This is a genomic window from Aphanothece stagnina RSMan2012, from assembly GCF_046764815.1.
Lineage (GTDB): Bacteria > Cyanobacteriota > Cyanobacteriia > PCC-6307 > Cyanobiaceae > NIES-981.
On record NZ_JBKOUC010000025.1, the window covers coordinates 1 to 44,335 of the forward strand.

50 protein-coding genes, 1 other RNA gene and 2 pseudogenes are annotated in these 44,335 nt (G+C 70.0%); 31 read left to right on the plus strand and 22 right to left on the minus strand.

Features of this window, described 5'->3' with window-relative positions:
- Nucleotide 1 precedes the first annotated feature (1 nt).
- From ACLNEE_RS14145 to ACLNEE_RS14175, 7 genes are read left to right on the plus strand one after another with little or no spacing between them, the layout of a single operon-like run.
- Nucleotides 2–337 carry a cation:proton antiporter subunit C gene (locus ACLNEE_RS14145; protein ID WP_412007248.1) on the plus strand — a complete coding sequence of 112 codons (336 nt, stop codon included), beginning with the start codon at nt 2–4 and terminating at the stop codon, nt 335–337.
- Between the two features lie 10 nt (nt 338–347).
- Nucleotides 348–1,847, plus strand: a complete 1,500-nt coding sequence (locus ACLNEE_RS14150; RefSeq protein WP_411422580.1) for a proton-conducting transporter transmembrane domain-containing protein — start codon at nt 348–350, stop codon at nt 1,845–1,847.
- Nucleotides 1,835–2,263, plus strand: a complete 429-nt coding sequence (locus ACLNEE_RS14155) for a Na+/H+ antiporter subunit E (RefSeq protein WP_411422581.1) — start codon at nt 1,835–1,837, stop codon at nt 2,261–2,263. Before ACLNEE_RS14150 ends, ACLNEE_RS14155 begins: the two co-directional genes overlap by 13 nt.
- Nucleotides 2,260–2,508 (plus strand): hypothetical protein, encoded by a 249-nt coding sequence (locus ACLNEE_RS14160; RefSeq protein WP_411422582.1) that lies wholly within the window; start codon nt 2,260–2,262, stop codon nt 2,506–2,508. The genes ACLNEE_RS14155 and ACLNEE_RS14160 overlap by 4 nt, the downstream gene beginning before the upstream one ends.
- Nucleotides 2,505–2,831 (plus strand): monovalent cation/H(+) antiporter subunit G, encoded by a 327-nt coding sequence (locus ACLNEE_RS14165; RefSeq protein WP_411422583.1) that lies wholly within the window; start codon nt 2,505–2,507, stop codon nt 2,829–2,831. The genes ACLNEE_RS14160 and ACLNEE_RS14165 overlap by 4 nt, the downstream gene beginning before the upstream one ends.
- Nucleotides 2,828–3,379 (plus strand): hydrogenase subunit MbhD domain-containing protein, encoded by a 552-nt coding sequence (locus ACLNEE_RS14170; protein ID WP_411422584.1) that lies wholly within the window; start codon nt 2,828–2,830, stop codon nt 3,377–3,379. Before ACLNEE_RS14165 ends, ACLNEE_RS14170 begins: the two co-directional genes overlap by 4 nt.
- Entirely contained in the window at nt 3,376–4,038 is a 663-nt protein-coding gene (locus ACLNEE_RS14175) for an MnhB domain-containing protein (protein WP_411422585.1), read from the plus strand. The genes ACLNEE_RS14170 and ACLNEE_RS14175 overlap by 4 nt, the downstream gene beginning before the upstream one ends.
- A 5-nt stretch (nt 4,039–4,043) precedes the next feature.
- Here the strand turns inward: ACLNEE_RS14175 and ACLNEE_RS14180 are convergent, their stop codons facing one another.
- Nucleotides 4,044–4,733, minus strand: coding sequence for an SDR family oxidoreductase (locus tag ACLNEE_RS14180; RefSeq protein ID WP_411422586.1), 690 nt, complete (start codon nt 4,731–4,733; stop codon nt 4,044–4,046).
- Nucleotides 4,734–4,876: 143 nt separating this feature from the next.
- Here ACLNEE_RS14180 and ACLNEE_RS14185 point away from each other — a divergent pair, with 143 nt between their 5' ends.
- Complete coding sequence (locus ACLNEE_RS14185) at nt 4,877–5,698, plus strand: hypothetical protein (protein WP_411422587.1); 822 nt, start codon at nt 4,877–4,879, stop codon at nt 5,696–5,698.
- Nucleotides 5,691–6,719, plus strand: coding sequence for a multicopper oxidase domain-containing protein (locus ACLNEE_RS14190; protein ID WP_411422588.1), 1,029 nt, complete (start codon nt 5,691–5,693; stop codon nt 6,717–6,719). The genes ACLNEE_RS14185 and ACLNEE_RS14190 overlap by 8 nt, the downstream gene beginning before the upstream one ends.
- A gap of 29 nt (nt 6,720–6,748) precedes the next feature.
- Here the strand turns inward: ACLNEE_RS14190 and ACLNEE_RS14195 are convergent, their stop codons facing one another.
- A complete protein-coding gene (locus tag ACLNEE_RS14195; RefSeq protein WP_411422589.1) occupies nt 6,749–8,215 on the minus strand; it encodes an iron uptake porin in 1,467 nt (488 codons plus the stop codon).
- Nucleotides 8,216–8,461: 246 nt separating this feature from the next.
- Here ACLNEE_RS14195 and ACLNEE_RS14200 point away from each other — a divergent pair, with 246 nt between their 5' ends.
- Nucleotides 8,462–9,919: an aromatic ring-hydroxylating dioxygenase subunit alpha gene (locus ACLNEE_RS14200; protein ID WP_411422590.1), complete on the plus strand. Its 1,458-nt coding sequence runs from the start codon at nt 8,462–8,464 to the stop codon at nt 9,917–9,919.
- 7 nt (nt 9,920–9,926) lie between these two features.
- On the opposite strand, the pseudogene ACLNEE_RS14205 reads toward ACLNEE_RS14200, so the two are convergent.
- A pseudogene (locus ACLNEE_RS14205) lies at nt 9,927–10,046 on the minus strand (Nif11-like leader peptide family natural product precursor); the annotation flags it as partial.
- Nucleotides 10,047–10,215: 169 nt separating this feature from the next.
- On the opposite strand from ACLNEE_RS14205, the gene ACLNEE_RS14210 reads away from it, so the two are divergent.
- Complete coding sequence (locus ACLNEE_RS14210; protein WP_411422591.1) at nt 10,216–10,554, plus strand: hypothetical protein; 339 nt, start codon at nt 10,216–10,218, stop codon at nt 10,552–10,554.
- 36 nt (nt 10,555–10,590) lie between these two features.
- Here the strand turns inward: ACLNEE_RS14210 and aroB are convergent, their stop codons facing one another.
- Nucleotides 10,591–11,724: a 3-dehydroquinate synthase gene (aroB, locus tag ACLNEE_RS14215; protein ID WP_411422592.1), complete on the minus strand. Its 1,134-nt coding sequence runs from the start codon at nt 11,722–11,724 to the stop codon at nt 10,591–10,593.
- A gap of 57 nt (nt 11,725–11,781) precedes the next feature.
- Between aroB and ACLNEE_RS14220 the strand changes: the two genes are divergently transcribed.
- Together ACLNEE_RS14220 and ACLNEE_RS14225 are read left to right on the plus strand one after the other, a co-directional pair.
- Nucleotides 11,782–12,591, plus strand: a complete 810-nt coding sequence (locus ACLNEE_RS14220; RefSeq protein ID WP_411422593.1) for a prohibitin family protein — start codon at nt 11,782–11,784, stop codon at nt 12,589–12,591.
- 116 nt (nt 12,592–12,707) lie between these two features.
- A complete protein-coding gene (locus ACLNEE_RS14225; protein WP_412007249.1) occupies nt 12,708–13,055 on the plus strand; it encodes a hypothetical protein in 348 nt (115 codons plus the stop codon).
- A 329-nt stretch (nt 13,056–13,384) separates the two neighbouring features.
- Here the strand turns inward: ACLNEE_RS14225 and ACLNEE_RS14230 are convergent, their stop codons facing one another.
- Together ACLNEE_RS14230 and ACLNEE_RS14235 are read right to left on the minus strand one after the other, a co-directional pair.
- Nucleotides 13,385–14,269, minus strand: a complete 885-nt coding sequence (locus ACLNEE_RS14230) for an MlaD family protein (RefSeq protein ID WP_411422595.1) — start codon at nt 14,267–14,269, stop codon at nt 13,385–13,387.
- A gap of 11 nt (nt 14,270–14,280) precedes the next feature.
- The gene (locus ACLNEE_RS14235) at nt 14,281–14,928 is read right to left on the minus strand and encodes an ABC transporter permease (protein WP_411422596.1); all 648 of its coding nucleotides are present in this window, start codon (nt 14,926–14,928) and stop codon (nt 14,281–14,283) included.
- A gap of 172 nt (nt 14,929–15,100) precedes the next feature.
- On the opposite strand from ACLNEE_RS14235, the gene ACLNEE_RS14240 reads away from it, so the two are divergent.
- The gene (locus ACLNEE_RS14240; protein WP_412007250.1) at nt 15,101–15,919 is read left to right on the plus strand and encodes a hypothetical protein; all 819 of its coding nucleotides are present in this window, start codon (nt 15,101–15,103) and stop codon (nt 15,917–15,919) included.
- Between the two features lie 41 nt (nt 15,920–15,960).
- Complete coding sequence (locus ACLNEE_RS14245; RefSeq protein WP_411422598.1) at nt 15,961–16,212, plus strand: hypothetical protein; 252 nt, start codon at nt 15,961–15,963, stop codon at nt 16,210–16,212.
- Here ACLNEE_RS14245 and recQ read toward each other — a convergent pair.
- Nucleotides 16,209–18,128 (minus strand): DNA helicase RecQ, encoded by a 1,920-nt coding sequence (gene recQ / locus ACLNEE_RS14250; protein WP_411422599.1) that lies wholly within the window; start codon nt 18,126–18,128, stop codon nt 16,209–16,211. The genes ACLNEE_RS14245 and recQ overlap by 4 nt on opposite strands.
- Before the next feature lie 24 nt (nt 18,129–18,152).
- On the opposite strand from recQ, the gene ACLNEE_RS14255 reads away from it, so the two are divergent.
- From ACLNEE_RS14255 to ACLNEE_RS14275, 5 genes are all read left to right on the plus strand, one after another.
- Nucleotides 18,153–19,037 (plus strand): carbohydrate ABC transporter permease, encoded by an 885-nt coding sequence (locus tag ACLNEE_RS14255; protein ID WP_411422600.1) that lies wholly within the window; start codon nt 18,153–18,155, stop codon nt 19,035–19,037.
- A gap of 82 nt (nt 19,038–19,119) precedes the next feature.
- Nucleotides 19,120–20,583: a hypothetical protein gene (locus ACLNEE_RS14260; protein WP_411422601.1), complete on the plus strand. Its 1,464-nt coding sequence runs from the start codon at nt 19,120–19,122 to the stop codon at nt 20,581–20,583.
- Between the two features lie 59 nt (nt 20,584–20,642).
- Nucleotides 20,643–21,893, plus strand: a complete 1,251-nt coding sequence (locus ACLNEE_RS14265; protein ID WP_411422602.1) for a 5-(carboxyamino)imidazole ribonucleotide synthase — start codon at nt 20,643–20,645, stop codon at nt 21,891–21,893.
- 64 nt (nt 21,894–21,957) lie between these two features.
- Nucleotides 21,958–22,141, plus strand: a non-coding RNA gene (gene ssrS, locus ACLNEE_RS14270) — 6S RNA.
- A 120-nt stretch (nt 22,142–22,261) separates the two neighbouring features.
- Nucleotides 22,262–22,702: a hypothetical protein gene (locus ACLNEE_RS14275; RefSeq protein WP_411422603.1), complete on the plus strand. Its 441-nt coding sequence runs from the start codon at nt 22,262–22,264 to the stop codon at nt 22,700–22,702.
- Here the strand turns inward: ACLNEE_RS14275 and ACLNEE_RS14280 are convergent.
- Complete coding sequence (locus tag ACLNEE_RS14280; RefSeq protein WP_411422604.1) at nt 22,684–22,962, minus strand: DUF2103 domain-containing protein; 279 nt, start codon at nt 22,960–22,962, stop codon at nt 22,684–22,686. The genes ACLNEE_RS14275 and ACLNEE_RS14280 overlap by 19 nt on opposite strands.
- The gene (gene clpS / locus ACLNEE_RS14285) at nt 22,962–23,252 is read right to left on the minus strand and encodes an ATP-dependent Clp protease adapter ClpS (RefSeq protein ID WP_412007257.1); all 291 of its coding nucleotides are present in this window, start codon (nt 23,250–23,252) and stop codon (nt 22,962–22,964) included. The genes ACLNEE_RS14280 and clpS overlap by 1 nt, the downstream gene beginning before the upstream one ends.
- Before the next feature lie 64 nt (nt 23,253–23,316).
- Here clpS and petN point away from each other — a divergent pair, with 64 nt between their 5' ends.
- The 4 genes from petN to ACLNEE_RS14305 all read left to right on the plus strand — a co-directional run bounded on the left by petN (nt 23,317) and on the right by ACLNEE_RS14305 (nt 26,406).
- Nucleotides 23,317–23,418, plus strand: a complete 102-nt coding sequence (gene petN / locus ACLNEE_RS14290; RefSeq protein WP_213204940.1) for a cytochrome b6-f complex subunit PetN — start codon at nt 23,317–23,319, stop codon at nt 23,416–23,418.
- A gap of 23 nt (nt 23,419–23,441) precedes the next feature.
- Nucleotides 23,442–23,702: a hypothetical protein gene (locus tag ACLNEE_RS14295; RefSeq protein WP_412007251.1), complete on the plus strand. Its 261-nt coding sequence runs from the start codon at nt 23,442–23,444 to the stop codon at nt 23,700–23,702.
- 92 nt (nt 23,703–23,794) lie between these two features.
- Complete coding sequence (locus ACLNEE_RS14300; protein ID WP_412007252.1) at nt 23,795–25,015, plus strand: CofH family radical SAM protein; 1,221 nt, start codon at nt 23,795–23,797, stop codon at nt 25,013–25,015.
- Complete coding sequence (locus tag ACLNEE_RS14305; protein WP_411422607.1) at nt 25,012–26,406, plus strand: hypothetical protein; 1,395 nt, start codon at nt 25,012–25,014, stop codon at nt 26,404–26,406. The genes ACLNEE_RS14300 and ACLNEE_RS14305 overlap by 4 nt, the downstream gene beginning before the upstream one ends.
- Here ACLNEE_RS14305 and psb29 read toward each other — a convergent pair.
- A complete protein-coding gene (gene psb29 / locus ACLNEE_RS14310) occupies nt 26,330–27,070 on the minus strand; it encodes a photosystem II biogenesis protein Psp29 (RefSeq protein ID WP_411422608.1) in 741 nt (246 codons plus the stop codon). The two genes, ACLNEE_RS14305 and psb29, sit on opposite strands and share 77 nt — an antisense overlap.
- Before the next feature lie 75 nt (nt 27,071–27,145).
- On the opposite strand from psb29, the gene clpP reads away from it, so the two are divergent.
- On the plus strand, nt 27,146–27,736 hold the full coding sequence (gene clpP / locus ACLNEE_RS14315) for an ATP-dependent Clp endopeptidase proteolytic subunit ClpP (protein WP_411422609.1): 591 nt from the start codon (nt 27,146–27,148) through the stop codon (nt 27,734–27,736).
- A gap of 186 nt (nt 27,737–27,922) precedes the next feature.
- Here clpP and ftsH read toward each other — a convergent pair whose 3' ends face one another.
- The 4 genes from ftsH to pyk all read right to left on the minus strand — a co-directional run bounded on the left by ftsH (nt 27,923) and on the right by pyk (nt 33,421).
- The gene (gene ftsH, locus ACLNEE_RS14320) at nt 27,923–29,857 is read right to left on the minus strand and encodes an ATP-dependent zinc metalloprotease FtsH (RefSeq protein WP_411422610.1); all 1,935 of its coding nucleotides are present in this window, start codon (nt 29,855–29,857) and stop codon (nt 27,923–27,925) included.
- Between the two features lie 61 nt (nt 29,858–29,918).
- Nucleotides 29,919–30,218, minus strand: coding sequence for a DUF1830 domain-containing protein (locus ACLNEE_RS14325; protein WP_412007253.1), 300 nt, complete (start codon nt 30,216–30,218; stop codon nt 29,919–29,921).
- A gap of 170 nt (nt 30,219–30,388) precedes the next feature.
- On the minus strand, nt 30,389–31,618 hold the full coding sequence (locus ACLNEE_RS14330) for an ABC transporter permease (protein ID WP_411422612.1): 1,230 nt from the start codon (nt 31,616–31,618) through the stop codon (nt 30,389–30,391).
- Between the two features lie 18 nt (nt 31,619–31,636).
- Nucleotides 31,637–33,421, minus strand: coding sequence for a pyruvate kinase (gene pyk / locus ACLNEE_RS14335; protein WP_411422613.1), 1,785 nt, complete (start codon nt 33,419–33,421; stop codon nt 31,637–31,639).
- 56 nt (nt 33,422–33,477) lie between these two features.
- On the opposite strand from pyk, the gene ACLNEE_RS14340 reads away from it, so the two are divergent.
- Together ACLNEE_RS14340 and ACLNEE_RS14345 are read left to right on the plus strand one after the other, a co-directional pair.
- Entirely contained in the window at nt 33,478–33,807 is a 330-nt protein-coding gene (locus ACLNEE_RS14340) for a nucleoside triphosphate pyrophosphohydrolase family protein (protein WP_411422614.1), read from the plus strand.
- An 81-nt stretch (nt 33,808–33,888) separates the two neighbouring features.
- Entirely contained in the window at nt 33,889–34,401 is a 513-nt protein-coding gene (locus ACLNEE_RS14345) for a hypothetical protein (protein ID WP_411422615.1), read from the plus strand.
- Here ACLNEE_RS14345 and ACLNEE_RS14350 read toward each other — a convergent pair.
- The 3 genes and pseudogenes from ACLNEE_RS14350 to ilvA all read right to left on the minus strand — a co-directional run.
- On the minus strand, nt 34,395–34,682 hold the full coding sequence (locus ACLNEE_RS14350; RefSeq protein ID WP_411422616.1) for a YggT family protein: 288 nt from the start codon (nt 34,680–34,682) through the stop codon (nt 34,395–34,397). The genes ACLNEE_RS14345 and ACLNEE_RS14350 overlap by 7 nt on opposite strands.
- 24 nt (nt 34,683–34,706) lie before the next feature.
- Complete coding sequence (gene scpB / locus ACLNEE_RS14355) at nt 34,707–35,285, minus strand: SMC-Scp complex subunit ScpB (protein ID WP_411422617.1); 579 nt, start codon at nt 35,283–35,285, stop codon at nt 34,707–34,709.
- Nucleotides 35,286–35,384: 99 nt separating this feature from the next.
- Nucleotides 35,385–36,971: pseudogene (gene ilvA, locus ACLNEE_RS14360) on the minus strand (threonine ammonia-lyase, biosynthetic); the annotation flags it as partial.
- A 71-nt stretch (nt 36,972–37,042) separates the two neighbouring features.
- Between ilvA and dxs the strand changes: the two are divergent.
- Entirely contained in the window at nt 37,043–38,965 is a 1,923-nt protein-coding gene (dxs, locus tag ACLNEE_RS14365; RefSeq protein WP_411422619.1) for a 1-deoxy-D-xylulose-5-phosphate synthase, read from the plus strand.
- Between the two features lie 23 nt (nt 38,966–38,988).
- A complete protein-coding gene (locus tag ACLNEE_RS14370; protein ID WP_411422631.1) occupies nt 38,989–40,182 on the plus strand; it encodes an NAD(P)/FAD-dependent oxidoreductase in 1,194 nt (397 codons plus the stop codon).
- A gap of 36 nt (nt 40,183–40,218) precedes the next feature.
- Here the strand turns inward: ACLNEE_RS14370 and psaK are convergent, their stop codons facing one another.
- Genes psaK through ACLNEE_RS14385 form a run of 3 tightly spaced genes read right to left on the minus strand, consistent with a single transcriptional unit; the run spans nt 40,219 to nt 41,202 of the window.
- Nucleotides 40,219–40,476 (minus strand): photosystem I reaction center subunit PsaK, encoded by a 258-nt coding sequence (psaK, locus tag ACLNEE_RS14375; protein ID WP_411422620.1) that lies wholly within the window; start codon nt 40,474–40,476, stop codon nt 40,219–40,221.
- 55 nt (nt 40,477–40,531) lie between these two features.
- Nucleotides 40,532–40,891, minus strand: coding sequence for a DUF3593 domain-containing protein (locus ACLNEE_RS14380; protein ID WP_411422621.1), 360 nt, complete (start codon nt 40,889–40,891; stop codon nt 40,532–40,534).
- Nucleotides 40,888–41,202, minus strand: coding sequence for a DUF2499 domain-containing protein (locus ACLNEE_RS14385; RefSeq protein WP_411422622.1), 315 nt, complete (start codon nt 41,200–41,202; stop codon nt 40,888–40,890). Before ACLNEE_RS14385 ends, ACLNEE_RS14380 begins: the two co-directional genes overlap by 4 nt.
- A gap of 48 nt (nt 41,203–41,250) precedes the next feature.
- Here ACLNEE_RS14385 and ACLNEE_RS14390 point away from each other — a divergent pair, with 48 nt between their 5' ends.
- Together ACLNEE_RS14390 and csaB are read left to right on the plus strand one after the other, a co-directional pair.
- Nucleotides 41,251–41,820 (plus strand): rhomboid family intramembrane serine protease, encoded by a 570-nt coding sequence (locus ACLNEE_RS14390; protein ID WP_412007255.1) that lies wholly within the window; start codon nt 41,251–41,253, stop codon nt 41,818–41,820.
- Nucleotides 41,821–41,822: 2 nt separating this feature from the next.
- A complete protein-coding gene (csaB, locus tag ACLNEE_RS14395) occupies nt 41,823–42,890 on the plus strand; it encodes a polysaccharide pyruvyl transferase CsaB (protein WP_411422624.1) in 1,068 nt (355 codons plus the stop codon).
- Nucleotides 42,891–42,918: 28 nt separating this feature from the next.
- Here the strand turns inward: csaB and ACLNEE_RS14400 are convergent, their stop codons facing one another.
- Together ACLNEE_RS14400 and ACLNEE_RS14405 are read right to left on the minus strand one after the other, a co-directional pair.
- Complete coding sequence (locus ACLNEE_RS14400) at nt 42,919–43,230, minus strand: hypothetical protein (protein WP_411422625.1); 312 nt, start codon at nt 43,228–43,230, stop codon at nt 42,919–42,921.
- 55 nt (nt 43,231–43,285) lie between these two features.
- On the minus strand, nt 43,286–44,335 hold a 1,050-nt coding region (locus tag ACLNEE_RS14405; protein ID WP_412007256.1), incomplete at its 5' end, for a YadA-like family protein.

Genomic DNA, 44,335 nt, shown 5'->3' on the forward strand with positions numbered 1-44,335 from the left:
GCTGGCGGGGCTGTTCGGTCTGATCGCCCGCCGCAATCTCTTCCTCAAGGCCCTCGCCATGGATGTGATGGGCACGGCGTCCGTGGCCCTGTTCGTGCTGGTGGCCGCCCGCAGCGGCCTGCGGACCCCGATCGTCCCCCGGGCCGACGCCCTCGCCGGCGCTGGCCCCTGGGCGGATCCGATCCCCCAGGCCGTGATCCTCACCGCCATCGTGATCGGTCTTTCGATCCAGGCCCTGCTGCTGGTGGTGATCACCCGTCTGGCTGCCGTCGATCCCCTGCTCGAGACCGGCAGTTTCGAGCAGCTCCAGCCCCCTGGGCCCGCCGCCACACCCTGAGCGGCCCGTCATGACCCTCATCGTCGCCTGGCTGCTGCTGCCGTTCCTGGGAGCCTTCCTGGCGGCCCTGCTCCCGTCCACCGCCCGGCCCCTGGCCCTCGGCGCCACGCTGGCCACCCTGGCCATGGGGCTGGTGCTCCTGCGCGCCACCTGCCCCTGGAGCCTCGAGCTCACCGGCCCGCTGGGGGTGCTGCTGCAGGCCGATGCCCATGCCGCCCCCTTCCTGCTGCTCAACGCCCTGGTGGTGCTGGCGGTGCTGCTCGACACCTGGGGCCGTGCCGTACCCGGCCCCTTCCTGCTGCTGGTGATGGTGCTGCTGGGCGGCCTCAACTCCGCGTTCCTGGCCGTGGACCTGGTCAGCCTCTACGTCGCCCTTGAGGTGGTGGGGGTGACCGCCTTTCTGCTGATCCTGCAGAAGCGCGAGCCCCAGCAGCTCTGGATCGCCCTGCGCTACCTCCTTGTCGGCAACAGCGTCATGACGCTGTATCTGGTGGGCGTCGCCCTTCTCTACCTGCGCACGGGCAGTTTCCGCATCGTGGCGCTGGCCGATCCAGCGCTCGGAAGCCAGGGGCAGGCGGTGGTGCTGGCGCTGGTCCTGGTCGGGCTGCTTACCAAGTCGGGGGTGTTCCTCTCGGGGCTCTGGCTCCCCCGCACCCATGCCGAAGCCCCCGCCGAGGTCTCCGCCCTCCTCTCGGGCGTGGTGGTGGCGGGGGGCCTGTGCCCCCTGCTGCGGTTGGCGGGCCTGGTGCCGTCCCTCCGGTCGGTGCTGCTGGTGATCGGCCTGGCCAGTGCCCTGCTGGGCGTCTGCTATGCCCTCGCCGACCGCGACCTCAAGCGACTGCTGGCCTGGAGCACCCTCTCCCAGACCGGACTGGTGCTGATCAGTCCCGCCAGCGGGGCCTTCTACGCCCTCGCCCACGGGGTGGCCAAGGCCGCCCTCTTTCTGGTGGCCGCCCGGGTGCCCAGCCGGGATCTCAGCCAGTGGAGCCAGCAGCCCCTGCCGATGGCCCTGGCCGCCCCCCTGCTGCTGGGGTCCCTCTCGATCGCCGGAGCGCCGTTGCTGTTCGGCTTCTGGACCAAGGACCAGCTGGGCGAGGCGGTGGCGAGCCTGGGATCACCGCCCGCCGAACTGGCGCTGCTGGTCGCGATGGTGGGCACCGCGGCCGTCTACACCCGTCTGTGCTGGCGGCCGCTCGCCTGGGACTGGCGTGACCCCTCCATCGGTGCGCTGCTTCTGGCGCTGCTGCTGCTTGCTGCCGGCCTGCTGCTGCCGGGTCGGCTGCCGGCCGCCAGCGCGGTGGTCAAGTCGGTGGGCGTGCTCGCCTTCGGTGTGGCCATTCAGGCGGGCTGCCGCCTCCTGGCCCTGGGGTGGGCCCGCTGGCGGTCCGCGCCACGGCTGCCCGGTCTGCCGAACCTCGAGCGCCTGCAGGATTTGCTGGGTTGCATGGCCCTGGTGGGTGTGGCCGTCTGGCTGACCCTGCTCCCCCTGGAGGCGCCATGGCTCGGCTGATCACCATCGCCCTGCGGCTGCTGATCTGGTGCCTGCTCAGCGCCGATGTCAGCACCACGAATGTGGCCATCGGCCTGGCGGTGGCCCAGGCCCTCCCCCAGGCCCGCACCACCCGCCACCTGCCCCTCTCCGAGCTGATGCGGCTGCTGGGGGCGAGTCTGCGGGCCATCCCCGTGGCCTATGCCGAGGCGGTGCGTCTGCTGCTGTTCGGCCGGCGGATGCAGGGGCGGCTCGAACCGATGCCCGTCACCGCCCGTGGCTCGGCGCTGCTCACCTTCCTGGAGGTCTTCCGGATCACCCTCACGCCCCTCACCATCGCCCTGGGGGTGGAACGGGGCGGCCGCGCCTACCGCGTGCATCGGCTGGCCCCACCGGATCCGGCAGAGCCCGCCACTCCCCCTGACCCCACCCCATGACCCTGATCCTCTTCGGCATGGTTCTGGCCCTGCTGCTGCCGATCCTGGTGGCGTGCCGATCGACCGATGTCTGGCACCGCCTCGCGGCCTTCGCCAGCGTGTCCACGAAGGTGGCCATCCTGATGCTGGCGGTCTCGGTGCTTCGCGACGACTGGATGCTTGGTTTCGTCGGGGTGATCGTGCTCAGCGTGGGCAATTCCGCCGTGATGCTGCTCGCCAATCTGCTGCGGGGGCTCGACCGGTGAAGGAATCGCTCAGCTTGCTGCTGCTGCTGGTAGGCCTGCTGTTCTGGTTCGCAGGCACCTGGCCCCTGCTGGGCCGGGGCAGTTTCCTGCGCAAGCTCCACTACCTCGGCATCGCCGACACGCTCGGATCGGCCCTCATGCTGGTGGGCCTGCTGCTGCGCCTCAACCCCGAATGGCCCCTGCTGCTGCTGGCGCTGTTGTCGCTGGTGGTGTGGAACACGATCTTCGGCTATGTGCTCGCCAGCTGCTCCCAGCCGCTGCGTGCCCAGGGCCCTGGTGCTGAGCGCCCTGGTGGTGAGCGGCCTGGGGGTGAGCGCCCGTGACCCTCAGCATCGAGGCACCGCTGCTGATCCCGATCACGGCCCTGCTGCCCCTGACGGCGCTGTTGCTGGTCGGCCAGGCCAATCCCTACCAGACCCTGGTGATGCGGGGCATCCTCGGCGCCGTCGCCGCCCTGATCTATGCCCTGCTCGGCGCGGCCGACGTGGCCCTCACCGAAGCCCTGGTGGGCACCCTGCTCTCCACCACCCTCTACGCCGTGGCGCTGCGCTCCTCGATGGTGCTGCGCCTGGCCGCCCCCCGGGGGTTGCCGCCCGAGTCGGTGATCCTGCGCCTGAGGGCCTGGCTGGAGCCCCTGCACCTTCGCCTCGAGCTGATCCCCGAGCTCCAGCCCGGTGAGCCGGCACTCCACGGCGTGCTGGCTCCCGCCGATGCCCCGGATCTCTACATCCTGCAGCTGCATCGGGCTCTGCTCCACGAGCGGCTCGCCGCCCTTCCCGGCGCCGACCTCTGGCAGGGCGAAGGCCATGGCCTGGAGCTCGTGCAACAGGCCACGGGCGTCGGGGGCCGCACCCCGGAGGCCCGGCCGTGACGCTGCTCTATCTGGCCGCTGCGGTGCTGCTCTGTCTGGCTCCGCTCACCCTGGCGCTGCCCAATCCCCCCCAGCTCAGTGCGGTCCTGGCGGAGCTGCTGCGGGCCGGTGAGGTGCCCAACCTGGTGTCCACCGTCATCCTCAAGACCCGCCTCTACGACACCATCGCGGAGGTCGTGGTGTTCACCCTGGCCTCGATCGGCGTGCGCTGGATCTTCAGCGGGGAGCCCAGCCAGCGGCGGATCCGCGGCCTGCAGGACGCTCCCTCGGTGGTGCTCTGCCAGCTGGGGGCGACGGTCTGCGCCCTGGTGGCCGTGGAGCTGGCCCTGCGGGGCCACCTCTCTCCGGGCGGCGGCTTTGCCGCCGGGGTGGCCGGCGGCACGGCGATCGGTCTGCTGCTGATCAGCGGCTCGGTGCGGCTGGCCGATCGCCTCTACCAGCGCTACCGGGCCGATCTGTGGGAAAAGGGGGCCGTGGTCGCCTTCCTGCTGGTGGCCCTGCTCAGCCTGGAGGGCCTCGTTCCCGCAGGCCAGGGCGTCTTCGGCAGCATCGACAGCGGCGGCTGGATTCCGCTGCTCAACATGCTGGTGGCCGTCAAGGTCACCCTGGGCTCCTGGGCCATGGTGCAGCTGCTGGTGCGTTACCGGGGCCTGCTCTGAGCCGCTCAGCTCGCCGCGCCCGCCGCTGACGGCCGGCTCGCCAGCCATGCGGCCAGCGGCTGGGGAGGCTGATCCGGGCTGCTGGTGATCTCCACGATCTGCCCCACGGCCGCCGGAGTCTCGAGCGCATCCAGGCACACCCGTGCGACCAGGCGCCTGGGAATGCTGCTGCTCTCCTGTTGGTCCGCGGCACTGAACACGATCCCCTCGGCGTCGAGGTGCTCCTCCCGTTCACTCAGTCCGCCCGGCCGCACGATCGTCCAGGCCAGGCCGCTCTGCTCCAGCCAGCGTTCGCCCAGCCTCTTCCACACCAGGATCAGGCCGAACAGGTTGAGCGGGTGCAACCAGCGACCGGCACACAGGGAACTGACCAGCACCACCCGCGGCACCCCCACCGCCCGGCAGGCGCGGATCTGGTCGCGCACCCCGAAGGCATCCACCTGGAGGGGGCCGCTCAGATCCACCGACGGTCGGGCTCCCGTGGCGATCACCAGGGCGTCACAGCCGCTCAGGGCGGCGTGAAGGGCTTCGGGGCTGCCGAGGCTGAGCCGCACCACCGCGGCGCCCTCGAGGCCCGCCGGCAGCACCGAACCGGGCCGGACCAGCGCCCTCACCTGATGGCCCCGGCTCAGGGCCTCCTGCACCACCCGCCAGCCCGTCTTGCCGGAGGCTCCGCTCACCGCGATCGTTGCCATGGCCTCACCGGTCTGGGTCGCTGAAGCTAGACAATCCCTGGGTCATCGGTCTCCTGTGCCATCGGTCACCTGCACCTGTGGCATCCATCGCTCCTGGCTGGACAGCACCCCATCAGGCTTGGGGGAGCTGAGCGATGGCTTCGATGACGGTTCCCCCGCGCCGGGTTGTCGCGCTCTTCCTGGCGGTATCCGCCAGCGCCGTCCTGGCGGCAGGGTGTGAACCGGGCGAGCCGGGTGCTCCATCGGCCCAGGGCATGGCCACTCACCCGGGCGCGATGCACACCGAGGGAGGGGAGGGTGGAGAGGGAGCTGAGGGAGGTGAGGGCGCCGGAGGCGGCGGTTTCGGCGTCAGGAGCCCCGAGGGTTACGCCACCACCCTGCAGCTGATGCGCGGCCACCTGGCGGCTGGTCGGCAACTGCTGGCCCGGGGGATGGCCGCCGAGGCCCAGCCCCACATCGCCCACCCCATCGATGAGCTCTACGGGGATCTGGAGCCGGAAGTCCAGCGCCGCGGTGCCAGGCCCTTCCTCGATCAGCTGACCGAGCTCAAGACCCGCCTCCAGGCCGCCCCCGCCGCTCCGGAGACGAGCGCGGCGCTCGAGGCGGTGGAGGCCTCGATCGACCAGGCGATGGCTGGGGTGCCGCCGCAGCAGCGTGAGGATCCGGCCTTCGTGGTGGCGGTGATCCGCGAGCTGATCCGCACCGCCGCGGAGGAATATGACGCGGCCGTGGCCGGCGACAGGTTCGTGGAGGTTCTGGAGTATCAGGACTCGCTTGGTTTCCTGCTGGTGGCGGAGCAGCTGCTCGAGCCGATCGCCCCAGCCCTGAAGCGCACCAACCCGGAGCAGGCCGCCAAGCTGCAGAAGACCCTGGCCGAGCTCAAGCGGGCCTGGCCTTCGATCCTGCCGCCGGCCAGGCCCGTGCTCACCCCCGGCCAGGTCACGGCCCTGGCCCTGGGTGCCTGAGTCGTTCCCGCCCCTGCAGCCACGGCTCTGGCGACGCCGCGGTGCCCTGGCGGCCCTGGCGGCCGGCACCGGAGGATTGGTGCTGGCCGGCGTGGGGGCCCGGCGCTGGCTGGCGGGGGCCCAGGGCGAACCACTGTGGAGCCCCTGGGGTGCTCCCCTGGCCCCGCCCCTGCCGGCAGAGCCGCTGCGCCTCGGATCGATGCAGCCGCTGCGCCTGCTGCGCCAGTTCGACTGGGGCCAGGTGGTTCACGAGGGTGGCCGCCGCGTGCGGGAGTTCACCCTCACGGCCGACAGCATCGACCTGCCCCTCAATGCGGTGGTGACGACCACCGCCTGGGCCGTGAACGGGCGCGTGCCCGGCCCCACCCTGCGCTGCCGGGCGGGCGAGCGGCTGCGCATCCGCTTCCGCAACGCCGATGGCACCTCCCACAGCCTCCACTTCCACGGCAGCCACCCGGCGGCGATGGATGGGATCCGCCCGGTGCGCAGCCGCCGCAGCATGGTCTACGAATTCGACGCCGATCCCGTCGGGGTTCACCCCTACCACTGCCATGTGGAGCCGGTGACGCGCCACGTGAGCAAGGGCCTCTATGGCCTGCTGGTGGTGGATCCACCGCAGCCCAGGCCGCCCGCCGATGAACTGGTGCTGGTGATGGGGGGCTGGGATCTGCGCAACCAGGGCCGCAACGATTACTGCGCCTTCAACGGCATTCCGGATGTGTATCACCATCACCCGATTGCGATCTATCAGCACCAGCTGGTGCGGGTCTATCTGCTCAACATGGTGGAGTGGGAAGGACCCCTGACCTTTCACCTGCACGCCAACACCTTCCAGCTCCAGCCGATGGGTCTGCCCGGCAATCCCCTGCAGATCACCGATTCGGTGACCATGGGCGTGGGGGAGCGCCACATTCTCGAATTCCGTTACCGCTGGCCCGGCCGCTACATGTTCCATCCCCATCAGGACCAGGTGGCCGCCAAGGGACTGATGGGGTTCTTCGATGTGATCCCGAGAACTTGAGGACCAGGGCTTGATGGTTAACTTGATGGTTAAAACGTGAAGGTGGTTTTCAGCATGCCGCCGAAGCTGTCGTCGGCACCGGTGTTCGCGATGTAGAAGAAGGCCGGTGTCACCGCGATGTTGTCGGTGACCTGCCAGTTGTACCAGAGTTCATAGGCCAGATTGTCATCGCCGGCGGCCCCATCCACCCACAGGCTGCCGCTGCAGGTGGCTGTGATTGGATTCCCGGCGCACTTGCCTGGATCGAGCTGGCCCACGCTGCCGAGGGCCATGCCCAGGGTGCTGCCCTGGATGAACATGTCAGCCCAGGTGAGGCCCACCATCCAGCTCCAGGCCTCGTCGTTGGAGCGGCGGTCGAGGTCCGACCAGCCGAACCCCGCGCTGATCGATGGCACCCAACCGGCCTCCATCGGCTGCCAGTAGCCGCTGAGCGCCACGTTGTTGCTGGAGCTGGTGGGGAAGACCTCGAAAGGGTCCCAGTCGGAATAGGTGTAGGTGATGGCTCCACCCCAGGTCTCGGCGATGTAGCCGCCCTGGGCGGTCACGATGAAGTCGCGGCCACTGCCGACCGTGGAGTTCGAGGCTGCCGCCAGGTCGGACACGTAGGCCACGGTGAAGGCCCAGCCGTCCTTCTGCCACTGGAGCCCGGCACCGGCTCCCTGGTTCTTGTTGAACGTGGCCTGGGCGCCCACATAGTTGAACAGGTCGAGGCCCATGTCCACCGGGTAGGCCGTGGGCCAGAGCACGATGTCGTCCTGCGCCACCACGGCGCCAACGGTGGCGGTGAAGGCGTCGCCCAGCGGGAACTGATAGAAGAGCCGGTCGATCGTCACGGAGTCGGCCGAGCCCTCCTCCCCGTAGCTGATCCCGAGGGCGGTGTTGCCGTTGCCGAACACCGAGTTGGCGAAGTTGCCGGCCCGCAGGGTGGTGCGCAGCAGATCCTTGCCCGTGAAGCTCGTGTCCAGGGCGAGCTGCACGTCGTAGTTGGCGGTGACGTTGTCACCGAAACCGGTGTTGCCGGCCCCGCCCAGAACCATCGTGGCCTGGCCGCTGAGCTTGGTGGTGGTGGAGAACTGGCTGGCCTCCAGCTCGCCCACCTTGGCCTCGAGGCCATCCACACGGCCCTTGAGCACGGCGAGTTCCTTCTCGAACTCGGCCATCAGGCGCTTGAGCTCGTCGGTCACCTCGGTGACGCGGTCGAGGCAGGCGTTGAGCAGGGCCGCCGCTTCAAAGCGGATCATGGCCTTCTGGCCGCGGTAGGTGCCGTCGGGATAGCCGGCCACGCAGCCGTAGCGCTCGATCAGGTTGGAGAGCGCCTGGTAGGCCCAGTCGGTCGGCTGCACGTCCGAGAACTGGGAGATGCTGGTGACCTGCTCCTGGGAGGCGTAGCGGTTCACGCCGTCCAGGTCCAGCTCGGCGCTGCGGGCCGGCGGTAGGGGCAGGGCGATCCCCAGGCTCATCGCCACGGCGGAGAGGACGGGCTTGACGCGCGGCATGGGCGTGAGAGGCCTCCCCACGTGGTCGCGGGCAGAGCAGGCTGCTGCCGTTCCACGACGGGGCACGGCGGTAGGGAGTAGCACCAGAGGATCGGCGGACCGTGCCGATGCTGGTTCGCCTTCCTGGTCGGTGCCCGACGGCGCTCACCGCGGCGCGTGCCATGGATCACCTCTGGCTGTGACGGGATCGTCCCGCTGCGATGGTGAGCTCCGCCGCGCCATCATCCGGCCAGGATTGCGCAGTGCATGGCCCTCTCCAGCCCGGCTCCGGCCCCCAGCCAGTCCCCCCGGCCTTGCGAGCAGGGCTGGCGGCGGCATTGGCTCCACCAGTGGTACGCCGTGGCCTACCTCGACGATCTGGACCGGGCCCGTCCCACGGCCTTCACGCTGCTGGAGCAGGACCTGGTGCTCTGGTGGGACGGGGCGCACTCCGCCTGGTGCGCCTTCGCCGACGTCTGCCCCCACCGGCTCGTGCCCCTCAGCGAGGGGCGCCTCAACGACCGCGGCCAGCTGGAGTGTCCCTACCACGGCTGGAGCTTCGACGGCACCGGCACCTGCACCGCCATCCCCCAGGCCGATCCGGACCAGGCCGCCTTCGCCTGCGCCAGTGGCCGCTCCGCCTGCCGGGTCTATCCCACCGCCACAGCGCAGGGACTGCTGTTCGTCTTCGCCGGTGACCCCGAGCGGGCGGCGGGCTGTCCCCTGCCGATCGTCCCGACCCTGGAGGAGCCCGGCTGGCTGGTGCAGGACACCTTCCGCGACCTGCCGATGGATGCGCTCACCCTGCTGGAGAACGTGCTCGATGTGAGCCATGTGCCGTTCACCCACCACCGCACGGTGGGGCGCCGCGAGAACGCCGCTCCGGTGGAAGCCGAGATCACCAGCTCGGGCCCGGAGGGCTTCACGGCCCGCTGGCAGGAGGGGCCCCGCAGGGGGAAGCTCGGCAGCCAGTTCACGACCTATGCGGCGCCGTCCCTGATGTGGCACGACCTGACCGCCCAGGGATTTGCGCGCATCCTCACGGTCGTCTACGCGACGCCCATCCGCCCCGGGGAATGCCGCCTGTTCGCCCGTTTCCCCTTCCAGTTCCGTTCCGCGATCCCGCGGCTGCTGCTCCCCCTGCGTCCGCGCTGGTTGCAGCACCTCGGCAACCACATCGTGCTGGAGGACGACCAGGTGTTCCTGCACTGGCAGGAACGGGCCCTGGAGCGCTCGGGCGGTCGCCCCGCCTTCAGCCGCGCCTGCTACCTCCCCACCACCTCCGACATCTACGTTCGCGCTCTGCACGACTGGGTGGACCGCCATGGTGGGGAGCCCTTCCCGGGTCGGCCCCTGCCGCCGCGGCAGGGGCCTGACCAGCTGATGGAGCGTGATCACGCCCACACCCGCCACTGCCGTGCCTGCTCCGGCGCCCAGCGGCGGCTGCGCCAGGCGCGGCCGTGGGTGGAGGCTGCCCTGGGGCTGAGCCTGGTGGCGCTGGCGCTTGGGTCAGCGTGGGGCTGGCCCCTGAGGATCGGCCTGGCCGCGCTGGCGGCCGTGCTTTGGGCCGTTCGGGGACGGATGGGGCGCTGGGAACAGCAGCTCAGCCGTGGGGATGGCCTGCCGCCTCGGAATGCTCCCTCCGGCGATCCCCGTCGCTCCCATGGCTCCCCGCCAGCTCCTGCTGGTGCGCCGTCCACGCCCGCGCCAGATCCACCCGGGTGATGCGGAAGCCCAGCCGCCGGGCCGCCAGCACCAGTTCATGGCGGCTGCGGCAGTGACCGAGGGCCCGCCGCAGCGCCGGATCGGCCTCAGCCGACTCCACCAGTCGTTCCAGTTCGCTCCAGCTCATCCCAGCTCATCCCACTGACGTGCTGTCGTTTCACCATGCCCATGGGGGGGAGCGGCGGCAAGGTTCCGTGCGCTACCCCGGGGCCATGGATCAGGTCTGCTGATCGTCAGCCTGGGAACCTTGGCAAGGGCGGTCGGCCCACCTAGCAGAAAGGTGTGGGGAGGGCCGGATGGAGCGTCGATTCGAGGGAATGGGGGAGGACCGGCCGATCACTCCCCATGCGGCGCCGATCCTGGATGGCGACGGACACCTCACCTATGTGGGGGACGACGGTCGGCGCTATGTGGTGGGTCTGCCACCGGAAGCCGATGAGGAGAGTGTCGAGCGGGTGATGGCCACCCTGCGCCGGGGCGGCAGTCTGTTCCAGCAGATCGAGCAGCTCTGTCACCGCTGGATCGGCGAGGTCAGCGGGCCCGACCTCGAAGCCCGGGCGGCCCTGGTGCTGCTGCTCACCACCCTGGAGACCGCCCTCGAGGACCGCTATCCCGAGCAGGACCCCGACCCCTGAACCCATGGCCGCCAGCGGCGCTCCGGGGAGCGGGACTCAGGGGAGACGCTCCAGGGCCGCCAGGATCGTCTCCGCGCTGACGTCGCTGCGGATCTCCACGCTGCCGATGGCGGTGGGCAGGACGAAGCGCACCTGGCCATCGCGCACCTTCTTGTCACCCTGCAGGCAGGCCAGCACCGCGGCGCCGTCCAGATCGGGCCAGCGCTGGGGCAACCCTGCCGCCACCACCAGAGCCCGTTGCCGTGCCTGGTCTGCGGGGGTCCACAGACCCATGGCCAGGGCGATTTCCCCAGCGGCCACCATGCCGATCGCCACGGCTTCGCCGTGCAGAAAGGTGCCGTAGCCGCAGAGGGTCTCGACCACGTGGCCGAGGGTGTGGCCGTAGTTGAGGATCGCCCGCAGGCCGCCCTCGCGTTCATCGGCCGCCACCACCCGGGCCTTGGCGGCGGCGGAGCGCTCCAGCAGGGTCTGGAGCAGTGCCGGCCCCACCGCCTCGATCGTGGACAGGTCGCCCGCCGCCTCCAGGGCTGAGAACAGCTCGGGATCGCCGATCACGCCGTACTTGATCACCTCGGCCATGCCGGCCCGGAACTCCCGCTGCGGCAGCGTCGCCAGGGTGGCTGGATCGATCAGCACCAGCCGTGGCTGATGGAAGGCCCCGATCAGGTTCTTGCCGCCGGGGTGGTTCACGCCGGTCTTGCCGCCGATCGCCGCATCCACCATTGCCAGCAGGGTGGTGGGCACCTGCACCACGGCGATCCCCCGCAGCCAGGTGGCGGCGGCGAAGCCCGCCATGTCCCCCACCACGCCGCCGCCGAGGGCCACGATCAGGGAGCCCCGCTCCAGCCGCTGCCGGAAGGCCGCCTCGTGGATCAGCGCCACGGTGGCGGGTGTTTTCTGGTCTTCGCCGGCCTCGATCACCAGCTGCTCGGCCGCCAGCCCGGCTGTGCGCAGGCTGGCCAGCACGACGTCTCCGTAGTGGGTGTCCACGTCCGGGTTGGTCACCACCAGCACCTTGGTACCGGCCTTGAAGCCCAGCTCCCGCACCTGCTCGCCCAGCCGGGCCAGCACCCCCTCGCCGATCACCACCGGGTAGGGGTTGGCGCTCAGCTCCACCTGGATGGTGCGTGGGCTGCACGCGCTGCCTGCAGCGGTGGTGGCGGCGGACATGGGGCCTGGGGAGCAATGGGCTGAGGCTAGGGTCTGGCTTCGGCCCGGGTTCCAGCCATGCAATCGCCACTCCGCTCCGCCAACGCTCCGGAGGGGCCGGGAGCCGGTCTCAGCCTGATCCTGGCGGTGGTGCTGGGCCTGGTGATCCTGCTGAGTCAGACGCTGTTCATCGTGCCGGCCGGCAGCGTGGCGGTGATCACCACCCTGGGGCGGGTCACGGGGGTGCCCCGCACGCCGGGCGCCAATTTCAAGGCCCCCCTGGTCCAGGCCACCTCCCTGTTCGACGTGCGCACCCAGGTGCGCCCCGAGCAGTTCTCCACCCTCACCAAGGATCTGCAGGTGATCCAGGCCACGGCCACGGTGAAGTACGCCGTGAAGCCCGGCGAGGCCGGCCGCATCTTCGAGACGATCGCCACCGACGATCAGCAGATCTATCCCCGGGTGATCCAGCCCTCCCTGCTGAAGGCGCTCAAGTCGGTGTTCTCCCAGTACGAGCTGGTGACCATCGCCACCGAGTGGAACTCCATCTCGGAACTGGTGCAGGAGAAGGTGGCCGAGGAACTGCGCAAGTTCGACTACGTGACCGTGCAGAGCCTCGATCTCACCGGTCTGCAGATCGCCGAGGAATACCGGGCCGCGATCGAACAGAAGCAGATCGCCGAGCAGCAGCTGCTGCGGGCCCAGACCGAGGTGCTGATCGCCGAGCAGGAGGCCAGGCGCTACCAGACCCTCAATTCCAGCCTCGACGACCAGGTGCTCTACAAGCTCTTCCTCGACAAGTGGGACGGCCAGACGTCGGTGGTGCCGGCTCTGCCCGGTACGGCGGGATCGGGCACGCCGGCGGTGATCGTGAACGGGCGGCGCTGACGCGCAGGCCAACAGGGAGGCTCAACCAGCCGCCAGCGGGCTGGATCAGCACCCTGCTGGATCAGCACCGGGATGCCCTCGGGGCGACGTTCGGTATGGACGGCAGGACGGTGTTGATGCCTGGCCTGTGCCCCCATCCTGGGAGGGTGATCGTGGAGCGGGTGGTGGCGATGACGAATCTTCTGGCCCACCCGATGGCCCACCTGATCGGACGCCCGCTTTGGATCCTGGGCGTGGGTCTGCTGTTCGCCCTGGCCGCGGGAGCCCTGTCCCGCAGTCGCCTCGCGCTGCTCACGAATGCCATGGCCTGGCTGCTCTTCGCCATCTGGGAAGCCCTGGTGCTGGCCATCACACCCGAGGCGAACATCCGGGTGGATCTGCTGCTGATCGGGCCGCTGCGCGCCGGCCTGGGGCTCTGGGCACTGTTGGCCGTGCTCCTGCCGCTGAGGCGCTTGAGGCGCTGAGCCGCCCCCGTTCCATGGGCCACGCGGCCACCCTTCACAGGCCGGGCCCTTGCACCACGGCTGCTGCCTTGATTGCCGATCATGGGGCCCCGAAGGGGCCACAGATGGTTGCCGAGCTCGCCGCGACGGGACCCAGCGGCCAGGGATCCGTCGTCTTCAGCATCGATTCGCCAGGTGGGCGACGGGGGCCAGACCGACACGGACACGGACACAGATACCGACAGATCGGCTCCGGCGTTTGGCTCGGCGGGCCCCCCAGGTGCTCAGCGCCGACACCACCACCGTTCTGGCGGGAGGCTTCCTGCTCGCTGCGGGCAGTCGGTGTCGCGTCAGTTCGCTGCTTCTCGCTGCCCTGGAGCCTCCTCAGGTTCGGCCCCGGCCGGCGCCGCGTTCTCCTGCGGCTCCTGCAGGTCGAACAGGAGCGTGCCTGAGAGCGCCTTCAGCAGGCGATTGGTGGTGGCCGACGCCGCCCGGATCTGTCCCAGGGTTTCCACGAGCACCGGGGAGGTGGTTTTCATCACGTCGGTGGCTTGCACGGAGGCCGTCCCGACCTCCCTGCCGGTCTGCTGGTAGAGCCTGAGCGTGTCCCGTGTTGCGGCGGCGGTGGCGCCAGACTCCCGCTCCAGGGTGCCTGCCAGGCGACGCACATCCTTCAGGGTGCCATCGACCTGGCCGGCCACCGAGGGCAGATCCTTCTCCACCACCGCCACAATCGCCTGCAAGGTGCGATCGATCTGCAGCCGTGTCTCCGCCAGATCGCTCAGCAGTTCCGCAGGGCTCTTCGAGGGCTGAAAGCCGATGGCCAGCTCAGGGGGCGGCAGCGCAGATTGGGGCGGGGTGATGTCTGGGGTGAGCGCCACCACGGTGTCGCCGATCAACCCCTCCTGAACGGCTGTGGCAGAGCTTTTCGGGCCCACGAGGCGGCGGTGGCGGGAGAGGATCCGCAGGGTCACATCCACCCGACCATCGCTGGCCAGCTCCACGGATTCCACCTTGCCGATGCGGTACCCGGAGAGGGTCACATTCACCCCCGGCCAGATGCCCGTGGCGTTGGCGGCGCGGAACGTCACCACGGCGCTGTCCCGCCAGCGCAACCGCTCCTGCAGCAGGTTGACGCCCACCCAGCCGCTCAGCAGCAGCGAACCCGCCAGGAACAGCATCCCCAGCCGGCTGACCCCTGGACCGCCGTTGCCCCCTGGCGTGCCGCCTGCCATGTCACCGGACCTCATGCGTAGGTGCCATGCAGGGGGACCAGGAGGGTGAGCCAGATCACCTCCAGCCCCATCACGACCAGAAGGGATTGGGGCAGGGCATCGGCCAGCAGGCGCGCCAGCTCCCCTTCGGTGCCCTTCACCTGAGCTGCCTTGCGCAGGCACACCCACTGGGCGGCCGCGGTGAACACCGCCGTCCGCAGAAAGCACCGCAGCAGGTCCGAGACGGGCATCAGGTGGGTCAGTTCCTGCAGTTCGCTGGAGAAGCCGAGGCCGGCGCGGGGGGAGGCCAGCAGCCCGCCCAGCAGCAGGCCCATCTCAAACCAGGGCACCAGTAGCAGCGCGCTGCAGGCGGCCCCAGCCACCTCTGCCCCCTGGCACCTCCAGGAGTCCGAGGCTTGGGTTGGCCTTGGTGTGGGATTCAGATGGCGCCGCACCGCCACCGCAAGACGCAGGGGCGCGCAGCGACAGATCCAGATCAGGCTCACCCCCAGGGGCGTGACCACCTGCAGTGATCCCAGCACGAGCACCTCGAGGCTCTCGTTGCTGCTCTCCCCCACGGTGCCGGTGAGCAGCCCCACCATGGCCACGCCGATCGCCGCACCCACCAGCAGGGCCAGCGGGGCGGTTTCGGCAAGTTCCTGAAGAATCCGGCGCAGCATCCGTTGCCGATCGCTGGGCAGCGGCGCCCACCCTATGGGTCAGGGTCCCAGGCAGCCGCTTGCCGCCGCCGCCAAGCAGGAGATCAGTTCAGAAGTCGGCCGGGCCAGGCTGGCTTGCGGCTGGTTCGAGGGGTACGTTCAAAAAGCACCCTTTCCTGTTCCATCAGAACCTGTGCCTCTCTCCAGCGTCACAACGAAAGCCATCACGAAGAAAGCCGTCACGAAGAATGCCGTCACAGCGAAAGCCCTTCACCAGCGCACTGCGTCACTGATCGGCCCTGGCCTTCTTCTGCTCATCGCGGCGGCGCCGTTCCAGCAGGCGGCCCAGGCTGAAGTGCTCGTGCGGGCGCAGGGACGTTGCAAGCTCACGAGTGACGGCTATGTGGCCTTCGACGGTCATTGCACCTTCAAGCACAAGGCCGCCGGCGGCCAGGACGCCTATGTGGTGAAGCTGGACGACGGCAACGACTTCATCTTCTCCGGCCCCAATCCCCAGGCCCTGCAGCTGCAGACCTACAGCGGCATCAAGAATGTGCGCCACAACGAGAAGCCTGACCACGATGTGTTCCTCTGGAACGACGGCGGAAAGCGGCGTCTCGCGGTGAAGCTCGATCAGGTGCAGAACCCGGATGCCACGTTTGACGACTCCTCCAGCAAGGCCACTGGTGGTGCCCTGCTGGGGGCTGGCTTGGGGGCCCTGATCGGCGGTCTGATCGCCGGCAACAGCCAGAGCAGCGCCCAGAGCACCCCCCAGGAAACCGCCCGGGTCGGTGCTCCGGTGAGCTCGCTGCAGTCGCTGGTGGGCGTGAAGGGTGCCAGCGCCGAGCGAGAGCTCACCGCCAAGGGCTACACCTACCGGGGTGGCGACCAGATCGGTGACAGCGCCTTCAGCTACTGGGAGCAGCCCCGCACCGACAACTGCGTGGCCGTGCGCACCAGCGACGGTCGCTATCAGGCGATCACCTACATCGAGCCCACCAGGTGCCGGTGATGGCAGCCGCCCTCTAGGTTCTCCGCAGTGCGGCCGATCCCATGAACCCGACCCTCAAAGGCGTGACCTACGTGAGCGTGTGGGTGCTGCTCTGGGGAACGGCCGCCTCGATCGCCGATTTCGTGCTGCTGGAGCGGGGGGCCTATGAGGCCGGCACCGGCGGCCAGGCGATCACCTTCGTGTCCTACGGGATCGCCGCGGTGGTGCTGGGGGTACGGCTCTCGGGGCGCTTCCTGAGCCCCGCCACGCAGCAGGCCGAGGGCCAGGCCCTGGAGCAGGAGGAGAAGGGTTAGCCCTTCCCCGCTGATCCCAGCACCGCGAGCAGCGCCTCCCCGTAGCGCTCCAGCTTGGCGGCGCCGATGCCGCTCACGCCGGCCAGCTCCTCCAGATCAGCGGGGCGCCGGGCTGCCAGTTCCAGCAGGGTGCGGTCGTGGAACACCACATAGGGCGGTACCCCCTGCTCGCGCGCCTGGTCCCGCCGCCAGGTCCTGAGGGCGGCCACCAGGGCGTCGTCGAGCTCGCCCAGCTCGCCCCCGCTGCTGGCCGGGCTCCAGCCCGCACCCGCTCCACTGGCACCCCCGCCGGCGCGGCTGCGGCGCCGCTCCTTCTGGGGCGGCGGCAGCGGCAGCTCCAGGCGGGTTTCCCCCCGCAGCAACGGTTTCACCAGGGCCTCGGCGCCGAAGCGCAGGCCGCCATGGCCTTCGGGCACGGGCTGCAGATAGCCGGCGCTGGTGAGCTGGCGCAGCAGCGTGCGCCACTGGCTGCGGTCGAGCTCCCCGCCGATGCCGTACACGCTCAGGCCGTCGTGGCCGAGGCTGCGGATGCGTTCGGTGTTGCCCCCCAGCAGCACGTCCACCACGTGGGCCGCTCCGAAGCGCTGGCCGGTGCGATACACCGCAGAGAGGGCCTTGCGAGCGGGCTCGGTCACATCCACCCGGGCCTGGGGTTCCAGGCAGCCATCGCAGTTGCCGCAGGGCTCGGCGAGGTCCTCGCCGAAGTGGCGCAGCAGCACCTGGCGGCGGCAACCCGCTGCTTCGGTGAAGCCGATCAGGGCCTCGAGCTTGCCGTGTTCGATCCGCTTCTGGGCTTCAGGGGCCTCGGAGTCGTCGATGAAGCGGCGCAGTTGCGGAATGTCGCCCGGGCCATGCACCATCCAGGCCACGGCCGGCAGGCCGTCACGGCCCGCCCGGCCCGTTTCCTGGTAGTAGGCCTCCAGGCTCTTGGGCAGGTCCACGTGGGCCACGAAGCGCACGTCGGGCTTGTCGATGCCCATGCCGAAGGCGATCGTGGCCACCACCACCACGCCGCTGCCGTTGCGGAACCGCTGCAGCGTGGCGCTGCGCTGCTCCGCCTCCATGCCGGCGTGGTAGCCGAGGGCGTCGAAGCCCGCCGCCCGCAGGTCCGCCGCGAAGCGGTCCACCCGCGCCCGCGACCGGGCGTACACGATCCCCGCCTCGCCACGGTGCTGCTCCAGGAAGTGGAGCAGCTGGTCCCTGGCTTCCTCCTTGGCCCGCAGCAGGTAGCGGATGTTGGGGCGATCGAAGCTGGCCAGGAACACCCGGCCATCAGCAAGCTCCAGCCGCTGCACGATCTCCTCCCGGGTGCGGGGATCGGCCGTGGCGGTGAGGGCCAGCCGGGGGACCGCGGGGAACCGCTCGGCCAGCACCGCCAGCTGGATGTATTCCGGCCGGAAGTCGTGGCCCCACTGCGAGACGCAGTGCGCCTCATCGATGGCGAACAGGGCCAGGGGATGCTCCCCCAGGCGCTCCAGCAGATCGCCGCCCAGCAGCCGCTCGGGGGAGACATAGAGCAGATCGAGCTCGCCGGAGCCGATCGCACCCCAGATGCCGCTGGCCTGCTCCGCCGAGAGGGCGGAATGGAGGGCGGCGGCCCTGACGCCGGCCTGCAGCAGCCCCTCCACCTGATCCTCCATCAGGGCGATCAGCGGCGAGACCACCACCGCCAGACCGGGCCGGCACAGGGCTGGAATCTGATAGCAGAGGGATTTGCCGCCGCCGGTGGGCATCAGCACGAGGCCGGAGCCACCGCCGATCACGTGGCGCACGATCGCCTCCTGGGGCCCCCGGAAGCTGCGGTAACCGAATACCCGCCGCAGCACCTGCCGCGGATCCCGGGCCTCCGGGGCTGGCGGCTGGGCCGGACTCACCACGGCGGTCACGCTGCGGGCTGCTGCAAAAGGATCTCCCACAATGGCCCGATCCCGGTGGCCGCGATGTCCTCCTCTACCCCCCGTACTGCCGCCGCCTGGGGGTTCCTCGCCCCGGCCCTGCTGCTGATCGGCCTGTCGGTGCTGATCCCGGCGGCGATGGCGCTGCTGATGAGCTTCACCCAGGCCGGCCTGGACGTGAGCGAGCCGCTGCGCTTCGTGGGGCTGGCCAACGTGCGGCGCCTGCTGGCCGACCCGATGTTCTTCCGGGTCACCGGCACCACCTTTCTCTATCTGGTGGGTGTCGTGCCCCCGGTGGTGCTCGGTGCCCTGGCCCTGGCGGTGCTCGTCAACCGCCAGCTGCCGGGCATCCATTGGTTTCGGGCCGCCTATTACACACCGGTGCTGGTGTCGATCGTGGTGGCGGCCATCGCCTTCCGCTGGCTCTACGCGGAGAACGGGCTGATCAACGGCTGGCTGGGGGCCCTGCTGGGCGAGCGGTTCAGCCCGATCGGCTTCCTCACCTCGCCGCTGCTGGCCCTGCCCGCGGTGATGCTCGTCACCCTGTGGAAAGGCCTCGGCTACTACATGGTGATCTTCCTGGCGGGCCTGCAGGGGATCTCCGCCGACCTCTACGAGGCGGCCGCGCTCGATGGCAGCGAGGGCTGGCGCAAGCACCTCGACATCACCCTGCCGCTGCTGCGGCCCTACCTCACGCTGGTGGCGGTGATCTCGGCGATTGCGGCCACCAAGGTGTTCGAGGAGGTGTACCTGATGACCCAGGGGGGGCCTGCCGACTCCACCCGCACTTTGGTGTACTACGTGTACGATCAGGCCTTCGCCGAACTGGAGATCAGCTACGCCTGCACGGTGGGCCTGGCCCTCTTCCTGATCGTGCTGCTGCTGAGCCTGGTGCGCCTGGCCTTTGCGGGCGAGAAGGGGCTGACCTGAAGCCGCCGCGGGAACCTCGGCCGGATGGGTGGACCCGGCCCCAGGGGCTGCCTAGCCTGTTGCCAGCCCGGCCTTCCCACCCATGGCCCCCTCCGGCGGCAGACCGAGCGCCCCCCAGAACGACCGCCGCGTGCTCGGGCTGTTCAGCCTGGCGCTCGGCCTGGTGCTCTTCCTGCTGATCGTGGTGCGGGGCCAGCAGGCGGCCAAGGAGGGCAATCCGGAGCTGCGCAATGACAGCTACTGGGTGCTGGTCTCCCCCGCCGTCTTCTCCATCGTCGGGGTCATGCTGCTGCGGACGCCGCGGCGCTCCGCGGGGCGGAAGTCTCCCCTGCGCTACGGCGGCCGCGCTGGAGGACAGGGAGCGGTGGACCAGGCGCGGCAGGGTATCCAGCGTGCCACCAGCAAGGAACAGGGGGCCCGGGAGCTGGTCATGGCGGCCGACCGGGACGCGGAGCGCCAGCTCACCCGAGCCCGCGCCGAAGCCACCGCCGCCCGGGCCGCGGCCGAGGCCAGCCAGCGTGAGCTGGAGCAGGCCATGGCCCAGGCCGCGCAGAGCCTGGCGGCCCTGGAGGACCAGCTTCGTCAGTCGGAGCAACAGCGGCGTGAGGCGGAGGCCACCCTCCAGCGCGTGCTCGCCGGCCCGGCCACCGGCCCCGATGACGTCCCCGCGACGGCCCCCGATGCTGTCCTGGTGGCGGCCCAGGCGTCCCAGCGTCGGGCGGAGGAGCTGCTCGGCACCTACGGCGCCCAGCTGCAGGAGGTCCGCACCCTGCTCGAAGCCCTGCGCAGTGGCCAGCAGGGGGAGCTGGTGGAGCTTCGCCGTCAGGCCAAGGCGGCCCTGGAGGCGGCCCAGGCGGCCAGCCGGGATGCCGAAGCCCTGGCGGAGCACCAGGGAAGCCAGCTGGCCCAGGCCCGTGAGATCCTTGAGCGCTGCACCGCCCTCGAGGGCGGCGAACTGGCGGAGCTGCGGCGCCAGGCCGCCGATGTCCTGGCGGTGGCCTCCAGCGCTTCGACGCGCCTGGCCACCGTGGAACAGGAGATCCAGCAGGCCCAGCAGGCCCGGATGGCTGTGGAACAGGACATCGCCCAGGCGTTGCGGGGGGCTGCCCAGACCCGCGGCGAGGTGCTGGCCCGGACCGAGGCCAGTGAGCGGCGGCTGGAGGCGATCGAGTCGGGCGTGATCGAGCAGCTGCATCGGGCCCGGCAGGAAGCGGACAGCGCCCTCGAGGCCACCCAGGAGGCCCGCCAGCTGGTCGACCGTCTGGAGCAGGTCGTCTTCGCCCAGCCGCTGCAGCCCTCGGCGGCAGCGGAGGGCCTGATGCCTCCAGGAGGGGGCGCCCAGACCCTCGAGGCCAGCGCCTACCGCGAGGCCTGCGAGGAGCTGGGGGTGCTGCCCGGCAGCAGCTGGCAGCAGGTGCGCGCCACCTGGCGCCGTAACCTGATGCGCTGGCATCCGGATCAGGGTGGAGATCCCGGCCTCTGGCCCCGCCGCCAGACGGCCTACCAGCTGCTCGAAGCCTGGTACGCGTTCAACGCCTCCACCTGACGCCCTGGCCCGAGGGCCGTACCCGTCCGCCGCCTGCCCCCCAGCCCGTTCCCGTCGCAATGGCCGTGTCCCTGGCCGACTCTGCCGCTGCCCTGCCCTCCCGGATCGGCGTGGTGGGTGGGGGTCAGCTCGCCTGGATGCTGGCAGGGGCGGCCCGCGAGCTCAACATCGCCGTCAATGTCCAGACCCCCTCGACCGATGACCCTGCGGCCCGGCTGGCGGCCCGGCTGATCCAGGCCGATCTGCGGGACGTGGAGGCCACCCGCCGGCTTGCCGTCGGCTGCGCCGCGATCACCTTCGAGAACGAGTGGGTGGACCTGGTCGCCCTGGAGGCCCTGCAGCTGGAGGGGATCCGGTTCCTGCCCAGCCTCCAGGCGCTCGAACCCCTGGTCAACAAGCGCCGCCAGCGGGAGCTGCTCGAGCGTCTCCACGTGCCGGCCCCCCCCTGGCTGCCCCTCGAGGCCCTGATCCCTGCTTCGGCCCCTTCGCCCGATTCCGCGGCGGACCCGGTGGTGTCCACCCCGCCAGCTCCAGCCGCACCCCAGCTGCCCGAGGGGTGGAGCTTCCCGGTGATGGCCAAGGCCGCCACCGGCGGGTATGACGGCAAGGCCACCCTGCTGCTGCGCGAGGCCATCGACCTCGAGGCCCTGGTGGAGAGTGTCGATCCGGCCGACTGGATCGTCGAGGCCTTCGTGGCCTTCAGCTGCGAGTTGTCCCAGCTGGTCTGCCGGGATCAGCAGGGCAATGTCCGCTGCTATCCCCTGGTCGAGACCCACCAGCACCGCCGGGTGTGTGAGTGGGTGCTGGCCCCGGCGGCGGTTCCCCACGCCGTGGAGGCCTTCGCCCGCAACGTCGCGACCTCGCTGCTCACGGCGATCGACTACGTGGGGGTGCTCTCGATCGAGTTCTTCTACGGGCCTGCCGGCCTGCAGGTGAATGAGATCGCACCCCGCACCCACAATTCCGGCCATGTCACGATCGAGGCCGCCCGCACCAGCCAGTTCGCCCAGCAGGCCAGGATCGCGGCGGGGCTGCCGATGGGGCCGGTGGATCTGAAGGTGCCGGGAGCGCTGATGGTCAATCTGCTCGGCTACGAGAGCTCGACGGACAGCTACGACCCGCAGCGCCGGGCCCTGGCCGAGCTTCCCGCTGCCAGCGTCCACTGGTACGGCAAGACGACGGCCACGCCCGGACGCAAGCTGGGCCATGTGACCCTGCTGCTGCAGGGGGGCACGGCCGAGGAGCGCCGCCGCGAGGCCATGCAGCGGCTCGCCCAGGTGCGCCGGACCTGGCCGCTGCCGCCGGCCTGAGACCGCCACCACCGGGCGGCTGTGACGGTTGAGCCACGCCAAGCGCGATCAGGCTTAGAGTGATCCCGGACTGCCGTGTTGGTGACTGCCTTCTACAGTTTTCTGATCTGACTCCTCTTTCGACATGGGGGGTCTGCAGCGGAAGTGACGTAGACCGGCCTTGCAGCCGGAAACGGAGCCCCGTCCTTGATCCCCCTTCTGGTTCCACCAGGTCGAACACTGGGGCAAAACGGCACGGCGGTCCAACCTTTTGAGCCCAGCGCAACCCAGCCCAGCCGATCGGAGCTGGGCTGCGCTGCCGCCATGGGCATCATCCCCGTCGGGGGGGCATTCTGGGGGCAGCGCTTCCGGCCCAGGACCGTTGCCGCATGGACAGCTTCCAACAGGCCTTCACGTCCCTGCTGGCCCTGGCACCCGGACCGGTCTTCCCGAAGGCCCGCCAGCTCTACCTGCGGAAATACCCCCTCGAGGGCAAGCCGGCCGACCTCGACGCCTCCCCCGAGGCGGCGCGCTTCCGCACCTTCCTGCTTCAGGAGGAGATTCAGGAGGCCAGTGATGGTCTCTACCGGGTGCGGGCCCTCGGCTTCGCCGTCGTCCACTGGCAGGCGCCCCAGACCAACCCGGCCGATTACCGCACCTATCTGCGCCAGCGCTGGCAACTCGAACCCGACGACCTCACCCTGGCGGAGGAGGCGTGGTTCCGCTCCGGAGGCGCCTACGCCCGCTTCACGGCCATGGCGGTCTACGAGCGCCACGGTGGCAGCGAGCTGCGGGTGAGCCTGGGTTCCACTCAGTTCTCCAGCAGCTGATCCACCAGCTCCTGGAGCCGTTCGCGTGACCAATCCGTCACCACGAACACCTCCTGGGCACTGGTGCCCCGGCGGGCCACCAGCTTGTGGCCACCGGTGATCGGCGTCGAGACCCGAAGCCGCAGGGCCGGACTGTGCCCCCGCACCCGGCTGATCACGGCGGGGGTGATGGTGCCGATCCCGGGAACCTGAGCCAGTCGCTTGAGCAGAGGGATCAGGCCCTCCACGTAGGTGCTGTGGGTGATCACCACCCGTCCCATCAGGCGGGCTCCAGCGGCGCCATCGTGAGTCCCTCGCCACCCAGCTGCTGGTGGTAGAGCTCCGCCTGCTCCTGGGGGCCGCACCAGACCACCGCTGCGCCCTCCCCATCGATCCGATGGGCCAGCTCCCAGGCCCGATCCGGCTGCATGCCCGGGATGTAGCGCACCAGGCAGTCCACCACATGCTGGAAGGTGTTCACGTCATCGTCCAGCACCACCACCTTGAAGTGGGGGTACGGCTGGCGCTGCAGCTGGCGCTCGCGGACGGCGGTGGGGGACGAACTGACCACGGTGGCGGGCTGTTCGGGATGCACGGAGCCTAGGTACAGTGCCGGCACGCTTCGTGAAACCGGCATGTTGATCACCCTGGGTTGGGCTTCCCTGGCCGCCCTGTTCAGCTTCTCGATCGCCATGGTGGTGTGGGGCCGTCATGGCGACGGCAGCATCAACTTCTGATCTCCTGCCCGTAGTCCTCGCCGGTGCCTGATCTGCCCTTCAGCAGCACCCAGCTCCTGGCTGGCGTCGCCTCTGTTCTGCTGCTGTTCGTCAGCGCCGGAGTCGTGTACCTCTCCGTCGTCGACTGGCGGGACCGGCGCCGCCGCCGTGCCGCTGAGGCGCCGGGTGGTGGATCGGGCAAGCCAGCCGCGCGCAAGCGCTCCGCCCGCCAGGCAGGCGCCCCCAGCCCTCCCGGCATCGGTGCCGGACTTTCCCCGTCTCGTCGCCGGTCCCCCCGTCCGTGACCCCCCTCAGGGCGTCCGCGCCCTCCCCTGAGTCCCTGGCTGCCTGGGCCTGGGAGGAGTCCGCCGGGCTGCTGGTCCACCCAGCGCTCCCCGTGACGGAGCAGCCGGACCCACCTGAGCTGGAGGACCTCTCCGCCCTGCCTGGCGACGCCCTGCTGGAGGCCCTGGCCCAGGCCCATCGGCAGGAGGGCCCATCCCCCGAGCGCGACCATGCGGCGGCTGTGACCCTGCGGTTGCGGCGGCTGGCCCTGGAGGTGCTGCGTCGTGCCTGGAGCGGCCCGGAGCGGGAGCTGATCCGCCAGCGGGCCGACGCCCTGCGCCGCGAGCTCGCCGGCGAGGTGGTGACCTATGTGGTCAACCGCAATCTCAACGTCTCCAACCACTGCGTCAAGCACTGCGCGTTCTGTGCTTTTCGGCGCGATGCCGGGGAGGCTGGGGCCTACTGGTTGGGCGTGGAGGAGCTGGAGCAACGGGCGGTCGAGGCCCAGCGGGCCGGAGCCACGGAGCTCTGCCTGCAGGGCGGTCTCAACCCGGCCGCCCGGATCGGGGGCAGCCAGCTGGCCTACGCGGCGGCCCTGCTGGAGCGGCTCCGCCGGGCCGCCCCCGGCATCCACCTGCATGCCTTCTCTCCCCAGGAACTGCTCTTCTTCGCCCAGCAGGATGGCCTGCCGCTGGACGCCGTGCTGGAGCGCCTGATCGCCGCCGGCCTGGGATCGGTGCCCGGAACGGCTGCCGAGGTGCTCAGCGAGCCCGTGCGGCGCGTGATCTGTCCGGAGAAGCTGTCGGCGCGGGAATGGGTGACGGTGATGCTGCAGGTCCAGCAGAGCGGCCTGGCCGCCACCAGCACGTTGATGGCCGGCCACATCGAGGCTCCGGCCGACCGGATGGCCCATCTCCTCACCCTGGTGGCCCTGCAGCGCAGGGCCCAGGCGCAGGGCCTGGCGGGTTTCACCGAATTCGTCCTGCTGCCCTTCGTCGGGGAGGCGGCGCCGGCCCCCCTGCGAGCCCGGGTCGGCAGGGATCAACCGGACCTCGCGGCGATGCTCCTGCTCACGGCCCAGGCGCGGCTGATCCTCGGCCCCTGGATCCCGAGGCACCAGCCCAGCTGGGTCAAGCTGACCCTGGCCGGCGCCCAGGAGGCCCTGCGCTGGGGCTGCAACGACCTGGGCGGCACGCTGATGGAAGAGCACATCACGACCATGGCCGGCGCCCGGGGGGGCACGGCCCAGTCCCCCGCCAGCCTGGGCCGGGCTGCCCGCCACCTCGACCGGCCGGCGCAGCAGCGCACCACGCTCTACGAGCCCGTGCCATGACCCGCCGCTTCTCCCTGCCTCGACTGCCGCTGCGGGTCACCGCCCTGACCACCGGCCTGCTGCTGATCGTGCCGGCGGTGGCCCTGCTGCGGCTCCCCCGCCCGCGGGCGGAGGGCCTGGCCAGGCTGCTGGCCCAGGCCGCTCTGCTCCAGAGTTTTCCCGCCGCGTCCCAGCGGCCGGTGCCGCAGCTGTGGCGGGAGCGCCTGGGTGAGGGGCCGTCCGAGCAGCTGTGGCGCCAGCAGCAGCGGGTGTGGTGGCAGTTCTGGGGACGCCATGGCGACGGTGGGGCCTACCTGGCGCTCCCCATGCCCCGTCCGATGCGGATGGGCACCATGGCGATGCCCCCCCACAGCCTCCGCGTCGATGACCTGGTGGTGGTGGCGGCCGATCCCCTCTCCCACCGGCTCCTCGCTGACCAGTTGAAGCAGCTGCCGCGGCAGCGGCGGGGCCTGGAGCAGCGCTGCCTGACCCGGCTGGAGCGGGAACAGGCCGCCTTCTGGAATCCCACGGCCTTCGGGGCGATGGGCGGCCCCGTGGCTCCCCTGCTGCAGAGCTTTCAGGAGGGCTGCGTCTCCCTGCGGCTGATCGGCGACAGCCTCGAGCTCGAGGGTGAGGCCGCTCCCACCACCGGCCTGCTCGCCCCGCCGCCACCCGCCGCCAGCGGCTCACTTCCCGGGCCGCTGGGCCGGGGCCTGCTGCTCGAACTGCAGGGCCGCTCGCTCGAACTTCTCCTCCAGGGACTGCTCAGTCGCCAGCTGATCCGCGATCCCCTGGCTTCCCGCTATGGCATCGGCCGCACTGAACTGGCCCTGCTGCGCCGCACCCCCTTTGTGCTGCGGCTGCGCCCGCTGGATTCGGGTCCGTTTCAGGCGGGCCTGGAACTCCAGCTGGCCCCGGGTGCGGACCGCCCGGACTGGGCCCGGTTGCTGAGCCGGCTGCGGCAGGCCCTGATCGAGCAGGGGTTCAACGAGGGCCCGGCCCCCGGGCAGGCGGCACCGCCACCCGGCAGCACCCAGGCGCTGCCCACCAGCACCTGGAGCCGCGAGGAGGCCGGCGTGGTGGGGGGGTGGCGCTGGACCAGCGTGCCCGGCCGTGACCCCGAGCTTCTGCTGTTTCTGGGCCCTGTGCCGCCCGTGCCGGACGCTGTCGGCTCCGCCGGGGCGCCCGCCAGGGCAACGTCGCTGCTGCAGCTGAGGCTGCGGCCCCAGGCCTTGACAGCCCTGGGACTGCTTCCCGACGCCTTGCCCCGCCCGCTGCTTCAGGCCGACCAGCTGACGGTTCTGGCCGAGCGAAGCAGGGCGGGGGGGGCGATGATCAGCCGGCTGAAGGGGCGTCTGCAGCTGGGGACGGGCTCTCCCCCGCCGGCTCCGCCAGCGCCTCCGCCGCGTTGACGGGGTTCTGCTGCCGCTCCCGCTTGCGGCGTTCCGCCGCGACGGTTTCCTGCATCAGCTCCACGGCCTGGGCGAGCTTTTCCAGGTTGGACACATAGAGGGTGAGGTCCTTGTCGACCCGCTCGCGCAGCAGTCCCATCGCAGCGCCCAGGTCATGGGCATAGCCGCGCAGGGTGGCCGGATCCATGGCATCGGCGCCCTGGGCCTTCTCCAGCAGGCTGAGCAGCCCGACCGCCATCAGCCGGGAGTAGTGGAAGTCCGGCCGACGAATGCTGGACAGGGCCGAGGCCAGGGGTTCGGGGGCCCCTTCGCCCTCGCGCTCGATCCACTGCTTCACCTCCTCCAGCGGGTGGGAGCCCATCGCGGCCAGGGCGGTTTCGGCCTGGCCGCGCAACTCCCCGGCGTCGAAGCCGGAGGCGCCGCAGAGGGCGGCGAGCAGGGCCGGCTTGTGCTCGTCGGGACGGTAGCCCCGGGCGAAGCCATCGAAGACCTGAATCAGGCCGCAGGCGAAGAGGGGGTTGCTCTGGAAGCCGCGTTGTCGGCTGAGAAGGTGGAGTTCCACCAGCAGTTCATCCACCATCCGCCGGTAGAGGGGCGCGATGACATGGGGGAAGGCGCTGTGGAAGGCGCGTTTGCTGTCGGAGACGGTGAGGGCGGCGCTCACGCTGCTCGTTCCTGGGATCCCGCGACCCTAGCCGCCCGGGCTCAGTAGGATCGCCCCAGTTGCGCCACCAGCCCCATGATCCCGATCGTGATTGAGGAGTCGGGCCGGGGAGAACGGGCATTCGACATCTATTCCCGCCTGCTGCGGGAACGGATCGTCTTTCTTGGCGAGCCCGTCACGGCGGAGTCGGCGAACCGGATCGTGGCCCAGTTGCTGTTCCTCGAGGCCGAGGATCCGGAGAAGGACATCTTCCTCTACATCAACTCGCCGGGGGGCTCCGTGTACGACGGCCTCGGCATCTTCGACACCATGCAGCACATCAAGCCCGATGTGCAGACCGTCTGCCTGGGCCTGGCGGCGTCGATGGGGGCCTTTCTGCTCTGTGCCGGCACCCGCGGCAAGCGCAGCAGCCTCACCCATTCGCGGATCATGATTCACCAGCCGCTCGGCGGTGCCCGCGGCCAGGCCAGCGACATCCGCATCCAGGCCGATGAGATTCTCTACCTGAAGAAGAAGCTCAACAACGAACTCGCGGAGCGCACCGGCCAACCCCTGCCCCGGATTGAGGAGGACACCGATCGGGATTTCTTCATGTCCCCTGCCGAAGCCGTGGCCTATGGCCTGATCGACAAGGTGATCGAGAAGCGCCCGGTCCACGCGGTCTGAACCACCGCCCGCGCATCGCATCCACAGGCAGCACCTCGCGCACCCCGTCCATCCCACGAAGGCCCTGCCCGGATCACCGGACAGGGCCTGTTTTTGTGATGGGCTGAGGCGGTGTGAAGGCCCCAGTTGTGGGGACTGGGGACATCCCCTGGGGCGTCAGGCCGTTGGACTTCAGACTGTTGGGCTTCAGACCGTGGGGAAGGCGGCTTCCGTGAGCAACGGGGAGAAGCGTTCCTTCTGGGGAATGGTGGTGAATTCGCTCACCAGCGCCCTGAACTCCTCGCCATCGAGGCTCTCCTTGTCGATCAGCAGCTCGACGACCCGATCCATGCAGGCACGGTGCTCCGCCACCAGCTTGACAGTGTCGGTGTAACACTGCTGCACGATCTGACGCACCGCGTCGTCGATGCGGCTGGCCATCCGATCGGAGGCATCGCTGCGGGTCATCAGGTCGCGGCCGAGAAACACCTCCTGGTTGCCCGCCTCCAGGGAGAACTGGCCCAGGTCGCTCATGCCGAAGCGGGTGACCATCTGGCGAGCGATCGAGGCCACCTGCTGGATGTCGCCGCCGGCGCCGGTGGTGACCTCGGCATGGCCGAAGACCACTTCCTCGGCCGCACGGCCGCCGAGGGCTCCCATGATCCGGGCGCGCAACTGGGCCTTGCTGACCAGCATCTGCTCCTCATCCGGCGAGAACCAGGTGAGGCCCTGGGCCTGGCCCCGGGGAATCAGGGTCACTTTCTGCACGGGGTCGTGGGCCTTGACCAGGGTGCCCACCAGGGCGTGGCCAACCTCGTGGTAGGCGATCAGCCGCTTGCTGCGTCCATCGGTGAGCGGTTTGCCCTCCATGCCGGCGATCACCCGGTCCACGGCGTCATCGATCTCCGCCAGCGACGTCGCCTCCTTGCGGCGCCGGGCGGTGAGGATGGCGGCCTCGTTGAGCAGGTTGGCGAGATCGGCGCCGGAAAAGCCCGGGGTGCGCCTGGCGATCATCTCGAGGCTCACGTCGTCAGCGAGCTTCTTGTTGCGTGAGTGCACCTTGAGGATCGAGAGGCGACCCTTGATGTCCGGCACGTCCACCTGCACCTGACGGTCGAAACGACCGGGTCGCAGCAGGGCCGAATCGAGCACGTCGGCCCGGTTGGTGGCCGCGATGATGATGATGCCGCTGTTGCCCTCGAAGCCGTCCATCTCGGTGAGCAGCTGATTGAGGGTCTGCTCCCGCTCGTCGTTGCCGCCGCCGACGCCGGCACCGCGCTGGCGGCCCACGGCGTCGATCTCGTCGATGAAGATCAGGCAGGGGCTGTTCTCCTTGGCGCGCTTGAACAGGTCACGCACCCGACTGGCGCCGACCCCCACGAACATCTCCACGAACTCCGAACCGGAGAGCGAGAAGAACGGCACACCGGCTTCCCCGGCGATCGCCTTGGCCAGCAGGGTCTTGCCGGTTCCAGGGGGGCCGACCAGCAGCACCCCCTTGGGGATGCGGGCGCCGACCGAGGTGAAGCGCTCCGGGGTCTTGAGGAAGGTCACCACTTCCTCGAGATCCTGCTTGGCCTCCTCGACCCCGGCGACATCATCGAACTTCACACCGGTTTCCGCTTCCATGGCGAAGCGGGCCTTGGTCTTGCCGAACTGCATCGCCTGGCCGGGCCCCCCGGGCATGCCGTTGGAGCGGCGGGCCAGGAAGATCAGCGAGCCGATCAGCAGCAGGGGGAAGAGCAGGTTGCCCAGGATGCCCAGCGCCGGCGGTGCCTGCTTGGGAGGGTGGATGTCAAAGCTGATGCCCTCGTCCTTGAGCCTGTTCACCAGCTCGGGAGCCAGGCCGGGAAGATCGACCCGCAGCCGCTGCACCCGGTTGTCCAGTTCGGGATCCACCGCCTCGATCACGGCACTGCGACCGCCATCGAAGATGTCCACGGCGGTGACACGGCCGGCATCGACGTAGTCGAGGAAGCGGCCGTAGCTCATGCGGGCCACGGCCGCATTGCGGGGCGCGGCTGTCGGGCCGCTGGGGCCGAGACGGTTGAGCCCGCCACTGCTGAGGATCTGCCAGCCGAGGAAGACCACCACCGCCAGCGGCAGGAGCCAGAGAACGATCAGACGCCAGCGCTGGTTCATAGCTGAGACACTTTCTTAACAAGTGTAACGGCGGACACCGGGGGTTGCCCCCGGCCCAGCTTCAGACAGCGCGGGCCCAGGAGTCCACCAGTTCGCCCTCGCCATCGCCGATCAACAGCTCGAGCGGACTGGGAACCGGCGTGCCGCTCACCACCAGGTCGGCGACGGCGACGGTCTCCAGCAGTTCAGGGCCTCCCAGCCCATGGGTCCAGATCTTCAGCTCCGATTGGGGGGGGCAGGCGAAGCTGAGCAGTTCGAACGGAAACACGACACGTTCCATGAAGAACTCCTCAGGGCCGATGCAGCGCGCGATCACCATCCGATCGCTGCTGTTCCGGTAGCCGCATTCCAGCCAGTTCAAGGTTGGTCCCAATGTCCTTACCGAACCATGAAGCCATCAAGTGTGTGAGCTTTTGGTGACGGTGGTCACGATTTCGACGGCTTAAGGCTTTTTTCGGGATTTCCGGTGTCCGTGGGGGCCTGCTCGGCCCGCCCCTCCTGCGTTGAGCCCCTCCTGCGTTGAGCCCCGCTTCAGAGGCTGCGCAGGGCGACGATCGGGTCGAGCCGGGCGGCCCGGCGGGCGGGCACGACGCCGAAGAACAGGCCGATCGAACCGGACAGCCCCACCGTGACCAGGACCGTGCCGGCCCCGATCGCCGCCGGCAGGGGGGTGAGCAGCGCCACCAGGCTCACGGTGCCGATCCCCACCACGGTGCCGATGGCTCCGCCCAGGCTCGCCAGCACCAGGGATTCCACCAGGAACTGGAGCAGCACGTCGCCGCTGCGGGCTCCGAGGGCCTTGCGCAGACCGATCTCGGCGGTGCGCTCGCTCACCGACACCAGCATGATGTTCATGATGCCGATGCCGCCCACCAGCAGCGACACCGCACCGATGGCGGCGAGCATCAGGGTGAGGCCACCGGTGATCGTGCTCACGATCGTGAGGGCATCCTGCTGGGAGCGCACGGCGAAGTCGTCCTCCCGCAGGATGCGGTGCCGCTGACGCAGCAGGTTGGTGATCTGGAAGGCGGCCGCCCCGGTGCTCTCGCCATCGCGGGCCTCCACGCTGATGAAGTTGAGGCTCACGCCATAGGTGGGGTCGCGGCCTGAGAGCTTGCTCACCATCGCGGTGAGGGGCACGTAGGCGTTTTCGTCCTGGTTCTGGCCGAACACCGCCCCCTTGGCCTCCAGAACGCCGATCACCTCGAAGGGCTGGTTGCGGATGCGCAGGGTCTGGCCGACGCTGACGCGACCCGGGAACATCTTCTTGGCCAGATCGGGACCGATCACGGCCACGCTGCGGGCCGAATCCAGATCGGAGGCCGTGAAGAAGCGCCCCCCGGCCATCTCGAACTGCCGCACCGGCAGGAAATCCGGCGTGACCCCATTCACCGAGGCCGTGCTGGAGAGCCCCCCGGCCTGCACCACTTCACTCAGGGTGACCTGGGGCACCACCCGTCTGACCGAGGGAACCTGCTCGGCGATCGCCTCGGCGTCCTCGAGCACCAGGGTCTTGGGGAAGTCGATGCCCTGCCGGCGGGTGTCGTTGTTGCCCGGCACCACGAACAGCACATTGGCGCCGAGGTTGCTGAGCTGACCCTCGGCGAGGTTCTGGGCGCCCTTGCCGACCCCGACCAGGGTGATCACGGAGGCGTTGCCGATCACGATGCCCAGCATCGTGAGCAGGCTGCGCAGCCGGTTGGCCTGCAGGGTCGACAGGGCCATCCCCACGGTTTCGCGCAGGGGCAGCTTGGAGGCCATGGGTGCGGGGTCGCCTGCCTAGACGATGGCGCCCGTGGGGTCGGCGTTGTGGCTGCGGGCCCCCCGATGCACCAGGCCGTGGTGCAGGTCGAGGGTCACGATCTCACCGGCCCGCAGGCTGGCGATGGCATCGGTGACACCCACGATCGCCGGTATGCCGGTGCGCTGGGCGATCACGGCGGCATGGCTGTCAGCACCGCCGACCTCGGCGATCACGGCCTTGGCCTTGCGGAAGGCCTCCACGTACTCCGCGCTGGTTTCGTGCACCACCAGGATTTCGCCGGTCTGAATGGCGGCGGCATCCTCCGGCCGCTCCACCAGCCGCACCCGCCCGCTGACCGAGCCGTTGCCGATGCCGAGTCCCTGGACCAGCACCGCCGTGACGATCCCCACCTTGATGAAATCGGTGGAGCCGCTGACCCCGGCCAGGGTGCCGGCCGTCTGCACGACCAGGTCGCCGTCCTGGAGGAAGCCCCGCTCCCGGGCCATGCCCATCGCCAGGCTGAAGGTGCTGGTCGTGGAGCTCTGCTCCGGCACCAGCAGGGGGTTCACACCCCAGACCAACTGCAGCTGGCGGGCCACCTGCTTTTCGCTGGTGATCGCCAGGATCGGGGTGCTGGGGCGGAACTTGCTGACGTTGCGGGCCGTGGCGCCACTCTTGGTGAGCGGCAGGATCGCCGCGGCGTTGAGGTTGCGGGCGATGGTGCTCACCGCCTGGCAGATCGCGTTGGGGATGGTGGTGGCCAGGCGGCAGTCGATCACCCGCATCGGGTAGTCGCGCTCGATGCGCTGGGCGATGGTGGCCATGGTGGCCACCGCTTCGACCGGGTAATCCCCCACGGCACTCTCGTTCGAGAGCATCACGGCGTCGGTGCCATCGAGGATCGCGTTGGCCACGTCGCTCACCTCGGCCCGGGTGGGCCGGGGGCAGCTCACCATCGAATCCAGCATCTGGGTGGCGGTGATCACCGGGATGCCGAGGCTGTTGGCCTTGCGGATCAGCTCCTTCTGCAGCAGCGGCACTTCCTCGGCCGGCATCTCCACGCCGAGATCACCGCGGGCGACCATCACCCCGTCGCAGAGCAGCAGGATGTCGTCGATCTGGTCGATCGCCTCGAACTTCTCGATCTTCGCCACCACCGGGGTGTCGTGACCCTGGCTGGCGATCAGCTCCTTGATCTCCTGCAGGTCGGACGGATTGCGCACGAAGCTGAGCGCCACCCAGTCGACGCCATGCTGCAGGCCGAAGGCCAGATCGGTGCGGTCCTTGTCGGTGAGGGCGCGGATCGAGAGCTGCACGTCCGGAAAATTGACGCCCTTGTTGTTGCTCAGAACTCCGCCGACGGTGACGCTGCAGTGGAGGGTCTGCTTGGCCACATCCACGACGTCGACGCGCATTTCCACCCGGCCGTCATCGAGCAGGATGCGGCTGCCGGCGAGCACCTCGTCGGCCAGCTTGTCGTAGGTGACGGTGGCGATCGTCTGGTCGCAGGCGACATCGCGGGAGGTGAGGCTGAAACGCGAGCCCTTGGCCAGGGTGATCGGCCCATCGGCAAACCGACCCAGCCGGATTTTCGGTCCCTGGAGATCCTGCAGGATGCCCACGTGGACGTCGAGTTCATTGGAAACCTGACGGATCGTGGCGATGCGGGCGGCGTGCTCGCTGTGGTCGCCGTGGGAGAAGTTGAGACGGAACGTGGTGGCCCCGGCGTGAATCAGTTCCTTGAGCCGCTCGGGTGATTCGGTGGCGGGCCCGATCGTGGCGACGATCTTGGTGCGACGCGTGAGATCGGGCTGGGGCATCGCGGTGCCGAAGGTGCGCCGAAACTACCATTGGCCCCCTCGCAGAGCTGCCACCGATGGACTTCCGCTCCTACCAGCAGCGCTCCCGTGAGACAGCCGTGTATCCCGATGCCGGCAGCAATCCCATCTATCCCACCCTGGGCCTCTGCGGCGAGTCGGGCGAGGTGGCCGACAAGGTGAAGAAGGTGCTGCGCGATCGCGGCGGCGTGTTCACCGATGAGGTGGTGCAGGCCCTGCGGCTGGAGCTGGGCGATGTGCTCTGGTACGTGGCCCAGCTGGCCACCGAGCTGGATCTGGATCTGGCGGACATCGCCGCCGCCAACCTGGAGAAGCTGGCCAGCCGGGCGGCGCGCCAGGTGATCGGCGGCGACGGCGACAACCGCTAGGGGCATCTTCCGTTAGGCGCGTCTTCCGTTCCCGCATGGGAGGCTGAAACGGCTGGGCCTTCCTTCGCTGGCGCGTCTCCCATGGACAACAACAGAGTGGTCTCGAGAGCTTCAGCGCTGGCCCTGCTGCGTCGAGCCGCCTGCATGGTGTTGCTGAGCCTGCTGGTGCTGCTGGTGCCGCCCCCCGCGCTGGCGGCCGATCTGCAGGTGCGCGATGTGACGCTGGAGCCCTGCCCGGCGGATGACATCGCGGCCCAGCCGGAGCTGCGGCGGCCGGCCGGGGCCAGTTGCTACGCCCTGAGGGGCACGGTGGTGAACGAGGGCCGCAAGGCGGTGGTCGACACCGACGTGTTTGCCCTGATCGTCGATTCCAGCGGCGAACCGGTGCTCCAGAACCGCACGCGGGTGGGCAGTATCGGTGATGTGCCGCCGGGAACCTCGAGCTTTGCGCTGCGCCTGGCCGTTCCGTCCGGGACGCCGGAGCCGATCCGGTTCCGCAATGTCAAGGCCCGGGGCTTCAGCGCTCCGGTGCGCAGCCGGGCCGGCGTGGACGACGAGCTCCTGCCCCTCGAGCAGGCGCTGGCGGATCAGTAGCTGGCGGCCAGCATGCTGACGCTGGCCGTGCCCAGGAGCTGCTGCCCGAGGCTCAGGGCCAGAAACGCCAGGATGGCGGACAGATCCAGGCCCCCGATCGGGGGAATCAGACCCCGGAAGGCATTGAGGTAGGGGTCGGTGATCGAACTCACGGTGCCGAGCACCGGATTGCTCCAGTCGAGGTTCGGGAACCAGCTCAGCAGCACCCGCACCAGCAGGATCAGCGAGTAGATCGAGAGGGTGCGGCTGAGCACGCTCAGCACCAGGGCGATGGCTTCCATGGAAACGGGAAGGATGCGCTGACTCTATGCAGCCTGGCGGGGCCGGGGCTGGAGTTCGTCCGCCCGCACGGCAAAGGTGCGGTGGAATTTCTCGCTCAGGGTGAGCCAGTGGGAGCGGCCCTCACTCTGGCGCCGGCGTTCGATGAAGTTCTGAGCCAGCAGCTCCTTGATGTGCTCGTAGGCCCCTGAGCCCCGCAGCTCCACCAGGTCGGACTGCAGGATCCGCTTCTTCAGGGCAATGGTGGCCAGGGTGCGCAGGGCGGCGGTGGAGAGGTCGACGGGCAGCAGGTTCTGGACCAGATCGCCGAGGCTCTCGCGCAGCTGGAGCCCGTAGCGCTGCCCCTCCTGGCGGATTTCCAGGGCCGTGTCCCGGTGGGCATAGTCGGCCATCAGGGTGATCAGACCCAGCTCCGCCTCCTCCCGCGTGGTGCCGGCGATCTCGGCCAGCTCCCCGAGGCTGAGGGGCCGGCCCTTGAGGTAGAGGATCGCTTCGAGGCGTGCCGGCAGCGACAGGCCGACGCCGCTGCAATGGGCGGTGTTCCCTGGGCCGCCAGTCTCTGGGGCGCCACTGTCCGGGGAGCTGATCACGGGGGCGCTGGTCATGGCGATGCCGCGCTCAGAGCCCGCAAGGTACCGCAACTAGGCCAGGGCGGGCAGGGGGTCCGCACCGACGGCGGCCCCTTCGACGCCAGGGGGCATGGCACCGAGAAACAGCTGGTAGGCGGGGTTCGCGCTCTCATCCACATAGTGGTAGTGGAGGCCGTCGAGGAAGTCCTGCCAGGCGGCCATCTCCGCTTCCGGCACCTGCACGCCCACCACGATCCGTCCCACATCGGCGCCGTGGTTGCGGTAGTGAAAGATGCTGATGTTCCAGTTGGGATGGAGGCTGGTGAGGAACCGCATCAGCGCCCCGGGCCGCTCCGGAAACTCGAAGCGGTAGAGCAGCTCCTGCACCCCGGGGGTCAGCGCGGCCGCCGGCAGCCGACCGCCCACCATGTGGCGCAGGTGCAGCTTGGCCAGCTCGTCGTTGGAGAGATCCAGGCAGGCGAAGCCGGCGCCGCGCAGGTCGTGGATCAGGTCCTGCTCGTCGCGGCTGCCGCTGGTCTGCACCCCCACGAAGATGTGGGCCCGGCTGGGGTCGGCCAGGCGGTAGCTGAACTCGGTGAGGTTGCGGGTGCCCAGCAGGGTGCAGAACTCCCGCAGGCTGCCGGGCCGTTCGGGGATCTCCACCGCCAGCATGGCCTCGCGGTCCTCGCCGATCTCCGTGCGCTCGGCCACGAAGCGCAGCCGATCGAAGTTCATGTTGGCGCCGCAGGCCACCGCCACCAGGGTCCGGCCCTGCAGGCCGCGCTCGGCCACGTCCGCCTTCATCCCCGCCACCGCCAGAGCACCGGCGGGCTCCAGGATCGAGCGGGTGTCTTCGAACACGTCCTTGATCGCGGCGCAGATGGCGTCGGTGTCCACGGTCACCATGCGATCCACCAGCCGCTGGGCCAGGGCAAAGGTGTGGATGCCCACCTGGCGCACGGCCACGCCGTCGGCGAAGAGCCCCACCTGCTCCAGCCGCACCAGCTCACCCTTGGCCAGCGACTGGGCCATGGCGTCGGCATCCACCGGCTCCACCCCCACGATCTGCACCTGGGGCCACACGCTCTTGACGAAGGCGGCCACCCCGGCGATCAGGCCGCCGCCGCCCACGGCCAGATAGATCGCATCCGGCGGCGCCGAGCACTGGCGCAGGATCTCCATGCCGATCGTGCCCTGGCCGGCGATCACGTCGGGATCGTCGAAGGGATGGATGAAGGTGAGGCCGCGCTCCCCGGCGAGGCGGGTGGCCTCGGCACAGGCGTCGTCGTAGTTGTCGCCATGCAGCACCACCTCGGCGCCGCGGGCCGCCACGGCCCTGACCTTCATCTCCGGGGTGGTGACGGGCATCACGATCACCGCCCGGCAGCCGAGCTTCTGGGCGCCCAGGGCCACCCCCTGGGCATGGTTGCCGGCGCTGGCGGCGATCACGCCCCGCTCCAGTTCGGCGGGGGAGAGGCCGGCCATCTTGTTGTAGGCGCCGCGCAGCTTGAAGCTGAACACCGGCTGCAGATCCTCCCGCTTGAGCAGCACGCGGTTGCCCAGCCGCGCCGAGAGGTTGGGCGCGGGATCGAGGGGGGATTCGATCGCCACGTCATACACCCGGGCCCGCAGGATCCGCTGCAGGTAGGCGGAGGGTTCCGTGCCCTCCCCCGCCTCGGCAGGGTTCCGGCGGGCGGCGGGGTTCCAGGACGGCTGGCTCATCCATCCAGTGTCGCAATCCACACGGGTGGGCCAGGGGAACCCCCTAGATTGACCCCAACTCCAGGGTCGTGATGCATCTCAGCGAGCTGAGCCACCCCAACCAGTTGCACGGCCTCAGCACCGCCGAACTGGAAGCGATCGGCCGGCAGATCCGCGAGCGCCATCTGGAGGTGGTGAGCACCAGCGGCGGCCACCTCGGCCCCGGCCTGGGGGTGGTGGAACTCACCCTGGCCCTGTACCAGACCCTCGATCTCGACCACGACAAGGTCGTCTGGGACGTGGGCCACCAGGCCTATCCCCACAAGCTGATCACCGGCCGCTACAAGGATTTCCACAGCCTTCGCCAGCAGGGCGGCGTGGCCGGCTACCTCAAGCGGAGTGAGAGCCGTTTCGACCATTTCGGTGCCGGCCATGCCAGCACCTCCATCTCCTCGGCCCTGGGCATGGCCCTGGCCCGCGATCGGCTGGGCCAGAGCTTCAAGTGCGTGGCGGTGATCGGCGATGGCGCCCTCACCGGCGGCATGGCGCTCGAGGCCATCAACCATGCCGGCCACCTGCCCCGCACCAACCTGCTGGTGGTGCTGAACGACAACGACATGTCGATCAGTCCGCCGGTGGGGGCCCTCTCCACCCACCTGAACCGCATGCGGCACAGCAAGCCGGTGCAGTTCCTGACCGACAACGCCGAGGAGGCGATCAAGCATCTGCCGTTCATGCACGGCGAACTCCCCCCCGAGCTGAAGAACCTCAAGGAATCGATGCGGCGCCTGGCGGTGCCGAAGGTGGGAGCGGTGTTCGAGGAGCTCGGCTTCACCTACATGGGCCCGATCGACGGGCACGACATCGCCGAGATGGTGCGCACCTTCGAGCAGGCGCACCGCACCGAGGGGCCCGTGCTGGTGCACGTCGCCACCACCAAGGGCAAGGGGTACGCCTACGCCGAGGAGGACCAGGTGGGCTACCACGCCCAGAGCGCCTTCGATCTCACCACCGGCAAGGCCTATCCCTCCAGCAAGCCCAAGCCGCCCGGCTACAGCAAGGTGTTCGGGCAGACCCTGGTCAAGATCTGCGAACTCGACCCCCGGGTCGTGGGCATCACCGCCGCCATGGCGACCGGTACGGGCCTCGACCTGCTCGAGAAGGCCCTGCCGGCCCAGTATTTCGATGTGGGCATCGCCGAGCAGCACGCCGTGACCATGGCCGCCGGGATGGCCTGCGAGGGGCTGCGGCCGGTCTGCGCCATCTACAGCACCTTCCTGCAGCGGGCCTACGACCAGCTGATCCACGACGTGGGTATCCAGAAGCTGCCGGTCACGTTCGTGATGGACCGCGCCGGCATCGTCGGGGCCGATGGCCCCACCCACCAGGGCCAGTACGACATCAGCTACCTCCGCTGCGTGCCCAACTTCACCGTGATGGCGCCCAAGGACGAGGGGGAGCTGCAGCGCATGCTGATCACCGCGATCCACCACGACGGCCCCTGCGCCCTGCGCATTCCGCGCGGCGAGGGCGAGGGGGTGCCGCTGGCCGAAGAGGGGTTCGAACCGCTCGAGATCGGACGCGGTGAGCTGCTCACCGACGGCGATAACCTGCTGATCGTGGCCTACGGCGCCATGGTGCATCCGGCCCTGGCCACCGCCGGTCTGCTCCAGGAGCACGGCGTGCGGGCGGCGGTGATCAACGCCCGCTTCCTGCGTCCCCTGGACGAGGCCCTGATCCTGCCCATGGCCCGCCGCATCGGACGGGTGGTGACGATGGAAGAGGGTTGCCTGGCCGGCGGCTTCGGAGCGGCGGTCTGCGAATCGCTCAACGACCATGAGGTGCTGGTGCCCGTGCTGCGGATCGGCATTCCCGATGTGCTGGTGGACCATGCTTCGCCGGACCAGAGCAAGCGGGCCCTCGGCCTCACCCCCACCCAGATGGCGGAGCGGATCCTGGAGCGCTTCGGGGCCGTGCTCACCAAGGCCACCCCGGTCAAGCCCCTGGCGGTCTGAGCCATCCCCAGCGCTGCGAGGTTCTGATCGTCGGCGCCGGTCCAGGCGGTGGTCGCCTGGCCGCTGAGCTGGCCGCCTCGGGGGTGCAGGTGCTGCTGGTGGAGCGGCTGCAGCGCCTGACGGATGCAGCCTTCAGCAGTGCCGCCCTGCCGCTCTCGGCGGTGAAGCGCTTCGGGATCCCGGCCAGCGTGGTCGCGGCCAGCTGGCGTGGCTGGCATCTGGTGGGGCCGGACGGATCGCCGCGGGAGTGGATGGCGCCACAACCCCTCGGTGCGGTGCTGGATTTCGGTGCCCTGCGCCGCTGGCTGGCCGCTGCGGCCGAGGCCGGCGGGGGCCGTCTGCTGCTGGGCAGCACGGCCCTGGCCTGTGAGCCTGCCGGAGCGGCTGGCCTGCGCACCTGGCTGCGCGGCGGCGATGGCAGCGTCACGCCGGTGGAGAGTTCCTGGGTGGTGGATGCCAGCGGGGAGCGCCGGGTGCTGCTGGGGGAGCCCGCTGCAGCGAGCGATCCCCTGGTGGTGGGGCGCGGGGTGGAGTGGTTGCTGGAGGTCGGGCCCGGGCCCTGGCGCGCCTGGGCCGATCGGCTGGGATTCTTTCTGGGCAGCGGCTGGGTCCAGCAGGGCTATGGCTGGGTGTTTCCGATGGCCCGCGGCCAGCTCAAGGTGGGGGTGTGCCGGTTGGAGCCTCCGGAGGGCAGCTCACCCTCTCTGGGGGCCGATCTGCGCCAGCTGCTGACGCGCACCGGCCTGGAGGACGCCGCCGTGCTCGACCGGCACGGCGGCCGGATCCGCAGCACGATCACCCGGCGGGAGGCGCACGGTCGGGGCAGGCTGGTGGGCCTGGGGGATGCGGTGAGCACGGCCAACCTGCTGGGTGGTGAGGGCATCCGTCACGCCCTGCTCAGCGCGGATCTGCTGGCACCGTTGCTGATCCAGGCCGTTCGTCAGGAGCGCCGCGGGCGGCCGGCGGATGCCTCCACCCTGCTGCGGCGCTACCGCCGCCGGCTGCGACGGCAACTGGGCTGGCGCTGGAACCTGAGTGGCCGGCTGGCCCGGCGCACCTGGCTGGGCCTTGCCGACGCTGAGGGGGACCGGCGCCTGGAACGGCTCCTCAGCACCCTCGAGGGGTGCAGGGCCGAGGATCTCTCCGCCCTGCTGTTCGAGTACCGCTTCGAGCGCTACGGCCTCAAGGCCCTGCCGTATCTGCTCGGCCGGCGTTGATCGGCTGGGGCCTCAACGGGCAACTCAACCGGCGCCTCAGACGACGCCGCGGGAGGCCAGGCCCAGGATGGTGCCGATGCCGAGGATGTGGCCGAGGCTGAGGGTGCCGAGCATGGCCCCATGGCTCATGCCACCGAACATGGCGGAGTTGGGGAGCTGCAGACCCACATTGGGCTGCTTGATGGTGGCCTTGCCGATCGCGATGGCGATCACGTTGCAGACGATCATCACGAGCGCCACCTTCGGCGACCAGGTGATGGTGGCGGGGGCCACAGCCAGAAGCGGAGCGAACATGGATCACAAGCCGACGCCCCATCTTCCGGGCGAGGGCAGCGCCTGCCGCCACCGCTTAAGACTTGTTCATGCCAGCAGCGTCGCTCCCGGCGCTGCCCTCGGCTGATTCGCCGGGGCGGGAGCCTCCCATGAAGCCGATGGCCACCAGCAGGTTCGCGAGGGTGAGAAACGCTTCCGCCCCGCCGTGCAGCGGATCGACATCCGCCAGCTGTCGCCCGAACGACACTTCCGCCACGATGGCGGCGCCGATCGTGACCGCCACGAAGACCAGGGTGAGCTGAAATCCCCGCAGCGCCAGCCGCGGGAAGGCCTCCACCTGGCGGGCCCACCAGAGGAAGGCGAGGTAGGGCACCAGGGAGAGCACGAACAGGGGGGCAGGATCCACCGATCCGAGCCGCTCGAGCAGGCCTGTCATCGGGGTGCGCGCAGGCTGAGGCGCTGCAGCCGCAGCAGGTTCCAGGCGGCGATCGCCAGGGTGACGTTCCCCACCAGGGTGCTCGCGGCCTGGAACACCACCAGCCCCTTGAGCTCGGGGGGGTTGTCGAACAGGTGCCAGGTGCAGGCGGCCATGGCGCTCACCAGGGCGGGGAGCATCGCCAGGCTGAGCCAGCGCCAGCCGGGTTCACCCCGCTGCAGCCCGAAGCGCTGAACGGCGGCGATGGCGGCGACCCACTCCAGCACCGAGGCGATGTGGATCCACCAGGTCGGCAGGGACAGGGCATGCATGGGCAGACTCTGGCATCGCGTTCCTCCCTCCGCGAGGGTTCTGCCCCGATGGGCCTCTGCACCCGTCTGCTGCTGCCGCTGCTGATCCTGGCGGTGGCCTGGACGCAGGAACTGGTGGACCAGCTCCTGTTCGGCGGCCGCTGGAACCTGCCGCTGGTGCCGGGCGGACCGGCCTGGGGCATCCTCACGGCGCCGTTCAGCCATGGTGGCTTCGCCCACCTGGTCAGCAATTCCCTCTGGTTCCTGCCGCTCTCCTGGCTGGTGCTGACGCGGGGCCTGCGCCCCTACCTGCGCGTGTGGGCCGCCGTGCTGGTGTGTTCCCTGCCGGTGTGGCTGCTCTGGCACAACGCCAGCCATGGCCTCTCGGGGGTCGTGTACGGCCTGCTGGGCTATCTGATGGCGGTGGGCCTGGTGGAGCGCCGCCCCTGGCCGATCCTGCTTTCGGTGTTCTGCATCGCGACCTATGGCGGACTGCTGCCCGCGCTGGTGCCGCTGCTGAGCCCGGCCGGGGTGAGCTGGATCGGCCACGCCTCGGGCTTTGGCGCCGGGGTGCTGGCGGCCTGGTTCGGCGCGCCGGTGCCCCGGCGTGAGCAGGTTTCCGGCAGCCCGCGGTGGTAGGCATGGCCCCCACCGCTGCGCTTCGCCCCGTGCCCCTGTGTCACCGCCCGCTGCTGGTGGGCTACTACGGCGAGCACAACCTCGGGGACGACGCCCTGCTGGAGGTGCTGCTGGCCAGCCTGCCGGCGCGGTGCCGGCCCACCGTCACCGCGCGGGATCAGGCCCTGCTGCAACGCCGCTATGGCGTGGCCTGCGTCGACCGCACCAGCCTGGGGGCGGTGCTGGCGGCGGTGGGCCCCAGTGACGCCGTGATCTTCGGCGGCGGCAGCCTCTTCCAGGACAGCACCAGCCTGCTCAGCCTCGTGTACTACGCGGCTCTGGTGGTGGTGGCCCGGGCGCAGGGGAAGCCAGTGCTGCTCTGGGGCCAGGGCCTGGGCCCGCTGCGCCGTGGGGCCAGCCGCTGGCTGATGCGGGGGGTGCTGCCGCTCGTGAGCGCCATGAGCTGGCGGGATGCCGCCTCGGCGGCCCTGGCCCGGCGCCTGGGGGCGCGAGGTGAGCCCCTGGTGGGTGGCGATCCGGTGTGGCGTGTCGAGCCTGAGGAGTGGCGGGGCCACGGCGGCCCGATCGTGCTCTGCTTCCGCCCCACCGCGCAGCTGGGCGTGGAGGGCTGGCGCCCCTGGTTGCAGGCCCTGGAGCAGCTGGTGCCGGAGCGGGAGCTGCTCTGGCTGCCGTTCCATGCCCATCAGGACCGGGGCCTGCTGGCGGCGCTGCGCTCCCAGGGGCTGATCGGCGCTGCCCTGGCGGCACGCAGCCGGGAGGTGGTCGTGCAGCGACCCCGCGACGCGATGCGGCTCTGTGCCGGCAGTGGGCTCGTGCTGGCCATGCGCCTGCATGGCCTGATCCTGGCCGCCGCCGCCGGAGCCCCCGTGGCCGCGCTGAGCTACGACCCCAAGGTGGAGGCCGCCGCCGCCGCTCTCGGCTGCCCCTGCACGCCGCTGGACCAGCCGGCCCCGACCGACCTCACCACCCGGTGGCGCGCCTGCCTGGACCGGCCAGCCGATCCGGCCGTGCTGCGGCGCCTGCGCGACTCGACCGCGGTGCACGATCGGGTGCTGGCCAGGCTGGGCTGACGCCCCGGCTCGGGGATGGCTGGGCGGCTCAGCTTCGCGCGGCGCAGGCCTGGCGTTCCGGCGACATCATCAGATCCACCAGGGCGGCACCACGGCCCCCGAGCTGGTTGGCCTGGGCTGCGATAGCACCCAGGGTCTGGCCGTTGTAGCGGGCCAGGTAGGAGTTGACGAAGCAATTGCAGTAGTTCCGCTGGTTCCGCACACCAGGAGTGCGACCGGCCTGGCAACCCCGCAGGAAGTCGGTGCGGAACTGCTCGCGCAACTGGGCATCGCTGGGACGCGTCTGCGCCAGGGCAGGGGTGGCGAACAGCAGCAGGGCAAGCAGGAGGGTTCGTTTCATCGGAAGAGTCGGGGGGATCAGACGGTGCGCAGAGGTCTTTTCGACGGGTTCGCCTCTAGCGCGAAGCGTTGGTGTCTTGGTCGACCACGGGGTTGACCACCGGGGTGATGTTCCCGCCACCCGGCGTCAGGGCCCGGATCTGGATCATCATCTCGTTGAACCGGGCCTGCTGAGCGGCGAGCTGGCGCTGCAGGGCCTGGATCAAGCCGTTCTGGCGCTGATCTTCACTGTCGCTGCGACGCTTCTCGGCTTCCAGTTCCTCGATCCGCTTCTGCAGTAAGGCAACAAGCTCTGCATTCTTGCCACCACCGGCCTGGGATGTGAGAGCCACCAACTGTTGCTTGAGAGCCTCGATTTCCTTCTCGCGCTCTGAAATTTCGCTCTTCATCGCGATGAGATCCTTCTGAATCTCCTGCGAGGTGGTGGAATCCGTCTCCTCGCTGCCCTCTGCGCCCTCCTCACTCTGAGGCTCAGCCGATTTGTCGATCCTGCCCAGGGGGAAGGAGAACCCGAGCCTTCCGCCCACCGAGGGGGTGGATCCATAGCCGTAATCGACCGATGGGGCATAGGAGAGGGCACCGTTGAGGTACAGGCGCTCGGCCACCCGCACGGCACAGCCCGCGGCGAGGGCGTACCGGGAGCCGAAGCCGCCGGCGCCGAAGCCACAGCGCACCGGCTCGTCCTTCTGGAGTGTCACCTCCGGCACGGCCGAGAAGGCTGCCGCCATGGCCCCGGTCGTTTCCACGGCCTTGCCCAGCTGGTACACCGAATCTTCGAGGCGAGGCACGGTTCGGGTGATGGTGGTCTCCACCTGGGGAACGGTGACCCTGGAGGTACCCGTGTTGCCGCTTCCATCGATCGTGAGCAGCCGTCGCTGACCCGACTGATAACGGTCAACGGCGAAGTTGTCGTTGTTGGCAAGACCCTTGAGTGTCACGGGCCCCGTGGTTGAAAGGGCGCCCTTGATTGACACGTCGTTGTTGAAGGTGGAAGGTCCATCCACCGTCAGCGGACCGCCAATTCTGGCGGGGCCGGTCACGTTGAGGTTGTCGATTCTCGCGCCGCCCTGAACGGTGAGGCCATTGGAGATGGTGGCTCCACCCTG

Bases quoted from the DNA above. Each gene is read 5' to 3' on its own strand.
- ACLNEE_RS14150 (WP_411422580.1), top strand. From the start codon at position 348: ATGACCCTCATCGTCGCCTGGCTGCTGCTGCCGTTCCTGGGAGCCTTC.
- aroB (WP_411422592.1), bottom strand. From the start codon at position 11,724: ATGTCCGCCGCCACCACCGCTGCAGGCAGCGCGTGCAGCCCACGCACC.
- ACLNEE_RS14185 (WP_411422587.1), top strand. From the start codon at position 4,877: ATGACGGTTCCCCCGCGCCGGGTTGTCGCGCTCTTCCTGGCGGTATCC.
- ACLNEE_RS14260 (WP_411422601.1), top strand. From the start codon at position 19,120: ATGGCCCCCTCCGGCGGCAGACCGAGCGCCCCCCAGAACGACCGCCGC.
- psaK (WP_411422620.1), bottom strand. From the start codon at position 40,476: ATGTTCGCTCCGCTTCTGGCTGTGGCCCCCGCCACCATCACCTGGTCG.
- ACLNEE_RS14350 (WP_411422616.1), bottom strand. From the start codon at position 34,682: ATGGAAGCCATCGCCCTGGTGCTGAGCGTGCTCAGCCGCACCCTCTCG.
- ACLNEE_RS14265 (WP_411422602.1), top strand. From the start codon at position 20,643: ATGGCCGTGTCCCTGGCCGACTCTGCCGCTGCCCTGCCCTCCCGGATC.
- dxs (WP_411422619.1), top strand. From the start codon at position 37,043: ATGCATCTCAGCGAGCTGAGCCACCCCAACCAGTTGCACGGCCTCAGC.
- pyk (WP_411422613.1), bottom strand. From the start codon at position 33,421: ATGCCCCAGCCCGATCTCACGCGTCGCACCAAGATCGTCGCCACGATC.
- ACLNEE_RS14255 (WP_411422600.1), top strand. From the start codon at position 18,153: ATGTCCTCCTCTACCCCCCGTACTGCCGCCGCCTGGGGGTTCCTCGCC.
- ACLNEE_RS14155 (WP_411422581.1), top strand. From the start codon at position 1,835: ATGGCTCGGCTGATCACCATCGCCCTGCGGCTGCTGATCTGGTGCCTG.
- ACLNEE_RS14235 (WP_411422596.1), bottom strand. From the start codon at position 14,928: ATGCTGCGCCGGATTCTTCAGGAACTTGCCGAAACCGCCCCGCTGGCC.
- ACLNEE_RS14280 (WP_411422604.1), bottom strand. From the start codon at position 22,962: ATGGGACGGGTGGTGATCACCCACAGCACCTACGTGGAGGGCCTGATC.
- scpB (WP_411422617.1), bottom strand. From the start codon at position 35,285: ATGACCAGCGCCCCCGTGATCAGCTCCCCGGACAGTGGCGCCCCAGAG.
- ACLNEE_RS14340 (WP_411422614.1), top strand. From the start codon at position 33,478: ATGGACTTCCGCTCCTACCAGCAGCGCTCCCGTGAGACAGCCGTGTAT.
- ACLNEE_RS14385 (WP_411422622.1), bottom strand. From the start codon at position 41,202: ATGCATGCCCTGTCCCTGCCGACCTGGTGGATCCACATCGCCTCGGTG.
- ACLNEE_RS14210 (WP_411422591.1), top strand. From the start codon at position 10,216: ATGGAGCGTCGATTCGAGGGAATGGGGGAGGACCGGCCGATCACTCCC.
- csaB (WP_411422624.1), top strand. From the start codon at position 41,823: ATGGCCCCCACCGCTGCGCTTCGCCCCGTGCCCCTGTGTCACCGCCCG.
- ACLNEE_RS14160 (WP_411422582.1), top strand. From the start codon at position 2,260: ATGACCCTGATCCTCTTCGGCATGGTTCTGGCCCTGCTGCTGCCGATC.
- ACLNEE_RS14275 (WP_411422603.1), top strand. From the start codon at position 22,262: ATGGACAGCTTCCAACAGGCCTTCACGTCCCTGCTGGCCCTGGCACCC.
- ftsH (WP_411422610.1), bottom strand. From the start codon at position 29,857: ATGAACCAGCGCTGGCGTCTGATCGTTCTCTGGCTCCTGCCGCTGGCG.
- clpP (WP_411422609.1), top strand. From the start codon at position 27,146: ATGATCCCGATCGTGATTGAGGAGTCGGGCCGGGGAGAACGGGCATTC.
- ACLNEE_RS14220 (WP_411422593.1), top strand. From the start codon at position 11,782: ATGCAATCGCCACTCCGCTCCGCCAACGCTCCGGAGGGGCCGGGAGCC.
- ACLNEE_RS14195 (WP_411422589.1), bottom strand. From the start codon at position 8,215: ATGCCGCGCGTCAAGCCCGTCCTCTCCGCCGTGGCGATGAGCCTGGGG.
- ACLNEE_RS14330 (WP_411422612.1), bottom strand. From the start codon at position 31,618: ATGGCCTCCAAGCTGCCCCTGCGCGAAACCGTGGGGATGGCCCTGTCG.
- ACLNEE_RS14200 (WP_411422590.1), top strand. From the start codon at position 8,462: ATGGCCCTCTCCAGCCCGGCTCCGGCCCCCAGCCAGTCCCCCCGGCCT.
- ACLNEE_RS14180 (WP_411422586.1), bottom strand. From the start codon at position 4,733: ATGGCAACGATCGCGGTGAGCGGAGCCTCCGGCAAGACGGGCTGGCGG.
- petN (WP_213204940.1), top strand. From the start codon at position 23,317: ATGTTGATCACCCTGGGTTGGGCTTCCCTGGCCGCCCTGTTCAGCTTC.
- ACLNEE_RS14400 (WP_411422625.1), bottom strand. From the start codon at position 43,230: ATGAAACGAACCCTCCTGCTTGCCCTGCTGCTGTTCGCCACCCCTGCC.
- ACLNEE_RS14345 (WP_411422615.1), top strand. From the start codon at position 33,889: ATGGACAACAACAGAGTGGTCTCGAGAGCTTCAGCGCTGGCCCTGCTG.
- ACLNEE_RS14225 (WP_412007249.1), top strand. From the start codon at position 12,708: ATGCCTGGCCTGTGCCCCCATCCTGGGAGGGTGATCGTGGAGCGGGTG.
- ACLNEE_RS14390 (WP_412007255.1), top strand. From the start codon at position 41,251: ATGGGCCTCTGCACCCGTCTGCTGCTGCCGCTGCTGATCCTGGCGGTG.
- ACLNEE_RS14380 (WP_411422621.1), bottom strand. From the start codon at position 40,891: ATGACAGGCCTGCTCGAGCGGCTCGGATCGGTGGATCCTGCCCCCCTG.
- ACLNEE_RS14230 (WP_411422595.1), bottom strand. From the start codon at position 14,269: ATGGCAGGCGGCACGCCAGGGGGCAACGGCGGTCCAGGGGTCAGCCGG.
- ACLNEE_RS14305 (WP_411422607.1), top strand. From the start codon at position 25,012: ATGACCCGCCGCTTCTCCCTGCCTCGACTGCCGCTGCGGGTCACCGCC.
- ACLNEE_RS14245 (WP_411422598.1), top strand. From the start codon at position 15,961: ATGAACCCGACCCTCAAAGGCGTGACCTACGTGAGCGTGTGGGTGCTG.